The organism is Pseudomonas sp. S3_A09, from assembly GCF_054668065.1.
The window spans coordinates 1,620,605-1,678,275 of sequence record NZ_CP162752.1 but is presented as its reverse complement, the minus strand read 5'-3'; the positions used below and the strand labels follow the sequence as shown (position 1 = coordinate 1,678,275).

The following is a 57,671-nucleotide window of genomic DNA, read 5'->3' as shown; positions in this document are numbered from 1 at the left end:
GTATCCGTGGCAAAGGCGTTGCGCCGGTGCGCGGTGGCGGTGCTGGGGACTTGATGTGTCGTGTGGCGGTAGAGACGCCGGTCAACCTGAATCGCCGTCAGCGCGAACTGCTTGAAGAATTCCGCAGCTCGATGGAGGGTGATGACTCTCACTCGCCAAAAACTGCAGGCTTTTTCGATGGTGTGAAGCGCTTCTTCGGCGACCTGTAAGGAATTGAGTATGCGACGTATAGCCGTAATGGGCGCTGCCGGGCGCATGGGCAAGACGCTGGTCGAAGCGGTGCAGCAGCGCTCGCCGGCTTCCGGCCTGACTGCGGCGATCGTTCGTCCGGGCAGCACGTTGATTGGTGCGGACGCGGGCGAGTTGGCCTCGTTGGGGCGCATCGGTGTGTCGTTGTCCGGCAGCCTGGAGCAGGTAGCGGATGAGTTCGATGTGTTGATCGATTTCACCCTGCCGGACGTGATGCTGAAAAACCTGGCGTTCTGCCGTAAGGCGGGCAAGGCAATGGTGATCGGTACCACGGGTTTGACTGCTCAGCAGAAGCAATTGTTGGAGGAGGCGGGCAAGGATATTCCTATCGTCTTCGCCGCCAACTTTAGTGTCGGTGTGAATCTGTCGCTCAAGTTGCTGGATCTGGCGGCGCGCGTGCTGGGTGATGAAGCGGATATCGAAATCATCGAGACTCACCATCGCCACAAGATCGACGCGCCTTCGGGCACCGCGCTGCGCATGGGTGAAGCGATTGCCGATGCACTGGGTCGCGACCTGTCGAAAGTCGCGGTGTACGGTCGCGAAGGCCACACCGGCGCGCGTGCACGCGACACCATTGGTTTTGCGACCGTGCGCGGCGGTGACGTGGTGGGTGATCACACCGTATTGTTCGCCACTGAAGGTGAGCGTCTGGAAATCACGCATAAGGCCTCCAGCCGCATGACCTTTGCCAAGGGAGCGGTACGTGCTGCGCTCTGGTTGGAGGGGCGCGAGCCGGGTCTGTACGACATGCGCGATGTGCTGGATCTGCACTAATCAGTAGCTAAAACAGGGCCTCAAGCTTATGCTTAGGCCCCGTTTTTACCCGCTAAGCGACGTCCTGTCGCATTCCCCTGCCTTTAAGGCTCATTAGCGGTGGACCAAAAAAGCCTTTTTCTGTAAGCTACAGCTTTAGTGTGTCCACTAAAAGCGCGCAGAATAATTCAGTGAAGAAGCGGGGTGACGTGTCCATACGTCACTCCGCTTTTTTACAACCTGCGATCGCCCTTTCAGGCTTTATTTACGGGAGGTCTTCTTGACTAAGCCAGCCATACTCGCCCTTGCTGATGGCAGCATTTTTCGCGGCGAAGCCATTGGAGCCGACGGTCAGACCGTTGGAGAGGTAGTGTTTAACACTGCCATGACCGGCTATCAGGAAATCCTTACCGATCCTTCCTACGCCCAACAGATCGTTACCCTGACCTATCCGCACATCGGCAACACCGGTACTACACCGGAAGATGTCGAGTCTGATCGTGTCTGGTCGGCCGGTCTGGTGATTCGTGACCTGCCACTGGTTGCGAGCAACTGGCGTAACACGATGTCGCTGTCCGATTACCTGAAAGCCAACAACGTTGTGGCGATCGCCGGTATCGATACGCGCCGCCTCACGCGCATCCTGCGTGAAAAAGGCTCGCAGAATGGCTGCATCATGGTCGGTGACAATATCTCCGAAGAGGCGGCGATTGCCGCGGCGCAAGGTTTCCCAGGCCTGAAAGGCATGGACCTGGCGAAAGTCGTCAGCGTTAAAGAGAAGTACGAGTGGCGCTCCACTGTCTGGGACTTGAAGACCGACAGCCATGCAACCATCGACGCCGCTGACCTGCCCTACCACGTAGTCGCCTACGACTACGGCGTTAAATACAACATCCTGCGCATGCTGGTCGAGCGAGGCTGCCGCGTGACCGTGGTGCCGGCGCAAACCCCGGCCAGCGACGTGCTCGCCCTGCAACCGGACGGTGTATTCCTGTCCAACGGCCCAGGTGACCCTGAGCCATGCGACTACGCCATCCAGGCGATCAAGGACGTACTGGAAACCGAGATTCCGGTCTTCGGTATCTGCCTTGGTCACCAGCTGCTGGCCCTGGCCTCCGGCGCCAAGACCCTGAAAATGGGTCACGGCCACCACGGTGCCAACCACCCGGTTCAAGACCTGGACACTGGCGTTGTGATGATCACCAGCCAGAACCACGGTTTTGCGGTAGATGAAGCAACCCTGCCGAGCAACGTGCGCGCCATTCACAAGTCGCTGTTCGACGGTTCCCTGCAGGGCATCGAGCGCACCGACAAGAGCGCGTTCAGCTTCCAGGGCCACCCTGAAGCGAGCCCGGGCCCGAACGACGTAGCGCCGCTGTTCGACCGTTTCATCAATGAGATGGCCAAGCGACGCTGACTGAGCGGCCTGCGGGCGGCCCCGGAGACCGGTGGCCCCCGCAGGCTCATCAAAGATTGTTCAAGACGGCTTGCCGACTGACCTGCGGATTTGAGTGACAAACCCATGCCAAAACGTACAGACATAAAAAGCATCCTGATTCTCGGCGCTGGCCCGATCGTGATCGGCCAGGCCTGCGAATTCGACTACTCCGGCGCCCAGGCTTGTAAAGCCCTGCGCGAAGAGGGCTACCGCGTCATTCTGGTGAACTCCAACCCGGCCACCATCATGACCGACCCGGCCATGGCCGACGCCACCTACATCGAACCGATCAAGTGGCAGACCGTTGCCAAGATCATCGAGAAAGAGCGTCCAGATGCGCTGCTGCCAACCATGGGCGGCCAGACTGCACTGAACTGCGCCCTGGACCTGGAGCGCGAAGGCGTCCTGGAAAAATTCGGCGTAGAAATGATCGGCGCCAATGCCGACACCATCGACAAGGCTGAAGACCGTTCGCGTTTCGACAAGGCCATGAAGTCCATCGGCCTGGCCTGCCCGCGTTCCGGTATCGCCCACAGCATGGAAGAAGCCAACGCGGTCCTTGAGACCCTGGGCTTCCCGTGCATTATCCGTCCGTCCTTCACCATGGGCGGCACCGGTGGCGGTATCGCTTACAACCGTGAAGAGTTCGAAGAAATCTGCGCCCGTGGCCTGGACCTGTCGCCGACCAAAGAGCTGCTGATCGACGAATCCCTGATCGGCTGGAAAGAATATGAGATGGAGGTTGTCCGCGATAAGAAGGACAACTGCATCATCGTCTGCTCCATCGAAAACTTTGACCCGATGGGTGTGCACACCGGTGACTCGATCACTGTTGCTCCTGCACAGACCCTGACCGACAAGGAATACCAGATCCTGCGTAACGCCTCCCTGGCGGTACTGCGCGAGATTGGCGTGGAAACCGGCGGTTCCAACGTTCAGTTCGGCATCTGCCCGAACACCGGCCGCATGGTCGTGATCGAAATGAACCCACGCGTTTCCCGTTCGTCGGCCCTGGCTTCGAAAGCCACCGGCTTCCCGATCGCCAAGGTCGCGGCCAAGCTGGCAGTGGGTTACACCCTGGACGAATTGTCGAACGACATCACCGGCGGCAAGACCCCGGCGTCCTTCGAGCCGTCCATCGACTACGTCGTGACCAAGCTGCCACGTTTTGCCTTCGAGAAATTCGCCAAGGCTGACGCACGCCTGACCACCCAGATGAAGTCGGTGGGTGAAGTGATGGCCATCGGCCGTACCTTCCAAGAGTCTCTGCAGAAAGCCCTGCGCGGCCTGGAAGTGGGCGTTTGCGGTCTGGACGAGAAGCTCGACCTGAGCAACCCGGAAAGCATGAGCGTGCTCAAGCGCGAGCTGACCGTGCCGGGCGCCGAGCGTATCTGGTACGTGGCTGACGCCTTCCGCGCCGGCATGACCGTCGAAGACATCTTCGGCATGAACATGATCGACCCGTGGTTCCTGGTACAGATCGAAGACCTGATCAAGGAAGAAGAGAAGGTCAAGACCCTGGGTCTGGCCAGCATCGACCGCGACATGATGTTCCGCCTCAAGCGCAAGGGCTTCTCCGATCAGCGTCTGGCCAAGCTGCTGGGTGTGACCGAGAAGAACCTGCGTACGCATCGCCACAAGCTGGAAATCTTCCCGGTCTACAAGCGCGTTGACACCTGCGCGGCCGAGTTCTCCACCGACACCGCCTACCTGTACTCCACCTATGAGGAAGAGTGCGAAGCCGCGCCGTCGGGTCGCGACAAGATCATGATCCTGGGTGGCGGTCCAAACCGTATCGGCCAGGGTATCGAGTTCGACTACTGCTGCGTCCACGCCGCCCTCGCTCTGCGCGAAGATGGCTATGAGACCATCATGGTCAACTGCAACCCGGAAACCGTTTCCACCGACTACGACACCTCCGATCGCCTGTACTTCGAACCAGTGACCCTGGAAGACGTGCTGGAAATCGTGCGCGTCGAGAAGCCCAAAGGCGTGATCGTGCAGTACGGCGGTCAAACTCCGCTGAAACTGGCGCGCGCCCTGGAAGCCGCTGGCGTGCCGATCATCGGTACCAGCCCTGACGCCATCGACCGTGCCGAAGACCGCGAGCGTTTCCAGCAAATGGTAGAGCGCCTGAACCTGCGTCAGCCGCCAAACGCCACCGTGCGCAGCGAAGACGAGGCCATCCGTGCCGCCAGCAAGATTGGCTATCCACTGGTGGTGCGTCCGTCCTACGTACTGGGCGGCCGTGCGATGGAAATCGTCTACGAAGAAGAAGAACTCAAGCGTTACCTGCGCGATGCGGTGAAAGTGTCCAATGACAGCCCGGTGCTGCTTGACCACTTCCTCAACTGCGCAATCGAGATGGACGTGGACGCTGTTTGCGACGGCACCGACGTGGTGATCGGCGCGATCATGCAGCACATCGAGCAGGCGGGTGTTCACTCGGGTGACTCCGCATGCTCCCTGCCGCCGTACTCGCTGCCGGCGCACATCCAGGACGAGATGCGCGAACAGGTCAAGAAAATGGCCCTGGAGCTGGGCGTGGTCGGCCTGATGAACGTACAGTTGGCGCTGCAAGGCGAAGACATCTACGTCATTGAAGTCAACCCGCGCGCTTCGCGCACCGTGCCATTTGTTTCCAAGTGCATCGGTGTGTCCCTGGCCATGATCGCTGCTCGCGTGATGGCCGGTAAGACCCTGAAGGAAATCGGCTTCACCAAGGAAATCATTCCTAACTTCTACAGCGTGAAAGAGGCGGTGTTCCCATTCGCCAAATTCCCTGGCGTGGACCCGATCCTGGGCCCAGAGATGAAGTCCACCGGTGAAGTGATGGGCGTTGGCGATACCTTCGGTGAAGCCTTCGCCAAGGCCCAGATGGGCGCCAGCGAAGTGTTGCCGACCGGCGGTACTGCGTTCATCAGCGTGCGTGATGATGACAAACCGCTGGTTGCAGGCGTGGCCCGTGATCTGATCAACTTGGGCTTCGAAGTCGTGGCCACTGCCGGGACCGCCAAGCTGATCGAAGCTGCCGGCCTGAAAGTGCGTCGCGTGAACAAGGTGACGGAAGGCCGTCCACACGTGGTCGACATGATCAAGAATGACGAAGTCACCCTGATCATCAACACCACCGAAGGTCGCCAGTCGATCGCGGATTCCTACTCCATTCGTCGTAACGCCTTGCAGCACAAGATTTACTGCACCACTACCATTGCTGCTGGCGAAGCCATCTGCGAAGCGCTCAAATTCGGTCCGGAAAAGACCGTGCGTCGCTTGCAGGATCTACACGCAGGATTGAAGGCATGACCAAATACCCAATGACTGTCCAGGGCTTCAAGGCCCTGGAAGAGGAGCACGCCCATCTGACCAAGGTCGTACGTCCAAAGCTGAGCCAGGACATCGGTACGGCCCGTGAGCTGGGTGACTTGAAGGAAAACGCTGAATACCACGCTGCTCGTGAGCAGCAAGGTATGGTTGAGGCGCGGATCCGTGATATCGAAGGCCGCCTGCAGAACTCGGTGGTCATCGATGTGACGACCATTCCAAAGACCGGCAAGGTGATTTTCGGCACTACCGTGGAAATCGCTAATGTTGAGACTGACGAAAGCGTGGTCTACCACATCGTTGGCGAAGATGAAGCTGACTTCAAACTCGGCAAAATCTCTGTCGGTTCTCCGCTCGCCCGCGCCTTGATTGCCAAGGAAGAGGGCGATGTGGTGTCTGTTAAAACGCCTGGCGGCGTGACCGAGTACGAGATTGTTGAAGTTCGTCACGTCTGAAAGGCGGCGCCCGCTTCGTGCGGGCGCCATGCTTTGGCAGCTCTCTCAGATGCTTTGGGTGGGTGGCCTGTGGTTGTTGCACATCGGCGTATTGCCTGCGCTGGGCTTGATTGGCCTGGCGCCGTTGCTGATTGATGAGATCGATGGATTGCTCAGTGCGTTGCTGGTGGGTTTTGCGGCGGCGTGCGTGACGCTCCAGGTATTGGTGCTGGTCAAGACCGAGGGCTTGGGGAGTTTGTGGCGGGATATTCGCGGGCAACTGCTGTTGATGGCGCTGTATGCGTGTGCAATGTATTGCATTGTGCATGTCTGGCTGCCGGAAGCGTTGCGCTGGCAGCTATTCAGCTATCTTGTGCTAGGGTTTTCCGGCCTGGTCCTGGTTTTACAGCCTGCACCGGGATGGAGTGGCGGGGCGCGCGAAGCACGCCCGTGACCCTTTTTATTACTTGAAGCGGTGTACGTTCGATAGTTGCTTGTTGACGCTGAAGTTCTTGCGATACAGCAGCGCCATCTTGCCGATGACCTGGACCAGGTCAGCTTTGCCTACCTTGCACAGTTCCGCAATGGCAGCCAGGCGCGCTTCGCGGTCAAGGATGTTGACCTTGATCTTGATCAGTTCATGATCGTTCAGCGCACGTTCGAATTCGGCTAACACACCTTCAGTCAAACCGTTATCTGCCACAATCAGAACTGGTTTCAGATGGTGGCCAATGGATTTGTACTGTTTCTTCTGCTCTTGAGTGAGCGGCATAATCTGACCCCTGCGTCTGATCTTGTAAAAAGCGGCGGCCAGTTTACCCGAGCGAGTCCGGGACCGCCCAGTTAATCACGACCCGTTTTATTTTTCGAGGTGGCCCGTGGCCCGTTCCAAAACCAGCCTTAAGTGGCTACAAGAACATTTCAACGATCCTTACGTCAAAAAGGCGCAAAAGGACGGCTACCGTTCCCGGGCCAGCTATAAGCTGCTGGAGCTCCAGGACAAGGACAAATTGTTCCGCCCCGGCATGAGCGTTATCGACCTGGGCGCCGCCCCGGGGGGCTGGTCCCAGGTGGCCAGTCGTCTGATTGGTGGGCAAGGCCGCTTGATTGCTTCCGATATCCTGGAGATGGACAGCATCCCGGACGTGACCTTCGTGCACGGCGACTTTACCCAGGACGCTGTCCTGGCCGAGATCCTGGAAGCTGTAGGAAATTCGCAAGTGGACCTTGTGATTTCTGACATGGCCCCCAATATGAGTGGATTACCGGCTGTTGATATGCCGCGAGCCATGTTCCTGTGCGAGTTGGCACTGGATCTGGCGGGTCGGGTATTGCGTCCGGGGGGTGATTTCCTGGTCAAGGTCTTCCAGGGTGAAGGCTTCGACGAGTACCACAAGAACATTCGCAAGCTGTTCGACAAGGTGCAGATGCGCAAACCGGACTCTTCTCGGGACCGGTCTCGCGAGCAGTATTTGCTGGCGCGGGGGTTCCGCGGCATTGAAGGCGCCGCCAGTGATGAGCGTCTTTGAAGGTTTGAAGGGAGTCGATAGGTTTTTTTATATCGCTTTCGTCACGAAGCTTTACGAATATTGTGTAGTCAAAGTTTCACAAAGGGTTACAGACGGCGCCTGCCAGAGTTGTAGGTAATGTAGTAAGTTAGGCCGGTGAATATCATGCGAAGCGCGCGCCAGTAGCGGAGCTTGCTTCAGAGGGTAGTTAATTGAACGATATGGCAAAGAATCTGATCCTGTGGTTGATCATCGCGGCTGTCCTGGTGACGGTGATGAACAACTTCTCCAGCCCTAACGAGCCGCAGACCCTCAACTATTCCGACTTCATCCAGCAAGTTAAGGATGGCAAGGTCGAGCGCGTAGCGGTTGATGGCTATGTGATCACCGGCAAACGCAATGATGGCGATAGCTTCAAGACCATTCGTCCGGCCATCCAGGACAACGGTCTTATCGGCGACCTGGTCGATAACCACGTGGTTGTCGAAGGCAAGCAGCCTGAGCAGCAGAGCATCTGGACCCAGTTGCTGGTAGCCAGCTTCCCGATCCTGGTGATCATCGCCGTGTTCATGTTCTTCATGCGCCAGATGCAAGGCGGTGCGGGAGGCAAGGGTGGGCCGATGAGCTTCGGCAAGAGCAAGGCGCGCCTGCTTTCCGAAGATCAGGTGAAAACGACCCTGGCTGACGTCGCCGGTTGCGACGAAGCGAAGGAAGAAGTGGGCGAGCTGGTCGAGTTCCTGCGTGATCCGGGCAAGTTCCAGCGCCTGGGCGGTCGCATTCCTCGCGGCGTACTGATGGTCGGTCCTCCGGGTACCGGTAAAACCTTGCTGGCCAAGGCGATTGCCGGTGAAGCCAAGGTGCCTTTCTTCACCATTTCCGGTTCTGACTTCGTTGAGATGTTCGTCGGTGTCGGTGCCAGCCGTGTTCGCGATATGTTCGAGCAGGCCAAGAAACACGCGCCCTGCATCATCTTTATCGATGAAATCGACGCCGTTGGTCGCCATCGTGGTGCCGGTATGGGCGGCGGTCATGACGAGCGTGAGCAGACTCTTAACCAGTTGCTGGTTGAGATGGACGGCTTTGAAATGAACGATGGCATCATCGTTATCGCTGCAACCAACCGTCCGGATGTACTGGACCCTGCGTTGCTGCGTCCGGGTCGTTTCGACCGTCAGGTTGTAGTTGGCTTGCCGGATATCCGTGGCCGCGAACAGATCCTGAAAGTACACATGCGCAAAGTACCAATGGGCGACGATGTGGCTCCGGCCGTGATTGCGCGTGGTACGCCTGGATTCTCTGGTGCCGACCTGGCCAACCTGGTCAACGAGGCTTCGCTGTTTGCGGCCCGTACCGGCAAGCGCATCGTTGAAATGAAAGAGTTCGAATTGGCGAAAGACAAGATCATGATGGGCGCCGAGCGCAAATCCATGGTCATGTCCGAGAAAGAGAAGCAGAACACCGCTTATCACGAAGCCGGTCATGCCATTGTCGGTCGCGTTGTGCCCGAGCACGACCCGGTCTACAAGGTGTCGATCATTCCTCGTGGTCGGGCGCTGGGCGTCACGATGTTCCTGCCGGAAGAGGACCGTTACAGCCTCTCCAAGCGTGCCCTGATCAGTCAGATCTGCTCCTTGTACGGCGGTCGGATTGCTGAAGAAATGACCTTGGGCTTCGACGGTGTCACTACCGGTGCTTCCAACGACATCATGCGTGCCAGCCAGATTGCACGGAACATGGTGACCAAGTGGGGCTTGTCGGAGAAACTCGGCCCGTTGATGTATGCCGAAGAAGAAGGTGAGGTATTCTTGGGGCGCGGCGGTGGTGGTCAAAACGCTAGCTTCTCCGGTGAGACGGCCAAGCTGATCGACTCCGAAGTGCGCAGCATCATTGACCAGTGCTACGGCACCGCCAAGCAGATCCTCACGGATAACCGCGACAAGCTGGATGCCATGGCGGATGCGCTGATGAAGTACGAGACCATTGATGCCGACCAGATTGACGACATCATGGCCGGTCGCGTACCTCGTGAGCCTCGCGATTGGGAAGGCGGTTCAGGCACCTCTGGCACGCCGCCAGTGGTTCAGAATGAACGCCCTGAAACTCCGATCGGCGGCCCCGCAGCTGACGTCTAAGGTTTGAAATGACTTCTGTGTTGTCCTCCACCCGGTTGCCTTGCGGCAATCGGGTTCTTGATTTGGCCCATACGCATGTCATGGGCATTCTTAATGTAACTCCCGACTCCTTTTCCGATGGCGGCCGCTTCAGCCGGCTTGATGCTGCATTGCGTCATGCTGAAGCAATGGTTGCGGCAGGGGCGACCCTGATTGATGTCGGTGGCGAATCGACCCGTCCTGGCGCTCGCGTGGTATCTCCCTTGGAAGAGCTGGAGAGAGTCGCGCCGATTGTCGAGCGTATTGCGCGTGAACTGGATGTGATCATCTCGGTTGATACGTCGACGCCGGCCGTGATGCGCGAAACTGCGCGCCTTGGGGCGGGGTTGATCAACGATGTGCGCTCCCTTCAGCGTGACGGGGCCCTTGATGCCGCTGCGGCAACCGGGTTGCCGGTGTGCTTGATGCATATGCTGGGAGAGCCCGGCAATATGCAGGACAGCCCTCACTACGACGATCTTGTTGGTGAAGTGAGTGGTTTTCTTGCTGAGCGAGTCGCTCAATGCGCTGTCGCGGGAATTGCCGCAGAAAAGATCATCCTTGATCCCGGTTTCGGCTTCGCCAAGACCCTGCAGCATAATCTAAGCCTGTTCAAGCATATGGAATCCCTGCATGCCTTGGGTCGCCCTCTGTTGGTCGGCGTTTCACGCAAGAGCATGATTGGCCTGGCCCTGAATCGACCGGTGGGGGAGCGCTTGTACGGTGGTCTTGCGCTGGCGGCGCTTGCAGTGACCAAGGGCGCGCGAATATTACGTGTGCATGATGTTGCCGAGACGGTGGATGTAGTGCGTATGATTGCCGCGGTAGAATCAGCCGAATAAGAATGATGGAGCACTTATGACTAAAAAATACTTTGGTACCGACGGCATCCGTGGTCGGGTCGGCGAATTTCCGATCACTCCTGATTTCATGCTTAAGCTGGGTTGGGCAGCTGGTATGGCGTTCCGCAGCATGGGCGCGTGCCGCATCCTGGTGGGTAAGGACACTCGCATCTCGGGCTACATGTTTGAGTCTGCGCTCGAGGCGGGTCTATCCGCTGCAGGTGCTGATGTCCTGTTGCTGGGCCCAATGCCGACGCCGGCGATCGCTTACCTGACGCGTACCTTCCACGCTGAGGCCGGTATTGTGATCAGTGCCTCGCACAACCCGCATGATGACAACGGCATCAAATTTTTCTCGGGCCAGGGCACCAAGCTGCCGGACGAGATCGAGTTGATGATCGAAGAGTTGCTGGATGCACCGATGACGGTGGTTGAGTCCAGCAAGCTGGGCAAGGTGTCGCGTATCAATGACGCCTCAGGCCGATATATCGAGTTCTGCAAAAGCAGTGTGCCGAGCAGCACCAGTTTTGCCGGCCTGAAGCTTGTTGTCGACTGCGCTCATGGGGCGACCTATAAGGTGGCGCCAAGCGTGTTCAAGGAGCTGGGTGCGCAGGTAACTGTTTTGTCGGCTCAACCTGATGGCTTGAACATCAACGAAAACTGCGGCTCAACCCATATGGAGCAATTGCAGGCCGCTGTCTTGGCTGAGCATGCTGATCTGGGTATTGCTTTCGATGGCGATGGCGATCGGGTGCTTATGGTCGATCATACCGGCGCAATCGTTGATGGTGATGAGCTGCTGTTCATCATCGCTCGTGACTTGCATGAGCGTGACAGGCTGCAAGGTGGTGTTGTCGGGACCTTGATGAGCAACCTGGGGTTGGAGCTGGCCCTTTCGGATCTGGGCATTCCTTTTGTTCGCGCAAATGTAGGTGACCGTTACGTCATCGCTGAGCTGCTGGAGCGCAACTGGCTGATCGGTGGTGAGAACTCCGGGCATGTGGTTTGCTTCCAGCACACGACTACCGGCGATGCGATCATTGCAGCGCTTCAGGTATTGATGGCTCTGCGGGCTCGCGGGGAAAGCTTGGCCCAATCGCGTCAGGCGTTGCGTAAGTGTCCTCAAGTTCTGCTCAACGTGCGCTTCTCCGGCGGCGAAAACCCGATTGAGCACCCTGCTGTCAAAGAGGCGTGCGAGCGCGTGACCCTTGCTATGGCTGGGCGTGGCCGCGTGTTGTTGCGCAAGTCCGGCACAGAGCCTCTGGTGCGTGTCATGGTCGAAGGTGACGATGAAACACAGGTTCGCGCACACGCTGAAGACCTGGCAAAACTGGTAACTGAAGTTTGCGCCTGAATTCGGCTTGCCAGTGGTGATGTGGTTGGGTAACATCTGCGCCCACTTTGACCGACGAGGTACAGCATGCGTCGCACTATGGTAGCTGGTAACTGGAAGATGCACGGTACCCGCGCCAGTGTCGCTGAGCTGATCAATGGCCTTCGTCACTTGGCCTTGCCGAGCGGTGTTGATGTCGCGGTGTTCCCACCTTGCTTGCATATCAACCAAGTGGTTGATGGCTTGAAAGGCAAGTCGATCCAGGTCGGCGCGCAGAACTCTGCGGTGGAGCCGATGCAAGGTGCGTTGACGGGTGAGATTTCACCGAGTCAGTTGGTCGATGCGGGTTGTTCCTATGTGCTTGTCGGGCACTCCGAGCGCCGTCAGATGATGGGCGAGCGTGATGGGACACTCAATCGCAAGTTCGCAGCGGCACAGGCTTGTGGCTTGATTCCGGTGTTGTGCATAGGGGAGACCCTGGAGCAGCGCGAATCGGGCAAGACTCTTGAAGTTGTCTCGCGTCAGCTGGGCAGCATCATCGAGGAGCTGGGTGTTGGTGCGTTTGCAAAGGCAGTGATTGCTTACGAGCCGGTCTGGGCCATTGGCACCGGGCTGACTGCTACACCGCAACAGGCGCAGGATGTGCACGCAGCCATCCGCGCGCAGTTGGCGGCAGAGAATTCTGAAGTCGCACAAGGTGTGCGTCTTCTATACGGCGGCAGCGTGAAGGCGGCCAATGCGGTCGAACTGTTCGGCATGCCGGATATCGATGGGGGGCTCATTGGTGGAGCTTCCCTGAATGCAGATGAGTTCGGTGCGATCTGTCGCGCCGCGGGAAACTGAGAAAATGCTGGAAACAGTCGTAGTCGTTTTTCATCTGTTGGCTGCCCTGGGCGTAGTTGCCCTGGTTTTGTTGCAACAGGGTAAAGGTGCGGATGCTGGTGCGTCTTTCGGTGCAGGTGCTTCAAATACTGTGTTCGGAAGCCAAGGTTCCTCTACCTTTCTTAGTAAGTTTACTGCTATACTTGCCGCCGGTTTCTTCATAACCAGCTTGGGGTTAGGTTACTTTGCTAAAGAGAAAGCTCATGTGCTGACTCAAGTAGGTCTCCCAAACCCAGCAGTGTTGGAAGTACCAAAAGCAAAACCGGCTTCTGATGATGTCCCGGTGCTTCAAGAGCAAAAGTCGGCTACTCCAGCGACTGACGTACCTCCAGCTCAAGAGCAGAAGTAAGAAGGGTTGTAAGCGCTGTATTGCCGAGGTGGTGGAATTGGTAGACACGCAACCTTGAGGTGGTTGTGCCCATAGGGTGTAGGGGTTCGAGTCCCCTTCTCGGTACCAATTATCAGGAGAGCCCGCTGTTGCGGGCTTTCTTGTAGGTGGAAGGTTACATTGACCCTGTAAGGGATCGGTCGTATACTTCCGCCCCAGCTTTGTCGCGGGGTGGAGCAGTCTGGTAGCTCGTCGGGCTCATAACCCGAAGGTCGTCGGTTCAAATCCGGCCCCCGCAACCAGTTTTAGCGGAGCCCCTTTTAAGGGGCTTTTTGTTAGCTGGACACTTTCAACGCCGCTGTTCGACGGCGTTTCAAGGATGGGCGTTTCGCCCATTTTTTTATTTTGCACAGCATGCACATACATGCACGAGGGGGTTCAGGTGTCGAGCAAGCTAGAAGAGTTGCAGGCCTTGTTGGCCCCGGTGGTCGTGGCCCTAGGCTATGAATGCTGGGGTATTGAGTTTTCGGCTCAAGGTCGCCACTCAATGTTGCGCGTTTATATCGATAAAGAGGGCGGCGTGCTGGTGGACGATTGTGCCATTGTCAGCCGTCAGATCAGCGGTGTCCTGGATGTTGAAGATCCAATCTCCGTTGAATACACCCTCGAAGTTTCCTCGCCAGGCATGGAACGCCCACTGTTCACTATTGATCAGTTTGCAAAATTTGCCGGTGAACAAGTGAAGATCAAGCTGCGGTCTCCCTTTGAAGGGCGACGCAACTTTCAGGGCCTTCTGCGCGGTGTAGAAGAACAGGATGTCGTGGTGCAGGTAGAAGACCATGAATTCCTGTTGCCGATCGATATGATCGACAAGGCCAACATTATTCCCAGTTTTGACTGAGACGCGGATCCCGCGGATCCAATGGCTTGCGAAAGGCGAGGCGTACGATGAGCAAAGAAGTACTGCTGGTTGTTGAGTCGGTATCCAATGAAAAGGGCGTACCGGCAAACGTGATTTTTGAAGCGTTGGAGCTGGCCCTGGCCACTGCTACCAAAAAGCGTTTTGAAGACGAAGTTGATCTGCGTGTGGAAATCAACCGCCACACCGGTGCCTATGAGACTTTCCGTCGCTGGACGGTCGTCGAAGAAGCCGATCTTGATGATCCGGCGATCGAAACCTGGCCAAGCAAGGTTGCGCAAACGCATCCTGGCGCCAAGGTCGGTGATGTCGTCGAAGAAAAGATCGAATCGATCGAATTCGGCCGTATTGCTGCACAGACCGCCAAGCAGGTCATTGTGCAGAAGGTTCGCGAAGCCGAGCGCGCTCAAGTCGTTGACGCTTATCGCGAGCGCCTGGGTGAAATCATCTCCGGCACCGTGAAAAAAGTCACCCGCGACAACGTGATCGTCGACCTGGGCAACAACGCCGAAGCGTTGCTGGCCCGCGAAGACATCATTTCTCGCGAAACCTTCCGTGTCGGCGTGCGCCTGCGTGCGCTGCTCAAGGAAATCCGCACCGAGAACCGCGGCCCTCAGTTGATCCTGTCGCGTACCGCGCCGGAAATGCTGATCGAGCTGTTCCGTATCGAAGTGCCGGAAATCGCCGAAGGCCTGATCGAAGTCATGGCTGCGTCCCGCGACCCGGGTTCGCGCGCCAAGATCGCGGTCCGTTCCAAGGACAAGCGCATCGACCCGCAAGGTGCTTGCATTGGTATGCGGGGTTCGCGCGTCCAGGCAGTGTCGGGCGAGTTGGGCGGTGAGCGTGTGGACATCGTCCTGTGGGACGATAACCCGGCGCAGTTCGTGATCAACGCCATGTCGCCGGCTGAAGTGGCGGCAATTATCGTTGACGAGGATGCCCATGCAATGGACATCGCCGTTGGCGCAGACAATCTGGCTCAGGCCATTGGTCGTGGTGGTCAGAACGTGCGTCTGGCCAGCCAACTGACCGGTTGGACCCTGAACGTGATGACCGAATCGGACATCCAGGCTAAGCAGCAAGCTGAAACCGGTGACATCCTGCGCAACTTTATCGAAGAGCTGGAAGTCGATGAAGACCTGGCGCAGGTGCTGGTAGATGAAGGCTTCACCAGCCTGGAAGAGATTGCCTACGTACCGTTGGAAGAAATGCTCAACATCGACGGCTTTGACGAAGACACCGTCAACGAGCTTCGCGCTCGGGCCAAGGATCGTTTGTTGACTAAAGCCATCGCTACTGAGGAAAAGCTGGCAGACGCCCATCCGGCCGAAGACCTGCTCTCGCTTGAGGGTATGGACAAGGATTTGGCGATGGAACTGGCGGTGCGCGGCGTAATTACCCGCGAAGACCTGGCCGAGCAGTCTATTGACGATCTGCTCGACATCGACGGCATTGACGATGATCGTGCCGGCAAGTTGATCATGGCCGCCCGAGCCCATTGGTTCGAGTAACTAGGCGCGGCCTGAGGAGAGAAGTGCATGACGCAAGTCACGGTGAAACAACTGGCCGATGAGGTCAAAACACCGGTAGAGCGCCTGTTGCAGCAGATGCGTGAGGCAGGTCTGCCGCACACCGCCGCCGACGAAGGTGTGAGCGACAGTGAGAAGCAGTCTTTGCTGACTCACTTGAAGAGCAGCCACAAGGCGAAAGTGGAAGAACCGCGCAAGATTACATTGCAGCGCAAAACCACCAGCACCCTGCGTGTTGCTGGTAGCAAGAGCATCAGCGTTGAAGTACGCAAGAAGAAAGTCTTCGTACAGCGCAGCCCGGAAGAAATCGAAGCCGAGCGCAAACGCGAACTGGAAGAACGTCGCGCAGTAGAAAATGCTGCTCGTCAGAAGGCTGAAGAAGAAGCCAAGCGTCGCGCCGAAGAAGAAGCGCGTCGCCAGCCTGCTGCTGCGCAACCTGCTGGTACTGAAGCGGTCGCCGCACCTGCTGCGCCTGTTGAAGCTGTGCGTGAGGCCGCTCCGGTTGCCGCCGCACCTGCTCCTGCAGCAGACGCTCGCAAGCGCGACGAACCTCGTCGTCCGGACAAACCACGTGCCGACGATAACAATCGTCGTGGTGGTGGCGGCGATGGCGAGCGTAAAAACGCTCCACATCGTGCCTCGGTCAAAGAGAAAGCGCCTGCTCCACGCGTTGCTCCACGTACTACCGACGAAGAAAGCGATGGCTTCCGTCGTGGTGGTCGCGGCAAGGCCAAGCTGAAAAAACGCAACGCCCACGGTTTCCAGAGCCCAACCGGCCCTGTCGTGCGTGAAGTGAAGATCGGCGAGACCATCACTGTTGGCGATCTCGCCCAACAGATGTCGGTCAAGGCAGCTGAAATCATCAAGTTCATGTTCAAGCTGGGTACGCCAGCCACCATCAACCAGGTACTGGATCAGGAAACTGCCCAGTTGGTTGCTGAAGAGCTGGGCCACAAAGTGACCCTGGTCAGCGACACCGCCCTGGAAGATTCCCTGGCCGAGTCCCTGAAGTTTGAAGGTGAAGCCGTTTCCCGTGCACCGGTTGTGACCGTAATGGGCCACGTTGACCACGGTAAGACTTCCCTGCTCGACTACATCCGTCGTGCCAAGGTAGCTGCGGGCGAAGCCGGCGGTATCACCCAGCACATCGGTGCGTACCACGTTGAAACTGACCGTGGCATGGTGACGTTCCTCGACACCCCTGGTCACGCCGCGTTTACCGCGATGCGTGCCCGTGGTGCCAAGGCAACCGATATCGTGATCCTGGTGGTTGCAGCCGATGACGGCGTGATGCCACAAACCATCGAAGCCGTTCAGCATGCCAAGGCAGCTGGCGTTCCGCTGGTTGTTGCGGTGAACAAAATCGACAAGCCGGGCGCCGATCTTGATCGCATCCGTAGCGAACTGTCGGTTCACGGCGTGACTTCCGAAGAGTGGGGTGGTGACACTCCATTCGTACCGGTCTCCGCGAAGATGGGTACCGGCGTTGACGAACTGCTCGAAGCCGTTCTGTTGCAAGCCGAGGTTCTGGAACTGACTGCTACTCCATCGGCTCCTGGCCGTGGCGTTGTGGTTGAGTCCCGTCTCGATAAGGGCCGTGGCCCGGTTGCGACCGTGCTGGTTCAAGACGGTACCCTGCGCCAAGGCGACATGGTGCTGGTCGGTTCGAACTACGGCCGTGTACGTGCCATGCTCGACGAGAACGGCAAGCCAATCAAGGAAGCAGGTCCAGCTATTCCGGTCGAGATCCTCGGCCTGGACGGTACCCCGGACGCTGGCGACGAGATGAGCGTAGTGGCCGACGAGAAGAAAGCCCGTGAAGTGGCTCTGTTCCGTCAAGGCAAGTTCCGCGAAGTCAAACTGGCCCGTGCTCACGCCGGCAAGCTGGAAAACATCTTCGAGAACATGGGCCAGGAAGAGAAGAAGACGCTTAACATCGTCCTCAAATCTGACGTACGTGGTTCCCTCGAAGCGTTGAACGGCGCCTTGAACGGCCTGGGTAACGACGAAGTGCAAGTGCGCGTTGTCGGTGGCGGTGTGGGTGGTATCACCGAATCCGACGCCAACCTGGCACTGGCTTCCAACGCTGTACTGTTCGGCTTCAATGTGCGTGCCGATGCTGGCGCTCGCAAGATCGTCGAGCAGGAAGGCCTGGACATGCGTTACTACAACGTCATCTACGACATCATCGAAGACGTCAAGAAAGCCCTCACCGGCATGCTTGGCAGCGACGTCCGGGAGAACATCCTGGGTATTGCCGAAGTCCGTGACGTGTTCCGCTCGCCGAAGTTCGGCGCGATCGCCGGTTGCATGGTGGTTGAAGGTGTTGTGCACCGTAACCGTCCAATCCGTGTACTGCGTGAAGACATCGTTATTTTCGAAGGCGAGCTGGAATCCCTGCGCCGCTTCAAGGATGACGCTTCCGAAGTACGTGCCGGCATGGAATGCGGTATCGGCGTCAAGAGCTACAACGACGTCAAGGTTGGCGACAAGATCGAAGTCTTCGAGAAGGTTCAGGTTGCTCGCAGCCTCTAACTCGCGCACTTCCGGAGCCACGCCGCGTGTGGGCATGCAAATGCCTCGCGCAGCGTACGGACTCTAAACGCAACGCCCGGTCTGGCTTTTGTCAGGCCGGGCGTTTGCCGCTTTCAGACCCCACGGGTTTCACCGTGTGGCAGTAACAGGTAACAAGACATGGCAAAAGAATACAGCCGTACCCAGCGAATCGGCGATCAGATGCAGCGCGAGCTGGCCCAACTGATCCGTCGCGAAGTCAAAGACCCGCGCGTTGGCCTGGTCACCATCACCGCCGTAGAAGTGAGCCGTGACGTGGGTCACGCCAAGATCTTCATCACCGTGATGGGGCAGGACAGCAGCGAAGAAATCGCACAAAGCATCAAGGTGCTCAACTCCGCTGCAGGTTTCCTGCGCATGCAGTTGGCCCGTGAAATGAAGCTGCGCAGTGTTCCGCAGTTGCACTTCCACTACGACGAAAGCGTCGTGCGGGGTGCGCATCTGTCGGCATTGATCGAGCGCGCCGTGGCCGAAGACAGCCAGCACCCGTCCACACCTGAAGACGCCAAGGAGTAAGCGGTGGCTCAGGTCAAACGTATCCGTCGCAACGTCAGCGGCATCATTCTGCTCGACAAGCCTATTGGCTTTACCTCCAATGCCGCGTTGCAGAAGGTCCGCTGGTTGCTCAACGCCGAAAAGGCCGGGCACACCGGCAGCCTCGATCCCCTGGCCACCGGCGTACTGCCGTTGTGCTTTGGCGAGGCCACCAAGTTTTCGCAGTACCTGCTCGATTCCGACAAGGGTTACGAAACCCTGATGCAACTGGGCAAGACCACCACCACGGCCGACGCCGAAGGTGATGTTCTGCAGGTTCGCGACGTGACCGTTGGTCGTGCTGATATTGAAGCTGTTTTACCCGGTTTTCGTGGGGAAATCAGTCAGATACCGCCGATGTACTCGGCTCTCAAGCGTGATGGCCAGCCTCTCTACAAGCTGGCACGTGCGGGCGAAGTAGTGGAGCGCGAACCGCGTTCTGTTACTATTGCGCGCTTGGAATTACTCGCCTGTGAAGGCGACACCGCCCGGTTGGCCGTGGACTGCAGCAAAGGCACCTATATTCGTACCCTGGTGGAAGATATCGGTGAAAAGCTCGGTTGCGGCGCGTACGTTGCAGAACTGCGACGCACCCAGGCCGGTCCTTTCAGCCTGGCCCAGACGGTCACGCTGGAAGAGTTGGAAGCGGTACATGCCGAAGGCGGCAACGAAGCGGTTGATCGCTTCCTGATGCCATCGGACAGCGGTTTGCTCGATTGGCCGTTGTTGCACTTCTCGGAGCATAGCGCGTTCTACTGGCTCAACGGCCAGCCGGTACGTGCCCCGGATGCCCCGAAGTTCGGCATGGTGCGTGTACAGGATCATAACGGTCGCTTTATCGGTATCGGTGAAGTGAGCGAAGACGGGCGTATAGCGCCACGTCGACTGATTCGGTCAGAATGACCGAACGAGTGTGGCTGTTAACAGGCACGGTCAACACTCATTTTTAGATACAGGGATTTGTCCCTGGCCTGTTGAAACTGCCCTTTGGGTGGTTTCCTGAAAAAAGGATTGCCTCATGGCTCTCGACGTTCAAGAAAAAGCACAAATCGTTGCTGACTATCAGCAAGCTGTTGGTGACACTGGTTCGCCAGAAGTGCAAGTTGCACTGCTGACCCACAACATCAACAAGCTGCAAGGTCACTTCAAGGCCAACGGTAAAGATCACCACTCCCGTCGTGGTCTGATCCGCATGGTAAACCAGCGCCGTAAGCTGCTGGACTACCTGAAAGGCAAGGATCTGGGTCGTTATCAGACTCTGATCGGTCGCCTGGGTCTGCGTCGCTAATAAGCGATTGCGCTAGAGGTTGGTTGTCTGCCGTGTGTCAGTGGGATTCCCGCTGGCCCATGGTAGGCTCCCAGCCTCAAGTTTTATCTGGATACACGTTTTACCCTGGACCAGGTTCGGGCCGATTCCCGACATTGCCCAAGAATTTCGCAAGAAGACAAGTTCCCCCAAGAGCCACAAAGAAGGTAGGACACCGTGAACCCGGTTATCAAAAAATTCCAGTTCGGTCAGTCGACCGTTACCCTCGAGACAGGCCGTATCGCCCGTCAAGCCTCCGGCGCAGTGCTGGTTACCGTTGACGACGACGTTACCGTTCTGGTGACCGTTGTTGGCGCCAAGACCGCTGACCCGAGCAAAGGCTTCTTCCCTCTTTCCGTTCACTACCAGGAAAAGACTTACGCTGCCGGTAAGATCCCTGGCGGTTTCTTCAAGCGCGAAGGCCGTCCTTCCGAGAAAGAAACCCTGACTTCCCGACTGATCGACCGTCCGATCCGTCCGCTGTTCCCAGAAGGCTTCATGAACGAAGTGCAGGTTGTCTGCACCGTCGTTTCCACCAGCAAAAAGACCGATCCGGACATCGCTGCGATGATCGGTACTTCGGCTGCCCTGGCGATCTCCGGCATTCCTTTCGATGGTCCGATCGGCGCAGCCCGCGTTGCTTTCCACGAAAGCACCGGCTACCTGCTCAACCCGACTTACGAGCAACAGAAAGCTTCGAGCCTGGACATGGTCGTCGCCGGTACCTCGGAAGCCGTGTTGATGGTTGAATCGGAAGCCAAAGAGCTGACCGAAGACCAGATGCTGGGTGCCGTACTGTTCGCGCACGACGAGTTCCAGGCCGTTATCAAGGCCGTCACCGAGCTGGCCGCAGAAGCTGCCAAGCCAACCTGGACCTGGGCTCCACAAGCCGAAGCCACCGAGCTGCTGGGCGCTATCCGCTCCGAGTTCGGCGCTGCCATCTCCGACGCCTACACCATCACCGTCAAGGCCGACCGTTACGCTCGTCTGGGCGAGCTGAAGGATCAGGTTGTTGCCAAGCTGTCCGGTGAAGAAGGCCAGCCTTCCGCCAGCGACGTTAAAGCGGCTTTCGGTGAAATCGAATACCGTACCGTTCGCGAAAACATCGTTAACGGCAAGCCACGTATCGACGGTCGTGACACCCGCACCGTACGTCCGCTGAACATCGAAGTTGGCGTTCTGCCAAAGACTCACGGTTCGGCGCTGTTCACCCGTGGTGAGACTCAGGCTCTGGTCGTCGCGACCCTGGGCACCGCCCGTGACGCACAATTGCTGGACACCCTGGAAGGCGAGAAAAAAGACCCGTTCATGCTGCACTACAACTTCCCACCGTTCTCGGTAGGTGAGTGTGGTCGCATGGGTGGCGCTGGTCGTCGCGAAATCGGTCACGGCCGTCTGGCCCGTCGTTCGATCGCAGCCATGCTGCCTGCCGCTGACGTGTTCCCGTACACCATCCGTGTGGTCTCGGAAATCACCGAATCCAACGGTTCCAGCTCCATGGCGTCCGTTTGCGGTGCTTCCCTGGCGCTGATGGATGCTGGTGTGCCGATGAAGGCACCGGTTGCCGGTATCGCCATGGGTCTGGTTAAAGAAGGCGAGAAGTTCGCCATCCTGACCGACATCCTGGGTGACGAAGACCACCTGGGCGACATGGACTTCAAAGTAGCCGGTACCGCCAAAGGTGTGACCGCGCTGCAGATGGACATCAAGATCAAGGGCATCACCGAAGAGATCATGGAAATCGCCCTGGGCCAAGCCCTGGAAGCGCGCCTGAACATCCTCGGCCAGATGAACCAGATCATTGGTCAGTCGCGTACCGAACTGTCGGAAAATGCTCCGACCATGATCGCGATGAAAATCGACACCGACAAAATCCGTGATGTCATCGGTAAAGGCGGCGCGACTATCCGTGCGATCTGCGAAGAGACCAAAGCTTCGATCGACATCGAAGACGACGGCTCGATCAAGATCTTCGGCGAAACCAAGGAAGCGGCTGAAGCAGCACGTCAGCGCGTACTGGGCATCACCGCAGAAGCCGAGATCGGCAAGATCTACGTGGGTAAGGTTGAACGCATCGTCGACTTCGGTGCATTCGTCAACATCCTGCCGGGCAAGGACGGTCTGGTTCACATCTCCATGCTGAGCGACGCTCGCGTTGAGAAAGTGACCGACATCCTGAAAGAAGGCCAGGAAGTGGAAGTGCTGGTGCTGGACGTGGATAACCGCGGCCGTATCAAGCTGTCCATCAAGGACGTAGCAGCAGCCAAGGCTTCGGGCGTTTAATCGCCCCAAGCGTTCAGCTGAAAAAGAGGACTCTTCGGAGTCCTTTTTTTATGCCTGGGGGAAAATGTCGGGAAATCAGCCGCTTAGCAAAATCCAAAAGCCGCAACTTGCATGCAGAGGCGGGGGCTTTCATGCAAGATGCACGATTCCGAAAATTAGCTGTTTTCTTAACTCATTGTTTTATAAGGATTTAATCGCCGTTCACGACTTGGCACACTGCCTGCAATATCCCTGTTAACGCTGCAGCATCAAGGTTTACGCACTGCAGATTTTTAATAAAACAGGAGTTACTCGTATGAAGAAGTTCGCTCTCGCTACTGCTACCGCTCTGACCCTGGCCATGGGTGCTAACGTTGCCTTTGCTCAGACTTCCCAAGCGCCAATGACCCTTGCAGCTGGTGAAGCTACCAAGGCCAAGGAAGCTACTTCTGACACTTGGATCACCACCAAAGTTAAAGCCGACCTGTTGACCGAAAAAGGCATTCCAGGTTCTGACATTAAGGTTGAAACCAACAAAGGCGTGGTTTCCCTCTCTTCGGATGTAGCTATCTCGGACGCGCAAAAAGAGACTGCCGTAGCTATCACCAAGAAAATCAAAGGTGTAACTGCCGTATCGGCTGATGGCCTGCTGGCTGGCGGCGCGACCAAGGCTGACAACGTCGACAAAACCAAAAGCGCAGCTGCGGGTGCCAAAGAGTCCACTTCGGACACTTGGATCACCACCAAAGTAAAAGCTGACCTGGTTACTGAGAAAGGCATTCCTGGTACCGACATCAAAGTCGAAACCAACAAAGGCGTAGTGTCCCTGTCTTCGACCGCTCCGGTCACTGAAGCTCAGAAAACTACCGCGGTGAACATCACCAAGAAAATCAAAGGCGTTAAAGCTGTATCGGCCGATGGCCTGAAAGCAGAGTAACGCACCCGTTTCGTCTGGACTGGACGGCGGCGGCTTAGGGTGAGTTAGATATCCACCTGATGCACCTCTGGAGTTCATGCGACCGACCACACGGATGTGGTCATTACAGGCCCCGGCACTTGTGTTGGGGCCTGTTCTATTGTGGGTCGGATACATTTTGTAGGTTTATGAAGATCAAATGTGGGAGCGGGCTTGCTCGCGAATACAGCGTTTCAGTCGACAATATTGTGACTGACACTCCGTATTCGCGAGCAAGCCCGCTCTCACTTTCAGATGTGTATGGGGGCCGGTTTACTCGGCATCCAGATGCATCGGTGTCACCACCCGCCCATCCTTCTCTGCCTGCCCCAGGTTGGCATCGATGAAGTACACCCGGTCATCCTCCAACTGTCCTTTATCCACCAGGTAGTCCTTGATGGTGCTGGCACGGTCCTGGCCGAGTTGGCGCAGCAGCACGTCACTGCTACTCCAGAACTTGATCACGCCGTCACGAAGCTTCGTGCTACGGTCATCGCTGCTCAGGTCTTTCCATTCGGCCGGTGGTTGTTGTTTCAGGCGAGTGCGGTAGATGCCTTCCAGCAATGGCGCTTTTTCCTTCTCGGGGACGACAAGCAACGATGCCTGGGCCGGCACCTTGTCTCCACGCCGCTGAAGAATCTTGTAGTAGTTGTACTGGTATTCACGCTCCAGTCGTTGGGCCGCCAGGATTGGTCCATCGCTGCTGGCCGCCGCTGTGCCTTCGATCTCCAGGCGCAGGGTAGGGCGTTCTTTCAGTGCTTTGGCCAACGTGTTCAGGGCGCCTTCAGCATCCTTGTTCAGTTCGCTGGAGCCAGCGGCGAACGATACGTTGCCAAGGTCTTCCGAGCCGCCGCCCGTCACCAGACCACCAATAAACTTGAACGGCGCCGTCGCTGCACGCACCACCAGGTTGCGCAGGGTCTGCCAGACAATTGGCATCACGCTGAACTGCGGGTTATTCAGGTCACCCGTCACCGGCAGTTCGATCGAGATTTTGCCGTCAGTGTCCTTGAGCAACGCGATTGCCAGGCGAATCGGCAAGTCCACGGCATCGGCGCTGTCGACTTTTTCACCCAGTTGCAATTGTTCGACCACCACTTTGTTCTCGGCCTTCAGTTGGCCTTTGGTGATCACGTAGTGCAGGTCGAGGTTCAGTCGACCCTTGCGGATACGGAAACCGGCGAACTTGCCGGAGTAGGGCGTCAAGGTGGTCAGCTCTACGCGTTTAAAGCTTGTTGCGATATCCAGCGACGCCATCGGGTCGAATGGGTTCACACTGCCCTTGATGGTCACCGGCGCATAACGGTCAACCTTGCCTTTGATATCGACGCTGGCCGGTTTGGCCTGGCGACTGTCGATGGTGCCGATCTGCCCGTTGAGCTGTTGAATCGCCGTCGCGAAGTTAGGCGTAAGGCTGAAGTCGGCAAAGTTGGCCGAACCGTCGTTGATCGCAATCTGGCCGATACGAATGCCCAACGGCTTTTCCTTGCTGGCGGGCTTGGGCGTTTTGTCGGCGGGTTGTGGAATCAACAGGTCATCAACGTTGGTGGTGCGGTCATCGTTGATCATGAAACGTGCATAGGGCTGCAGCAGGTTGACCTTGTCGATCGACAGGCTGTCGCCGTGCTGATAGTTCACGCCTTCGAGCACCAGGCGCTGCCATTTGAGGAAGTCGCGGGTCTTGAGGGTATCCAGAGTGTGCAACTGGTCAACCTGTGCCCGGCCCGTAACCTGGAGCTTCAAGGGATCAGTGCTTTTCAGGTTCACATCGAGATTGCTGCCGAGCATGCCGCTACGCAGTTCCAGGCGGATGAACGGGCTGATATAGGACTGGGCGACCCGCAGGTCGATGTCCTGGGTATTCACTTTCAACTTGGCGCTGACCGGGTTGAGGTTGACCTCGCCGGTCGCCTGAACCTTGCCCTGCTTGCCCAGGCCCGTGTCGACTTTCAACGTGAATGGGCTCTGGTTGAGGCTATCGAAGTTCTGCACATCGACGTTCAGCGGGCCGACTTCCAACGCGACCGCCGGCTTGGCCTGACGGTCAGCCAGGTGCACCTGATAGTTGCGCAGTTGCACGTCCTTGAGCAGCACTTGCCAAGGCTTGCCTGGCACGACGGGTTCAGCTTTTGGCGAGCCGGCGGTGGCGGGTGCATTTTTGGGCTCGGACGCCGAGTCCGGTTTGCTGGGTTGGCTGGCGAACAGTTTCTGCCAGTCCAATTGCCCATCCGCTTCGAGCGCGGCCCAGGTTTCCAGTTTGTTGCTGCGGATCTTGCCAACGATAACCTGCTGTTTGGCGAGGTCTACCGTCGTTTCGCTGATGTCCAGGCGCTCCAGGCGCACCAAGGGGCGGCCGTCAGGCGCCTTGATGGCAAACGGCGCGATGCTGGCGGCGGTGTTGGTGAGGTTCAGTTCGGTCTCTTTGGCCAGGCTGAACTTGTACGCGGTGCTGAAGTTGAGCACGCCGTCTTCCAGTACCAAGGGCAGTGCGTCGCGTACGTAGGGCCACCAGGCTTTCATCTTGCCATCGGTGACTTTCAATGTGCCCTCGGAAGTCATCGGCACCAGGCTGAAATTACCTTTCCAGTCGATCTGCCCGCCTTCAGGCCCGGCTGCCACCAACGTCATATCGGCGTTGTCTTCAGGCAGGGTACTGAGGTTCTTCAGCTCGAAGTCGAGCTTGTCGTAGAGGAATTCGATGGGCTCGCTGGGGCGCAAGTCTTCAAAATGCACATAGCCGCCGGCCAGCTTGATGCTGTCTATGCGCAGCGGAAACGGCTTTGCATTCGGATCGGTCGGGGTCGGCTCGCTGGGCGGCAATTTGAACAACTGCGCGAGGTTCAATTGGCCGGACTTGTCGAAGAGCAGCTCGGTCTTGGGTTTGTCCAGTTGTATATCTGCCAGGTGCAGGGCGCGGGTCCAGAGGCTGTCGATCTGCAGGTTGGCGTAGAGGCGTTCGAATCCCAGCTGTTCCTTGCCTGGGTCACCGATTTTCAACCCCCATGCTGTCACTTCCAGGCTGAACGGATTGAGCTCGATCCGCTCGATCCGCGCCGGCACCGTGGCGTAATTGGCCAGTTGCTGGTTGGCAATGCGCAGCGCGACACCAGGGAGAATCAGGAAGCCCAGCAAGCTGTACAGGGCGAGTGCGGTCAACAAGGCGCCAGCGGCGCGAATCAATCCTTTGGGCATGGGGCGGCGCCATCTATGTCAATCAGGAGTGCCTTGGAGTATGGCACGGGTTTTCGGTTCCGAAGAACGGGTCCTTTGGGAAACGTCTTACAGCTGCAGTATCAAGGTTTTCAGCGGTGGTTGTTGATCCTGCGAGGGAAAGTCCGCACCTGGCGTCATGACTTTCCAGTCACGCACGGGACGTCCGGCCTTTTCTGCGCAACGCAACACGTGTTCACGCCAGTCTTCCATGCTGACTTTTGCCAAGTTGTTGCAGCAGATCAGCACACCGTTATCAGCTGTTGCCAGCAGCGCGGGCTTGAGCAGGCTCTGGTAGTCGCGCAGCAGGTCGACGGTGCCGAACGCGCTCTTGGCCCAGGCTGGCGGATCGAGCAGCACCAGGTCGTATTGACGTTGCTCCAGGCGCGGATAACTGGGCAGCTTTTGCCCGCGGCGCTGGGTGATCGGCAGGCCGGCCAGTTGGCGAATTGCCGGGAAGTAGTCGGACTGTACGAATTCCATGGTCGGCAACTGCGGGTTCAGCAAGCCGTTTTCACGACCGACCGCCAGGTTGCCCTCGGCAAAGTCCAAGTTGCACACCTCACGCGCACCCCCGGCGGCCGCGCTCAGGCCTACGCCGCAGGTATAGGCGAACAGGTTCAGCACACTTTTGCCGGCACTGTGGGCCTTGACCCAGCCACGGGTGTTACGCAAATCAAGGAACAGCAGTGGGTCTTGCCCGGCATGGCGCCCGCGCACGCGGTAATTGAGGCCCCACTCGTGGCCTACCAGGTCTTCCAGTGCAGCGGGCTCGGCACGATAAACCGTGTCGTCGCGGTCAATGCGCGAGTTGCCACGGGAACGGTCGTTGTAGACCAGCAACAACTCCAGGCCCAAGCACTGGTTGACCTGTTGGTGCAGGTCCAGCAGTTCTGCGGTTTCCAGGGGGTGGTGGAAGCTCTGGACCAGTAATTGCGGGCCGTAGCGGTCGACGGTCAGGCCGCCGGCGCCTTCCTGGCTGCCATGGAACAGGCGGTAGCAGTCGCTGCCTTGGGCGTGCAGCTCATTGATCAGGTCTTGGCGATGATCGAGGGCGGCGCGCAGCGCCTGATGCAGAGGAGACATGGAGCGCGCCTTGCTGGGGAAATGAGGGCGCGAAGTTTAACAGCTATGCGCCGTCGCCTACATCAACCCCATCCGCCGATGGGCCCGTTGCACTGAACCGTTGCGCATCGCCCAGCGCAGCATCGGCGCACTGCGCCTGACCCCGGCACGGATCATCTGGCGTTGCAGTGGGTGCTGGTGCTGGTCGAGCATGGTGCTGGCCCAATCCGGCAGCAGATCGATCCCGGCCTGCATCATCAGGCTGCCAAAGGGTTTGGCCAGCAGGCTGGGGGAGGGTGCATTCAAAAGCAACCGCAGCACTTCTCGGCTGCGCTCGTCGCACAGTAATTGCGGGCGGATACGTGCCAGATAATCCGAAACTTCCTGCCGAGAGCGCGGAACATGCCGCGCGCCCAACTGTTCGGCAACCAGGGCAATTTCACTGTAGTAACGGTCCTGGTCCCGACCTGAAAGACGCGGGTTGCGATAGCGCAGGTGAGCAGCGAGAAAATTACTGACCTCCGCCACATGCACCCAGGTTAACAATTCCGGGTCGCTGGCCGCATAAGGCCGACCATCCGGAGCATGGCCGACGACCTGCAGGTGAATGGTGCGGACTTTTTCGATCAGCCATTCAGCGTCTTTGCGCGAACCAAAAGTCGTACCCGAGATGAATTGCGAGGTACGCCGCAAGCGCCCGAGCATGTCCTGACGAAAGTTCGAGTGGTCCCACACGCCCGCCAGGGCCAATGGATGCAAGGCTTGCAGCATCAAGGCGCTGATGCCGCCGATGAGCATGCTGCTGAAGTCGCCATGGACCTGCCAACTCACCGAATCGGGCCCGAACAGGCCGGGGTCGCCCTTGGGGTTTTCCAGGTCCAGTTGGCCCAGCGACAGGCCGGTCAGGCTCATCAACTGGGTTTCGATGCGGCTGCGGATAAATTCCATGGCGACTCAGGTTTTCCTATCGGTTCAAGCGTTTGTCGATCAAGCCCTCTACGACACTAGGATCGGCGAGGGTCGAGGTATCACCCAGGCTGTCGAGTTCGTTGCAGGCGATCTTGCGCAAAATCCTGCGCATGATCTTGCCGGAGCGGGTTTTCGGCAAGGCCGGGGCCCATTGGATCAGTTCCGGCTTGGCAAAGCTGCCGATTTCCTTACTGACCAACTCCAGCAGGTGCCTTTTCAACGCATCGTCGGGTTCCACCCCATTCATGGGGGTCACAAAGGCATAGATGCCCTGGCCTTTGACGTCATGGGGGTAGCCCACCACAGCGGCCTCTGCCACCAGGTCATGCAGCACCAGGGCGCTTTCCACTTCGGCGGTGCCGATACGGTGGCCGGACACGTTGATCACATCGTCGATGCGCCCGGTGATCCAGTAGTCGCCGTCTTCATCACGCCGTGCGCCGTCACCGGTGAAGTAGTAGCCGGGGTAGGGCTTGAAATAGGTGTCGATCATGCGCTGAGGGTCACCATACACACTGCGGATCTGCCCTGGCCAGCTCGCTTTGATCGCCAGCACGCCACTGCCGGCGCCGCTGAATTCTTTACCCTGTTCGTCCAGCAATACTGGCTGTACGCCAAACATTGGCTGAGTCGCGCAGCCGGGCTTGATACGCTGCGCGCTGACCAAGGGGCTGAGCATGATGCCGCCGGTCTCGGTCTGCCACCAGGTATCCACAATCGGGCAGCGCTGTTCGCCGACGGCGTTGAAGTACCAGTCCCAGGCTTCCGGGTTGATCGGTTCGCCGACGCTGCCCAATAGGCGCAGGCTGGCGCGGGACGTGCTTTCCAACGGCGCGTGGCCTTCACGCATCAACGCCCGCAAGGCGGTGGGCGCGGTGTAGAAAATATTGACCTTGTGCTTGTCGATCACCTGCCAGAAGCGTGAGCTGTCCGGGTAGCTCGGTACGCCTTCGAACATCAGTGAGGTTGCGCCATTGGCCAGCGGGCCGTACACGATGTAACTGTGGCCGGTGACCCAGCCCACGTCGGCAGTGCACCAGAACACTTCGCCATCGCGGTAGTCGAGCACGTATTTGAAGGTCATCGCGGCTTGCAGCAGGTAGCCGCCGGTGGTGTGCAGCACGCCTTTGGGTTTGCCGGTGCTGCCGGAGGTGTAGAGGATGAACAACGGGTCTTCGGCATCCATGGGCTCGGGCGGGCAGTTGTCGCTTGCCGCATCCAGGGCCTGTTGATACTTGAGGTCGCGGCCTTCGCTCCAGTTGATGGTCGCTCCGGTACGCTCCACCACCAGCACCGTGCTCACGTTCGGGCAACTGGCCAGGGCTTTGTCGACGTTCTGCTTAAGTGCCACCGGCTTGCCGCCGCGCACGCCTTCATCAGCGGTGATCACGGTGCGGCAGTCGGCGTCTTGAATACGGTCGCGCAGGGCGTCCGGCGAGAAGCCACCAAATACCACGGAATGCACCGCGCCAATCCGCGTACAGGCGAGCATGGCGTAGGCGGCTTCGGGGATCATCGGCATGTAGATGCACACCCGGTCGCCTTTCTTTACGCCACGGCTTTTCAGCACATTGGCCAGGCGGCTGACGTTCTGGTGCAGTTGGCGGTAGGTGATTTTGCAAGACTTTGCAGGATCATCGCCCTCCCAGATGAAGGCGGGCTGCTCGGCGCGTTGCGCCAGGTGGCGGTCGATGCAGTTGTAGCTGACGTTCAGTTGGCCGCCGGCAAACCAATGGGCGGCGCCGGTGTTGATGTCTGAGCGTTGAACGGTGTGCCACGGGGTTATCCAGTCGAGAAAGCCTTTGGCCTGTTCGGCCCAGAAGGTATCCGGCTGTTCGATGGATTGGCGATAGAGGCGCTTATAGTCCTCTTGACTGAGTTGCGCAGCCCGACGGACGGCATCGGCGGTGGGGAACGTGCTGATATCGAACATGAGCAATCCTTATTCTTGTTTTCGCGACAAGTCATAAAGATGCACCCTGCACGGTGAGGGTTCAAGGCCAACGTCCAAACGGATGTTGGCCTTGCGATACCTGGATCAGCCGCGGTGACGACCGCGGAAGTAGTTGATCAGGCCCTGGGTCGAAGCATCCTCGGCCGAGGTTTCTTCGGCGCCGGTCAGGCGGTTGTAGACGCCCTTGCCCAGCTCTTTACCCAGTTCCACACCCCATTGGTCGAACGCGTTGATACCCCAGATCACGCTCTGCACGAACACTTTGTGCTCATACATCGCGACCAGCGCACCCAAGCGACGCGGGCTGATGCGCTCAACCACAATGGTGTTGCTCGGGCGGTTGCCCGGAATCACCTTGTGCGGTGCCAGCTTCTGCACGTCTTCTTCCGGGATGCCCTTGTCACGCAGCTCGGCTTCGGCTTCGACGCGGGTCTTGCCGAGCATCAATGCCTGGCTCTGGGACAGGCAGTTGGCGTAGAGCCACTGATGGTGGTCGGACACCGGGTTGAAGCTGACGATCGGCACGATGAAGTCGGCCGGGATCAGTTGGGTCCCCTGGTGCAGCAACTGGTGATAGGCGTGCTGACCGTTGCAACCCACGCCACCCCAGATCACTGGACCGGTATCGGTCCCCACTGGGGTGCCATCCTGGCGCACGCTCTTACCGTTGGATTCCATGTCCAGCTGTTGCAAGTGTTTGGTAATGTTACGCAGGTAGTGGTCGTACGGCAGGATCGCATGGCTCTGCGCGCCCCAGAAGTTGCCGTACCACACACCCAGCAGGCCCAGCAGCACCGGCATGTTGGCTTCGAAGGGGGCGTTCTGGAAATGCTGGTCCATGGTGTAGGCACCGGACAGCAGTTCCTTGAAGTTGGACATGCCGATCGCCAGGGCGATTGGCAAGCCGATGGCCGACCACAGCGAGTACCGTCCGCCAACCCAGTCCCACATCGGGAAGATGTTTTCTTCACGGATACCAAAGGCCACCGCCGCCGCGTTATTGCTCGATACGGCGATGAAGTGGCGGTACAGCTCGGCTTCCGAGCCACCCTGGGCCAGGTACCAGGCGCGAGCGGCCTGGGCGTTTTTCAGGGTTTCCAGGGTGTTGAAGGATTTCGACGAAACGATGAACAGCGTGGTCTCGGCGCGCAGCTTCATGGTCAGCTCATGGAACTCGCTGCCGTCAATGTTCGCCAGGTAATGGCAGCGCACGCCTTTGTGGGCGTAGGACAACAGCGCTTCGGAGACCAGCTCCGGACCGAGGAACGAGCCACCGATACCGATGTTCACCACGTCGGTGATCGGCTTCTCGGTGTAGCCACGCCACAGGCCGTCGTGGATGCGGCCGACCAGGTCAGTGATCTGGTTCAGCACCTTGTGCACGTCCGGCATGATGTTCACGCCGTTCACCGACAGCTTGTCGCCCACCGGGCGGCGCAGGGCGGTGTGCAGGGCCGGGCGGCCTTCGGAGGAGTTGACCGGCTCACCGGCATACAGCGAGTTGATCGCGTCTTTGAGGCCGACTTCTTCGGCGAGGCCCACGAGCAGGTCGCGGGTTTCGCTGGTGATCAGGTTTTTCGAGTAATCGAGGAAAAGTCCGCAGCTGCTCAGGGTGAACTGGGAAAAACGCTGTGGATCGGCATTGAACGCTTCGCGCATGCTGAAATCCTGCATGGCTTGGCGATGTTGATTGAGCGCTTGCCAGGCGGGCAGAGCGGTAACGTCATGAGGGGTGCGGTAGTACGCCATCGCTGCGGGTTTCCTTTTATTACGGGGACTGCCTTTAGGACACTTCTAAGCCCGGAACGTCCAGTCTTTCATCAAGCAATGGGTTCCGGACAGCGCTAACCATAGCGCAGGGCGATTACATTAAACCTAGCGTGTCGATATGTCTTGGCTTTGTCTGCGCTCAGGCCGGTACTTTTTTATACCGGCACTTTTTATTTACGCAGCGAGGAGGGCAATGGGAACGGGTCAGTCGAGGGTCAGGTGCAGGTTGTCGATGAGTCGGGTGGCGCCCAGATAGGCGGCTACCAGTATCACGATATCCCGGTCCTCGGCCGTGGCCGGGCGCAAATGCACGCCCTGGCGCACTTCGAGGTAGTCCAGGCGCAGCCCGGCAGCTTCGATCTGCTGGACCTGTTCGGCACGCAGCTTGGCAAAGTCGTGGTCACCGGCTTTGATCGCTGCACCGATCTGGCTGAGGCAGCGGTACAGCACCGGCGCGATGGCCCGTTGTTCGTCGGAGAGGTAGCCGTTGCGCGACGATAGCGCGAGGCCGTCGTCGGCGCGTACGGTGGGCTCGCCAATGATTTGGATCGGCATGTTCAGGTCATGGACCATGGCGCGGATCACCGCCAGTTGCTGGTAATCCTTCTGGCCAAATACCGCCATGTCCGGCTGGACCATATTGAACAGCTTGCTGACCACCGTCGCCACGCCTTCGAAGTGCCCCGGACGGCTGGCGCCGCACAGGCCTTCAGACAGTTGCGGCACGCTGACACGGGTCTGGCCGGTCATGCCGCCGGGGTACATTTCCTCGACGGTGGGCGCGAACAACAGGTTGCAGCCGGCTTGCAGCAGCTTTTCCTGGTCGGCTGCCAGCGTGCGCGGATACTTGTCCAGGTCTTCGCCGGCGCCAAACTGCAACGGGTTGACGAAGATGCTGGCGACTACGAAATCCGCCTGCTGGGCGGCCTTGGTCACCAAAGTGGCATGGCCGCTGTGCAGGTTGCCCATGGTCGGCACAAAGCCAATGCGCTTGCCGGCATTGCGGGCGTGGGTCACAGCGGCCCGCAGTTCACGTACGGTTTTTACGGTGTTCATGCAGAAAATCCGTGTTCGGCGCCAGGGAAGGTCACCGCTTTGACTTCGGCGACGTAGGCACTCAGTGCGGCGTGAATGCTGTCCTGGCCGGCCATGAAGTTCTTCACGAACTTCGGCACACGGCCGCTGATCGACAGGCCGAGCATGTCGTGCAATACCAGCACCTGGCCATCGGTGGCCGAGCCTGCGCCAATGCCGATCACCGGTACCTTCACCGCCTGAGTAATTTCTGCCGCCAGCTCGCTCGGCACGCATTCGAGCAGGATCATTGCCGCGCCCGCCTGTTCCAGGGCGATGGCATCCGCGCGCATCTGCCGCGCCTGGGCCTCATTGCGGCCTTGTACCTTGTAGCCGCCGAGGATGTTCACCGACTGTGGCGTCAGGCCCATGTGCGCGCACACCGGCACGCCGCGTTCCGCCAGCAGGCGGATCGACTCGGCCAGCCACACTGCGCCTTCAACTTTGATCATGTGCGCACCGGCTTGCATCAGCTTGCCGGCATTCTGGAACGTCTGTTCGAGCGTCGCGTAACCCATGAACGGCAGGTCGGCGATGATGAAGGCACCATCGTTGCCGCGCTTGACGCTGGCAGTGTGGTACGCAAGTTCATCGGTGGTGACGGGCAGGGTGCTGTCATTCCCTTGAAGAACCATGCCCAGGGAGTCGCCCACCAGCAGCACTTCAACACCCGCCTGGCAACTGGCGTGGGCGAAGGTGGCGTCATAGCAGGTCAGCATGGTGATTTTTTCACCTTTGAGCTTGAGGCTCTGCAAGGTGGTCAGGGTAATGTCTGGCATGAAAAGGGTCCTCGTTCAGGCGCTTGGAAACAGCGAGTAACGCGCGTGAGTCTTCGTTTATACAGGCGCACCGTCTTGAGAGCAGTGCTTATAAGGCCTGGATTGCGCCCTTTAGCGCCGGGTTGGCGGCAGCGGGACGCCTATAGTCGTGAGGAGGGCACGGGAAGTCAATTGGATGTGTTACCGCATTGTTACGATGGCGGTGTTACCGCTGTTACTGACGCGATTCAGCAAGTGGGAAAGCGATTTTGAGTGCGCAGGTGATCGAAATGTGGGAGCTGGCATGCCTGCGATAGCATCACTTCGGTATGACTGAAAGACCGAAGTGCCTGTATCGCAGGCAAGCCAGCTCCCACATTGAGCGAGTCAGTCTTGGGGCAGGCGTTCCAGGCCGACAAACGGGCAGGCGGCCAGCAGTTCGCTGAGCGTCTGACCGTTGGGCAGTTGCAGCGCGACGGGCGCCAGTTCAGCCAGCGGATACAGCACAAACGCCCGCAGGTGCATTTGATAGTGCGGCACCTTGAGGCGCGGCTCGTCGATCAGGCGATCGCCAAACAACAGGATGTCCAGGTCGAGCGTGCGTGGGCCCCAGCGCTCAAGGCGTTCGCGGCCTTGGTCGTTCTCGATGGCTTGCAGCGCATCCAGCAACTCCAGGGGCGCAAGGTTGCTGTCCAAGGCAGCAACCGCATTGGTATAGCGCGGTTGGCCTGGGAGCAGGGAGTCACTTTGATAAAAGGCGGAGACGCCGGCGACGGTGGTGCCTGGCAATCGTGCCAGTGCTTCGACAGCGCTGCGCAATTGCTGAGCCGGGGCAGCCAGGTTGCTGCCCATGCCGATGTAGATGCGTTCCACGTTTATTCGCCCGCAGCGCCCGAGGCGTCAGCCGAACTGCGCTTGCGTTTGGTGCCGCTGCGACGACGCTTCTTAGGGCCGGCGCCTTCGCCATCGCCTTTGCTGCCGAGCTCACGAATCATGTCGCGGCGCCCGCTGTCATTGGCGTCCTGGTAATCGGTCCACCATTCGCCCAGGCCGTCGGTCTGCTCGCCGGCACTTTCGCGCAGCAGCAGGAAGTCGTAGCCGGCGCGGAAGCGTGGGTTGTCCAGCAACAGGTCAGCGCGTTTGCCGCTGCGGCGTGGCAGACGCTCCTGCATGTCCCAGATCTCGCGGATCGGCATGGTGAAGCGTTTCGGGATGGCGATGCGCTGGCACTGCTCGGCGATCAACTCATGGGCGGCTTCCTGCATGGCCGGGATCGGCGGCATGCCACGTTCCTGCAAGCGCAGTACGCGTTTGGGCAAGGCTGGCCACAACAGCGCTGCAAACAGGAACGCCGGGGTGACCGGCTTGTTCTGCTTGATGCGCAGGTCGGTGTTGATCAGCGCTTCGCTGATCAGGGTGTGGGTGTACGTCGGGTTGTATTCCAAAGCCTCGGCGCTGGCCGGGAACAGCGGGTCGAACAACTGCAGGTCCACCAGCATTTCAAAGGTGTCGGCGGCATAACCCGAGAGGAATAGTTTGAGCACTTCTTCGAACAGGCGCGCCGAGGGGATCTCTCGCAGCATCGGGGCCAGTTCGCGAATCGGCGCGGCGGTATGGCGCTCGATGCCGAAGTTCAGCTTGGCAGCAAAACGCACGGCCCGCAGCATGCGTACCGGGTCTTCCTGGTAGCGCTGGACGGGGTCACCGATCAGGCGGATCAGGTTGTTGCGAATGTCGTGTACGCCATTGGCGTAATCGAGGATGCGCTCGCTGACCGGGTCGTAATACAGGGCGTTGATGGTGAAGTCGCGGCGTTGCGCGTCTTCTTCCAGGGTGCCGTAAACGTTGTCGCGCAGGATGCGCCCGCTTTCGTTGCGGGAGGACTGATTGGTGTCTTCCTCTTCATCGTTTTGCGGATGGCCGGCACGGAACGTCGCGACTTCGATGATTTCGCGACCGAAGTGAATATGCACCAGCTTGAAGCGTCGGCCAATGATCCGCGCATTGCGGAATTCGGCACGCACTTGCTCAGGCGTGGCGCTGGTGGCGACGTCGAAGTCCTTGGGTGTGATATTGAGCAGCATGTCGCGAACGCACCCGCCCACCAGATAAGCCTGGTAGCCGGCGTTCTGCAAACGTTCGACGATGTTCACGGCGTAACGGCTGAATTGAGCGCGTTGCAGCGAATGTTGGCTGCTGTTGAGCACTTCAGGCGTGCTGCGTTTGTGTTGCGTACGACGCAAGGGAGAACGGAATGACTGGAACAACTTCTTCAGCATGGGATGCACTGTTTGAAGGAATGTTCGGCCATAACGAAGAATGACCGCATGATGGGCGGGGATTCTAGCATTTAGTCAGGGGATGGTGTAGGAACAAGCTGCAGGCATTGCGCCGTAAGCGTTGAAAGGTCAAATCGCAGAAACTACAAGGGGAGCCGAAGCTCCCCCAGAAGTAGTTGCGTGCTCTATTTTTATTATTGGTTTCGGGCTTCTTGTTTTTGTTGATCGCCCTCGCCATGAAGTTTCACCTTCATGACACTCCCAATCGGGAGTCAAGAGCAAACGGATTGCTTTGGTCGCTGTGTTGCTGATCTACGATCCAACCAGTTCAGGCTCTGCCTTAGGGCAGTTTTTGTTGTTCTCGGCCTGGTTGCGGGGCAAGCCCCAAATGCAACGCCTCTCCAAAAGAATCAGTTAGCTGCGCCTCCGCCGTGTTGTTTTTGTTATGCGTGAGTCGATTCGTCTTATTTTTATTGTCTTGTACAAAGCTTGTTATTGTTTTTGTACTAAGCATATAGCAGGGTGCGTGCCAACTTTTGCGCCGCCCAGTAAAAACGGGGGGTTGAGGTGGTTTCGGGTTTTTGACGGACCAAAAAAAGCCGGGGCTTCGTTACCGTAAGCCCCGGCTTTTGTTACGCGAAATATCCGCGGTAACAGTTTTTTCACCTCTGTGGGTGTTACCTGTGGGGGCGCCCCCTCAACTCTCGCTGGCGACTCCGGTCTTGCGTCGAGGAATGCCCAGGCGCTGGCGGCGTTCCCACAGGCATTTACGGCTCACGCCCAGTTTGCGTGCCAGCTCGGTCTCGGTCATATGGTCCTGATGTTCAAGGACAAAATGCTGGAAGTAATCCTCCAGTGACAGATCCTCAGTCGGCTCATGGCTGGTATTGCTACCGCCCTGTGATGGCGCCAGGCCGATGAAATCATCGTCCTCCAGGTCACTCAGCTCGATATCGATGCCCAGCAGCTCGGCGGAAATTTCCGGGCTTTCGGACAGGATCACCGCACGTTCAACCGCGTTTTCCAGCTCGCGCACGTTACCAGGCCACGAATAATGCCGAATCGCCTGCTCAGCGTCCGGCGCAAACTTCAGGTCGGTACGGTTGATGCGTGCGCTCTGGCGCAGCAGGAAGGCGTGGGCGATCTCGTTGACGTCGGCGCCACGTTCACGCAGGGCCGGCAGCTTGAGGGCGATCACGTGCAGGCGGTAATACAGGTCTTCACGGAACTGGCCGATCTTGGCCAGGCTCTTGAGGTCGCGGTGGGTCGCCGCGATCAGGCGCACATCGACCTTTTGCGATTGCACCGAGCCTACCCGGCGGATTTCACCTTCCTGAAGCACGCGCAGCAACCGCGCTTGTGCTTCCAGCGGCAGTTCGCCGATCTCATCGAGGAACAGCGTGCCGCCGTCCGCCGCTTCCACCAGGCCCGCACGCCCGGCGCTTGCACCGGTAAACGCGCCTTTCTCGTGGCCGAACAGTTCGGACTCGATCAGGGATTCGGGGATCGCCGCGCAGTTCACCGAGATCATCGGCGCCTTGGCGCGTTTGGACAGATTGTGCAGCGCGCGGGCCACCAGCTCTTTACCGGTGCCCGACTCGCCCTGGATCAAGACATTTGAGTCAGTCGGCGCGACTTTGCGGATCTTGCCGTACAGGTCCTGCATCGGTGGGCAGGAGCCGATGATGCCGATCTCGCCGTTGCTGTTGTCGACGCCTGGTTTGTCGGCGGCTTTTCCCGCCGGACGTTGCTCGGCGGGCGCACTGCTGGCCGACTGGCGGTCCCGCAGGATGCGGGCCACGGCCTGAAGCATCTCGTCATGGTCGAAAGGCTTGGCGATGTAGTCCACCGCGCCCATCTTCATGGAGTCCACTGCCGAGCGCAGGCTGGCGTAGCTGGTCATGATCAGCACCGGGGTGCCCTGGCCAAGCTTGATCAACTCGGTGCCAGGCGCGCCAGGCAGACGCAGGTCACTGACAATCAGGTCGAACGTGGGAATGCTGAAACGCTCCTGGGCTTCCTGCACCGAGCCGGCTTCGCTGACTTGGTACTGATTACGTTCAAGCAGGCGACGCAAGGCAGAGCGGATGATGGTTTCGTCTTCGACGATCAAAATGTGCGGCATTGATTCAATTCTCTCGACGGTCTCAGTTCACAGCGGACGTCGCTTCGACATGACGCGGCAAGGTCACCCGAATACGGGTGCCGCGTTGGCTTTCGGTGTCAGCCGGGCTGTCGATGGTGATTTGTCCATAATGCTCTTCAACGATGGAATAGACCAGTGCAAGGCCCAGACCGGTACCTTCACCTGGGTCCTTGGTGGTGAAGAAGGGTTCGAACAATCGGTCCATGATGTTCTGTGGAATACCGCTACCTTCATCTTCGACGATCAGATCGACCGTATGTTCGAAAGCCTCGGTCTTGACGCGTACCGCGCCGCCGGCCGGGGTGGCGTCACGGGCGTTGGACAACAGGTTGATCAGCACTTGTGCCAGGCGCTGTGAGTCGCCATCGACCCAATGGTCGGGGTCACACAAATTGAAAAACTGCACTTCGAAATTGCGCCGGTTCAAGGCCAGCAGCCCAATGGCATCCTGCGCCACTTCGGCCAGGCAGACGGCTTCGTCCTGGTTCTGGTGCGCGCCGGCGTGGGCGAAGCTCATCAACGACTGCACGATGCGTGAAACACGCTTGGTCTGTTCGAGGATCTGCCCGCTGATCTCGGTGATTTCGCCATCTTCTTCGCGCTCTTCCCGCAGGTTCTGCGCCAGGCAAGCGATACCGGTGATCGGATTGCCGATTTCATGGGCCACACCCGCCGCCAGTCGGCCGATGCTCGCCAGGCGCTCGGAGTGCACCAGCTTGTCTTCGAGCATCTGGGTGTCGGTCAGGTCTTCCACCAGCAACACCAAGCCGCTGTTACCGGGCGCCAAAGGCTCGTCGATAGCGGCTTTGTGCAGGTTGAGCCAACGGGTCTGGCCGTCGAGCGCCAGGTGCTGTTTGTGCAAGTGTTCGTCGGGCAGGTTGATGAAGCCTTGCAGCAACTCTTTCCAGGGATCGCCCAAGGTATTGAGGCGCGAACCGACCACGCGCTGCGCGGCAATGCCGGTGAGCTCTTCCATGGCCTTGTTCCACATCAGGATCTCTTGGTCCTTGGCCAGGGAGCACACGCCCATCGGCAATTCCTGCAGGGTCTGGCGGTGGTAGCGGCGCAAGGCATCGAGTTCGGCGGCGAGGCCAGTAAGGCGTGAGTGGTAATCCTCCAGTCGGCTTTCGATGAAATGGATGTCTTCGGTCACGTAGTTTTCGCCGCCGGCCTTGTAAGGCAGGAAGGTTTCCACCATGTCCTGGGACACGCTCGGTCCCATCAGCCCGGACAGGTTGGCTTCAATGCGGTCACGCAGACGGCGCAGCGCGTACGGGCGCCGTTCATCGAACGGCAGATAGAGATCGCGCAGCGCCTGCTCGACTTCCTTCTGCGCCGCTTTTGCGCCCAGTGGCTTGGCCAGTTGCGTGGCGAATTCCTGGGGGAAGCCGCATGCAATTCGCGTCGCTGTGGGCGGCGTACGTTATCCACCGCGCAGGCCTCGGCGGCGCTGGTTTCTTCCGGACTGGCGTTGGTGAACAGCGAGATCAGGGTGAACATCAAGACGTTGGCGGCCAGGGAAGCAATCGCGGCCATGTGCCAACTGGTGTCATCCAGCACGTAGATCATGTTCAGCAATGGGATGTAGAAGCCTTGCAGGTTGCCGACCAGCGGTAACAGCATGGTCACGACCCACACCAGGATCCCCGCCAGCAACCCGGCGATGAAACCGCGGCGATTGGCGGTCGGCCAATACAGCACCGACAGCACGCCCGGCAGGAACTGCAAGGTCGCGACAAACGCGACGATGCCGAGGTTGGCCAGGTCTTGGCCTGCGCCCAGCAACAGGTAGAACCCGTAGCCGGCCATGATGATTGCGACGATCAGCGCGCGGCGTGTCCATTTCAGCCAGCGGTAGATATTGCCTTCGGCCGGCGGCTGATACAGCGGCAGCACCAGATGATTGAGCGCCATGCCGGAAAGTGCCAGGGTTGTGACGATGATCAGTCCGCTGGCCGCTGACAAGCCACCGACATAAGCCAGCAGCGCCAAGGCCGGGCTGTTGGCGGCGATGCCGATGCCGAGGGTGAAGTATTCAGGGTTGGTGGTGGCGCCCAGCTTCAAGCCTGCCCACAGGATCAGCGGCACCGCCAGGCTCATCAACAGCAGGAATAACGGCAAGCCCCAACTGGCACTGACCAGCGAGCGCGGGTTGAGGTTTTCGGTGAAGGTCATGTGGTACATGTGCGGCATCACGATGGCCGAGGCGAAGAACACCAGCAGCAGCGTGCGCCATGGGCCTTCCTGCAATGGGGTGTGCAGGGCGGCGAGGGCGGTCTGGTTTTGCAGCAGCCACAGTTCCAACTGCTGCGGGCCATCGAATACGCCGTAAAGCGCATACAGGCCGACGCCGCCAATGGCGATCAGCTTGATCACTGACTCAAAGGCAATCGCAAACACCAGGCCTTCATGTTTTTCACGGGTGGCGATATGGCGCGAGCCGAAGAAAATCGTGAACAGCGTGATCAGCGCACAGAAGGCCAGGGCGACGCGGTGTTGCACCGGCTCACGGGTCAGGATGCTGATGGAGTCGGCCACCGCCTGGATTTGCAGGGCCAGCAATGGCAATACGCCGATCAGCATGAAAATGGTGGTCAGCGCGCCGGCCCAGGTACTGCGAAAGCGGAAGGCAAACAGGTCGGCGAGGGATGACAGCTGGTAAGTACGGGTGATCTTCAGGATCGGGTACAGCAGCACCGGTGCCAGCAAAAAGGCGCCGGACACGCCTAGGTAACTGGACAAAAAGCCATAGCCGTACTGATAGGCCAGGCCCACAGTGCCATAGAACGCCCAGGCACTGGCGTATACGCCGAGGGACAGGGTGTAGGTCAACGGATGGCGAATGATCGCCCGCGGAATCATTCCGCGCTCACTGATCCAGGCCACCCCGAACAGCGCGGCCAGGTAGGCGGCGCTGATCAGCAGCATCTGGGTGAGGCTAAAGCTCATCGGCATCTTTTTGGCTCTGCAGGATGAAAGTCACGACGATCAGGATCAGCCACAGCAGATAAGGGCGGTACCAGGCGCCCGTGGCGTCGATCCACCAATCCATGATGGCGGGGGAGAACAGGTAGATCCCGACGACCAGCAGCAGGACCAATCGATAGATGTACATGTTGGCCTCTGTGTAAAAACGTGCGGCGATGGTAACGGATGCCGGGCAAGCTGCAAGCGCCTTCAGCTCAATTGCGCTTCGGCCAGCGTGAGTGTGCGCGGGATCCGGCTGGCATCCCAGTGCGCAATGCCCCAATCCAGCAGCTCCCGTGGGCTGGCGTGCAACAGCTCAGCGCCGGGTTGCTGGCCGAGGGCGCGCAGTGCTCTCAATAGCAAAGGCGTCGCCTGGTCGGGTGTCAGTGGCGGGGAGCGGTAGGATTTGCCCAACTTGTTGCCGTCCGGCTGAATAATCAGCGGCACATGCAGGTAGCGTGGTTGGCGCAGGCCCAGTAGTTCTTGCAGGTAAAGCTGGCGTGGCGTGGAGTCGAGCAGGTCGGCACCGCGCACGATGTCGGTCACACCTTGCCAGGCATCGTCGAGCACCACAGCCAATTGATAGGCATAAAGGCCGTCGCGGCGACGGATGACGAAGTCGCCTACATCGCGGCCCAGGTGCTGTCGGAATTCGCCTTGGACGCGGTCGGTAAAGTGGTACTCAAGTTCGGGAACGCGCAGACGGATGGCGGCGTCTTGCTGGGCGTGACCTACATTACGGCACAGGCCGGGGTAGATGCCGTTGTAAGGCTCCAGTTGTTTGCGTGAGCAGGTGCAGGCGTAGGCCAGGCCGTGGTTGAACAGGCCGTTCAGCACGTTGGCGTAGGCATCGTGCCGCTCGCTTTGTCGGACCAGTTCGCCGTCCCATTCAAAGCCATAGCTTTCCAGTGCGTGCAGGATTGCCGCCTGGGCACCGGGCTCTTCGCGGGGCGGGTCAAGGTCTTCCATGCGCATCAGCCAGCGGCCTTGGTTGGCGCGGGCGTCGAGGTAGGAGGCGAGGGCGGCGACCAGAGAACCGAAATGCAAATGGCCGCTGGGCGTGGGGGCGAAGCGCCCGATATAGGTAGAGGCTGTCATGGGCCGGATACTACTGGAAATTCGGTAAACGCCAGCAACAAAAATGGGGCGTTCGCACGCCCCATTCGTTCAGTTCGGCTGGGTTACTTGCCGACCTGTTTTTCCTTGATTTCGGCCAAGGTCTTGCAGTCTACACAGAGGTCCGCGGTTGGGCGGGCTTCCAGGCGACGAATACCGATCTCGACACCGCAGGATTCGCACCAGCCGTATTCTTCGTCCTTGATCAGCTGCAGGGTCTTGTCGATCTTCTTGATCAACTTGCGCTCGCGATCACGGGCGCGTAGTTCAAGGGCGAACTCTTCTTCCTGGCTGGCACGATCGGCCGGATCAGGGAAGTTGGCTGCTTCGTCCTTCATATGGTCAACCGTGCGGTCGACCTCCTGCATCAAGTCCTGTTTCCACTTGTTCAGGATTTTGGTGAAGTGGTCGCGCATGGGCTCGCCCATGTACTCCTCACCTTTCTTTTCTACGTAAGGTTCGAAGCCGTTGAGGCCTTGAGTCTGCTGTTGCTTTGCTTGGGTGGACATGAATAGACCGCCTCTCACTCTTCTAATCCATTGCGCAGGATTGCAACGTCACCGACACCTGCCGGCCCTGCGGCTGCAAGCGGGCGAACTTACCAGATAGATTCGGGGTGCGCCACTCCCGGTTGTCGAGGCCCACGGCAATGGGGTTGCAAACTACGACAGCCCGCCGTTGCTGGGTATGTATTGCCTCAGCTTTAGATTTTAGTCGTTTTGCAGGCACTTGCCCGAACGCCACATGCCGCCGGGCAGGCAATAGAACATGTTTTACGGCGCGGGTTCGGTAGAATCCAGATTTTGTCCTCACCGTTAAGGAAGGCTAATGGCTCAGCCCTACAGTGCGCGCAGTCGCGCCATCGAACCTTTTCATGTCATGGCATTGCTGGCGCGGGCCAATGAGCTGCAAGCCGCTGGTCATGACGTGATCCACCTGGAAATCGGCGAGCCGGATTTCACCACCGCCGAGCCGATCATCAAGGCCGGCCAGGCGGCTTTGGCCAACGGCAAGACGCGTTATACCGCCGCCCGCGGCTTGCCGGAACTGCGCGAGGCCATCAGCGGTTTCTACCAGCAGCGCTACGGGCTGAACGTGGACCCCGCGCGTATCCTGATCACCCCCGGCGGTTCCGGCGCTTTGCTGCTGGCCAGCAGCCTGCTGGTGGATCCGGGCAAGCACTGGTTGCTCGCAGACCCCGGTTACCCGTGCAATCGTCATTTCCTGCGGTTGGTGGAGGGCGCGGCCCAACTGGTGCCAGTCGGCCCCGAAGTGCGCTACCAGTTGACCGCCGACCTGGTGGCCAAGCACTGGAATCAAGACAGTGTCGGCGCGCTCGTGGCGTCCCCGGCCAACCCGACCGGGACGATCCTCACGCGTGACGAATTGGCCGGGCTTTCCGCCGCCATCAAGGCGCGCAACGGCCACTTGGTCGTGGACGAGATTTACCATGGCCTCACCTACGGCACGGACGCGGCCAGCGTGCTGGAAGTCGACGACGAAGCATTTGTCCTGAATAGTTTTTCCAAGTATTTCGGCATGACCGGCTGGCGCCTGGGTTGGCTGGTGGCGCCCCCGGCCGCAGTGGGGGAATTGGAGAAACTGGCGCAAAACCTTTACATCAGTGCGCCAAGCATGGCCCAGCACGCGGCGTTAGCGTGTTTCACCCCGCAAACCCTGAGCATTCTTGAAGAACGTCGCGCTGAATTCGGCCGTCGTCGTGACTTCCTGCTGCCTGCCTTGCGCGAGTTGGGGTTTGGCATCGCCGTCGAGCCGGAAGGGGCGTTCTATTTGTATGCCGATATCAGCGCGTTTGGCGGTGATGCCTTCGCATTCTGTCGTCACTTCCTCGAAACCGAGCATGTGGCCTTTACCCCTGGCCTGGATTTTGGCCGCTTTAAAGCCGGTCATCATGTGCGCTTTGCCTACACGCAAAACCTCGACCGCCTGCAGGAGGCGGTGGAGCGAATCGCCCGTGGCTTACGGAGCTGGCAAGGCTGATGCGCTTTCATCCTCCTCTTGAAGAAGCCCGGCTGATTCGTCGCTACAAGCGCTTTCTCACCGATATCGAAACCGTCACCGGCGAGTTGCTGACCATCCATTGCCCCAACACCGGCTCGATGCTTAATTGCATGGTCGAAGGTGGGCAGGTCTGGTTCAGTCGCTCCAATGACCCCAAGCGCAAGCTCCCCGGCACGTGGGAAATTGCCGAAACGCCCCAGGGCCGACTTGCGTGCGTCAATACGGCACGCGCGAATCAGTTGGTCGAGGAGGCGTTGCGTGCGGGTGTAATCACCGAGCTCAATGGCTTTACCGCTTTGAAGCGCGAAGTGCCTTACGGTCAGGAGAAAAGCCGCATCGACTTTCGCCTGGACTATCCCGACGGTGCGGCCTACGTCGAAGTCAAAAGTGTAACCCTGGGTTTTGACGGTACTTCGATCGCCGCCTTCCCCGATGCAGTGACTCAGCGAGGCGCCAAGCATCTACGCGAGCTGGCCCATCTGGCGCGTGACGGTGTGCGTGCGGTGCAGTTGTATTGCGTCAATCTCTCGGGGATTGATGCCGTGCGCCCGGCGGTGGAGATTGATGCGGCCTATGCTGCGGCGCTGCGCGAAGCCAAAGCGGCAGGCGTGGAAGTGCTGGCCTATGGTGTGCGGGTGACCTGCGAAGAGATCTACGTGGACCGGCGATTGGACGTACTGCTCGACTAGAGTTCCACCCACAACCCCTGGGCGTCTTCGCGGCCGGGCAGGGCAGTAAGGCTTTGCCCGGCACACGGGCCGGCGATGCACTCGCCGCTCTCGATCAGGAACAGTGCGCCGTGGGTGGCACACTGGATCAGGCTGGCGCTGTCGTCGAGAAACCGGTTGGGCTGCCATTCCAGTGGGACGCCGCGATGGGGGCAACGGTTGATATAGAAGTAGGCAACACCGTCCCGGCGCACGGCCAACAATTTGCAACCATCGATTTCAAAGCCCAGGCTGCTGTCTGGCGCGAGGGTATCGGAGGAGCAGAGAAACTTCATTTCAATCCTTAAGTGCCTTGACGTTCAAATGCAAACAATTATCAAATGCCGGCTTCGCCCGTTAGCTGACCGGGCGCTCAATACGATGCGGGGCAGGGCATATCTGTCACATTGATGAGCGTTTGAGCGGCCCCGCCCTAGGAAGGAAACCCTGTTATGCGCCTGAGTGCCAGCGCTATTGCGCTTGTTGTCGGACTGCTGCTCAACCCTGGGGCTCAAGCCTCTGAACTGCCACAACGCTGGGTAAGTGCCGGCGGGGCGTTGTCTGAGTGGGTGACGGCCTTGGGCGGCGAGTCGAAGTTGGTGGGGGTGGATACCACCAGCCAGCATCCAGACGCCCTCAAGGCGTTACCGAGTATTGGCTACCAGCGGCAGCTGTCGGCTGAAGGCATCTTGAGCTTGCGCCCGCAAGTGCTGGTAGGCACCGAAGAAATGGGCCCGCCGCCGGTGCTGGCGCAGATTCGCAGTGCGGGTGTGCAGGTGGAGATGTTCTCGGCGCAGCCTGACTTGCCGACGTTGAAGGGCAACCTTCAGCACTTGGGCAAGTTGCTGGGCACTGATGCCAAGGCCAACGAATTGTTTACCGGATATGAGCAGGCACTGGATCAGCAGAAACGCTGGGTTGCCAACGCTCAGTCCACCCAAAAGGCCCCCGGCGTATTGCTGTTGCTGGGGCATGCGGGCGGTAAACCACTGATTGCGGGCAAAGACACGGCGGCTGACTGGATGTTGCAGCAGGCGGGCGGGCGCAATTTGGCGACGCATACTGGCTACAAGCCGTTTTCGGTGGAGTCGTTGGCGGGGTTGAGCCCGGATGTGTTGGTGTTTGCTGATCGTGCTTTGAACGGGGATGCGGCGCGTGCTGCGCTGTTCAAAGAGAATCCGATCCTGGCTTCCACGCCGGCGGCCAAGAACGGGCGAGTGTTTGAGGTCGATCCCACGCTGCTGGTTGGCGGGCTTGGGCCGCGTATGCCACAAAGCCTGGCGGATCTGTCTGCCGGGTTTTATCCGTCCCAGACTAAGCCTGCCCCATGACCACGCTGGTCAAGCCGAAGACGCTGTTTGTTGGGCTGGCGCTGTTGTGTGTCTTGGCGATCTGGCTGTCGCTGGCGCTGGGCCCCGTCAGCTTGCCACTGCTGGACACACTTAAGGCCGCGTTGCGTTTGATGGGGCTGCCGATCGAGGCCCAGGGGTTGGAGCAGGCTGAGCTGATCCTGGGGCAGATCCGTTTGCCGCGCACGTTGCTGGGCTTAGCCGTCGGCGGTGTACTCGCCTTGTCGGGTGTGGCAATGCAGGGGTTGTTCCGCAATCCGCTGGCTGATCCAGGTTTGGTCGGGGTCTCCAGCGGCGCTGCGCTGGGGGCGGCGGTGGCGATTGTTGGTGGTTCGTTTTTCGGCGGTTTGCCGGATGCGTTCGGGCCCTATCTGCTGTCGTTCTGTGCATTCCTGGGTGGGCTGGGTGTAACTGCACTGGTCTATCGACTGGGGCGGCGTAACGGCCAGACCAACGTCGCGACCATGCTGCTCGCCGGCATTGCCCTCACAGCCCTCGCCAGTTCGGCGGTGGGTCTGTTTACCTACCTGGCCGACGACGCCACCCTACGCACCCTGACATTTTGGAACCTGGGCAGCCTCAATGGCGCCAGCTATTCGCGGTTATGGCCGTTGTTACTGGTGAGCGCGGGGGTGGCAATGTGGTTGCCGCGCCGAGCCAAGGCGTTGAATGCCTTGCTGCTGGGTGAGTCGGAGGCCAATCATCTCGGCATCGATGTGGAAGGGCTTAAGCGCGAGTTGGTTTTCTGCACGGCGCTGGGTGTAGGGGCTGCGGTGGCTGCCGCGGGCATGATCGGTTTTGTGGGGCTGGTGGTGCCGCATCTGGTGCGTTTGCTGGCGGGGCCGGACCATCGTGTGCTGTTACCAGCGTCGGTCCTCGCGGGTGCGAGCCTGTTGTTGTTTGCCGATCTGGTCGCGCGGCTTGCCTTGGCGCCGGCTGAGCTGCCGATCGGAATCGTCACTGCGTTCATCGGTGCGCCGTTTTTTCTTTACCTGTTATTGCGGGGGCGTGCCTGATGCTGCGTATTGAAGACCTGCAGATCCGTCGCGGTCGCAAAACTGTATTGGCAGATGTCACCCTCGACCTGTTGCCGGGTGAAGTGCTCGGGGTGCTGGGCCCCAACGGTGCGGGCAAGAGTACGTTGCTCGGTGGGTTGTGCGGTGAACTGCTCCCCGACCAAGGCAAGGTGTGGTTGGATCAACGCCCGTTGAACGAGTGGAGTGGTGCGCAGCGGGCACAACGCCTGGCGGTATTGCCGCAAAGCTCGACGCTGGACTTTGCTTTCCGTGTCGAAGAGGTTGTCGGCATGGGCCGCTTGCCGCATCAGACCGGGCGAGTGCGCGATGACGAGATCATCGAGGCCGCCTTGCAGGCGGCAGATGTCGGCCACTTGAGCGGCCGCAGCTACCTGGCACTGTCCGGTGGCGAGCGTCAGCGGGTGCATCTGGCGCGGGTGCTGGCGCAGTTATGGCCGGGCGAGGCAGGGCAGACGTTGCTGTTGGATGAGCCGACGTCGATGCTGGACCCTTTGCATCAACACACCACCTTGCAGGCCATTCGCACCTTTGCCGACCGTGGGGCGGCGGTGCTAGTGATCCTTCACGACCTGAACCTGGCGGCGCGTTACTGCGATCGGATTCTGCTGCTGGAGGCGGGGCGGCCACACGCGTTGGATACGCCGGCGCAAGTGATGCAACCTGAACCGTTAAAGGCTGTATTTGGTCTGGATGTGCTCGTGCAGCCCCATCCGGAGCGTGGGCATCCACTGATCATTGCGCGTTGATTGTCCGTAGGCCGCTTTTTATAGATAAAAAAAGACCCGGCAAGAGCCGGGTCAAATAACCGTGATTAGCCTGATGAGGAGATAATCTGAGAGTCCGAACCAAGGGCCTTTCAGTTATCGGCTGATCTCGCGACCAGTTGTGATAATCATAACGATTCTCATTTGAGAGTCAACATTTGTTTTTGCATGTGCGCTGCGTTTTCTCAAACGCCTGTTTGCAATGCCTGTAAATGTTGGGGATTGTCGGCGCGCTAATTCTTCTGGCGTGCCGATAGCGCGTCCAATTGACGGTTCAAGGCTTCCTTGCGCTCGGCAGGAATGTCATTCCAGTGCACATCCATCAATGCCCCTTCGATGGCATACAACAGGACTTTCGAGGCGCGAAACCCCCGCGTCCGGACGGCCCGGTATGCATCGACCGCACCCAGGCGGCGCAAGTCCGACGCACTGTGGATGCCCACCGCATGCAGCCACTGCGCTGACGTCTTGCCGAGGTTTTTCAGGTGTTGCAGCTCATCGTTCATCAAGCCTCCTTGCGACGGCCGAATGGTGCGGTGGGTATCGAAACCAGGCAAGCCTGAACAGGAGTGTAGCGCTCAGTAGGAAAAGCGTAGTTCTTTAGTCGGAAACGGCCTAAAGCTTATTGGCGTGGCGAGACCAGTCAGGTGGGAAGTCCCCGGTACGCCTGCGCGAAACCGGGGGTGGAGCAGAGGGTTTCAGCGGGTGCGGTAGCGCAGGCGAGTACCGAAATTAACCGACATGAGGATCTCATCGGCGGTCAGTTCGGGTGGGAAGTAGGTGCCGGAAATTTGTGCGTGGGCCAGGCTGGCGCCTTCCATTGGGCAGTCGCGCAGGTCCAGGCCGCGCAGGTCGGCGGAGCGGAAATAGGCGTCGGTAAAATCCACGCCGGTGGTATTCAGCTCACGCAAGTCCAATCCACGGAAGTCGCCACCGCGCATGTCGATGACGCCGTCTTTTGGGCGCTCCTGGTTGAAGCCTCGGATATCGTCTTTGTGCAGGAGCGAGTAAAGCGGAGTATCAAGAAGCTTGGGCTGACTCATGAAGGCGACTCCTGTTGGATTTATGACGCCATTATAGTGCCACTATTGCTTGGCCGTGCCCCCTAAGCAGGCGACACGACCAAGAAATTTTTCTTACAGGCCGGGCAGGCGCTGACGAATATGCGCCACCAACGCGTCGAGGGTGCCACTTTCGTTCGTTTCGACGCGTTTGCTGAGGAGCAATTCCTCGGCAGTCAGCGGGTCGCGATTGGCTTGCTGTTCTTCGATAATCGTCAGTGTCGCGTCGGAAGGATCGTTTTTGTCCGCCTGACGTTGCGCCAACCAGCTGGCGATAACGGCTTGCGGCGCATTGCAATCCAGGATCAGGAAGGGCGCGCCTGTGGCCTCAGCTACTTTAGCAGCAGCATCGCGTTGCTCGCGTTTCAGGAAAGTAGCGTCCAGCACCACTGGGTAACCGGCGCGCAGCACGGTGTCGGCAATTTCATTCAACCGTGCGTAGGTCGCTGCGCTGGCGTCGGCGGCATAGATGCCGGCTTGTGGCGTGTTCTCCACGTGTTGCTCGCCGAACAGGCGCTTGCGCTCCACGTCCGAGCGCAGGCGTACAGCGCCAAGGGCTTCAACCAAACGCATGGACACGTGGCTTTTACCGACGGCCGACACACCGTGGGTAATGGCCAGGAAACGCGAAGGAATGGTGCTATAGCTTTCCGCCAGGTTGGCGTAGTTGCGGTATTGGCGCAGGGTCGTGGCGCGTTGCACCGGGCTGGCTTCGCTTGGCATGCTGAACAGCGCGATTTTGGCGCGGACCAAGGCGCGATAGGCTTTATAGAAGTTCAGCACCTCCAGGCCCTGATAGTCGCCGGTCAGTTCCAGGTACTGGCTGATAAAGCGGCGCGCCAGGGACTTGAGGCCCCGGTCTTCAAGGTCCATGGCCAGGAAGCCGGTATCGGCATACACATCGGTGAAACGGAATGGCTCATTGAACTCGATGCAGTCGAAGATCACCACATGGCCATTGATCAACGTGGCGTTGCCTAAGTGAATATCGCCGTGGCATTCGCGGGTGAAACCGTCTGTTTTGCGCTGGGAGAACAGCGGCTTGAGGCGCTCGAAGCTGCTCTCGGCCCAGGCTTGCAGAGCGTCCAACTGAGCCAGGTCAGACTTGTCGCTCAGGAACGGACGGATCTGGTCGAAATTCTGGCGAACCGGCGCCATCACTTCATCCGGGGTACCTGCCGGGTGTTCTTGCGGGACTTTTGGCGCCGTGAGATGGAAGTGCGCGATTTGCTTGGCCATCTCATCGATGTGCGCACTGGTCAGTTCGCCGTTGGCTTGCAAGGTGCTGAGCAACTGGCTCTGCGGGAACTGGCGCATTTTCAGCGCGTATTCGATGACCGGGCCGTCACCGCCCAATTGCGGGGCTTCGGCACTGCCGGTAATCGGCAACACTTCAAGATACAAATCTTCGGTCAGGCGCTGGTTGAGGCGCAGTTCTTCGTTGCAGAAGTGCCCGCGCTTTTCCAGATCGGTGAAATCCAGAAACCCGAAGTTCATCGGCTTCTTCAGCTTATAGGCATACGGGCCGGTCAGGACGACCCAGGAAATATGGGTTTCGATGACTTGAAACGCTTCAACCGGGTGAGGGTATAAAGCCGGGTTTTGCAGGGCAGCGATCAGGGACTGGCTCACGGGCGATCCTTCAGAGTCTGGGGAAAAACATGGCGGGCATTATGGCCGCTACGAGCGGTCGTGCAAACCGCTGTCCGGCTCATGTTGATCATCGATAAAGTGCGTATAATCCGCCGCCATGACTCGAACTCGATCCCCCCGTTCCCGTAAAAAACCTCCTTCCCGCGGCCTGCGTCCTTGGCTGGGCTGGGCGCTCAAGCTCGGCCTGGTAGGCCTGGTGGTACTCGCTGGCTTTGCGGTGTACCTCGACGCTGTGGTGCAGGAGAAATTCTCCGGCAAGCGCTGGACCATCCCGGCCAAGGTGTACGCTCGCCCGCTGGAGTTGTTCACCGGCCAGAAGCTGAGCAAGGATGATTTTCTCACTGAACTCGACGCCTTGGGCTACCGCCGCGAACCCGTGAGTAACGGTCCCGGTGCCGCCGCCGTCAGTGGTAACACCGTCGACCTGAACACCCGTGGCTTCCAGTTCTACGAAGGCCTGGAAAAAGCACAGCCTGTGCGCGTGCGTTTCTCCGGCGATTACGTCGCCGAACTGTCGTCGCTCAACGGCTCCAAGTTGCCTGTGGTTCGCCTGGAACCGCTGATGATTGGGGGCATTTACCCAAAAAACCTGGAAGATCGCATCCTGATCAAACTTGATCAGGTGCCACCGTATCTGCTGGAAACGCTGGTCGCCGTTGAAGACCGCGATTTCTACCATCACTGGGGTGTTTCGCCGAAGTCGATTGCCCGCGCGGTCTGGGTGAATACCTCCGGCGGCAAGATGACCCAGGGGGGCAGTACGCTGACGCAACAATTGGTCAAGAACTTCTACCTGACCAACGAGCGCAGCCTGACCCGCAAGCTCACCGAAGCAATGATGGCGATGCTGCTGGAGCTGCACTACAGCAAGCAGGAAATCCTTGAGGCGTACCTCAACGAGGTATTTGTCGGTCAGGATGGCCAGCGAGCGGTACATGGTTTCGGCTTGGCCAGCCAGTTCTTCTTTGGTCAGCCGCTGTCCGAACTGAAGCTGCACCAGGTCGCACTGTTGGTGGGCATGGTCAAGGGACCTTCCTACTACAATCCGCGCCGCAATCCTGAGCGTGCGCTGGAGCGCCGTAACCTGGTGCTCGATGTGCTTGAGCAGCAAGGCGTCGCCACGGCTGAACAAGTCGCTGCAGCCAAGAAAATGCCACTTGGTGTAACAACCCGCGGCAAGCTGGCAGACAGCTCCTTCCCGGGCTTTATCGACCTGGTCAAACGCCAGTTGCGTGAAGACTACCGCGACGAAGACTTGACTGAAGAAGGCCTGCGGATTTTTACCAGTTTTGACCCGATCCTGCAGATGAAGGCCGAAGCGTCGGTCAACGACACCTTTAAACGTCTGACAGGCCGTAAAGGCTCGGACGAAGTCGAAGCGGCCATGGTGGTGACCAACCCGGAAACCGGTGAAGTGCAGGCGATGATCGGCAGTCGCCAAGCCAGCTTTGCCGGCTTCAACCGCGCGCTGGATGCGGTGCGGCCGATCGGTTCACTGGTCAAGCCAGCGGTTTACCTGACCGCCCTGGAAAAACCGAGCAAGTACACGCTGACCAGTTGGTTGTCGGATGACCCGCTGTCGGTCAAAGGTGGCGATGGGCAGGTGTGGACGCCGCAGAACTTCGATCGGCGTTCTCACGGCACAGTGTTCCTGTATCAGGGTATTGCCCACTCCTACAACATTTCCACGTCGCGACTCGGCCTTGAAGTCGGTGTACCGAATGTCCTCAAGACCATTGCGCGGCTGGGCGTCACTCGTGAGTTCCCGGCGTTCCCATCGATTCTGCTGGGCGCTGGCGCGATGACCCCCATGGAAGTCGCGACCATGTACCAGACTCTCGCCAACGGTGGCTTCAATACGCCGATGCGCGGGATTCGCAGCGTGTTGACCGCCGAGGGCGAGCCGCTCAAGCGCTACCCGTTCCAGATTCAGCAGCGTTTCGACGCAGGCTCCATCTACCTGATCCAGAACGCCATGCAGCGCGTTATGCGTGAAGGTACCGGGCGCTCGGTCTACAGCGTGCTGCCGGCGAACCTGACATTGGCAGGCAAGACCGGTACCAGTAACGATTCGCGTGACAGCTGGTTCGCTGGTTTCGGTCAGGATGTGCTGGCAGTGGTGTGGCTGGGGCGCGACGATAACGGCAAGACGCCATTCACCGGTGCTACCGGTGCGCTGCAGGTCTGGACCAGCTTCATGCGCAAAGCCGACCCGCTGCCGTTAAACATGCCGCAGCCGGACAACATCGTGCAGGCCTGGATTGATCCGCACACGGGCCAGGGCTCCGATGCCAACTGTCCGGGCGCGGTGCAGATGCCGTATATTCGCGGCAGCGAACCGCCACCCGGCGCCGCATGCGGTGGCAGTGCCCCCGCTGACGCGGAATCGGTGATGGATTGGGTCAAGGGCTGGATGAATTAAGCAAAGAGGGTTTCAAGTGAACAAGTGGTTGTTTCCAGCTATTACAGCTCTGGCTTTGCTCAGCGGTTGCTCCAGCGTGCAGCGCGGTTCCATTCCCGTGGTGGACTCGAGTACAGCCGTCTCCAATAACGACCGGATCTCGGCCAATGGCGGTTTCCGCCAGACCGTAACCAATCGTCCTGCCCAGGCCAAGCCACAAGCCATGCCTCAGGATTCGGGCGTGGTGGTAATGGTGCCAGGCAGTGGGGCTGCGACATCAGCTCCGATCAGCGCCGAGCCGTGGACTCCTGGGCCAAGCAACTCCGGCCCGATCGATACCGCGCCGATCCAGACCGCTCCGATCAACCAGGGCACCTACAACATGCCATCGACGCCGAGTGGCATTCCATCGTCGTCCAGCAGCGGCGGCCTTTCGGCTGACGAGCAACTGGATGGCCCGGTGCTGGCTTTGTTGACCACTGCCCAGCAACAGCAGGCGGGCGGTGATTTGAACGGCGCCTCGTCGAGTCTCGAACGTGCCCAGCGCGTTGCGCCGCGTGAGCCGCAAGTGCTGTATCGCCTGGCTCAAGTACGCATGGCTCAAGGTGACGCTCCCCAAGCCGAACAATTCGCCCGTCGCGGCTTGTCTCTCGCCAACGGCCGTCCCGACCTGCAAGCCAGCCTGTGGGCGTTGATTGGTGACGCTCGTGCTGCACAAGGTGATGCCGCCGGCGCCGCCCAGGCGCGTCAAAAAGCCAAGGTCAGCCTCTGATGGATGCACGGTTTCCTGCGATTGCTGAACAATTATTGCTGATTGAGCGCGAATTGCGCGTGCAGGGCTGGTGGGACGACGTGTCCCCCAGCGTCGAGGCGCTCAGCAGTGTCGAGCCGTTTTCGGTGGATACCCTGGATTTTCACCAGTGGCTGCAATGGATATTCCTGGTCCGCATGAAGCAGATCCTCGAACAGGACCTGCCGTTGCCCAATGCGTCAGGCATCCTGGAGATGGCCGAGATGGTCTATGCCGACCGCCCGCAAGAGAGCCTTGGCTTGCGTAACGCGCTGAAAAAGTTCGACCAATTGATCGTCGACGCTCGTTAATTGCCTGACTGCCGGTTTTTCCGGCAGTCTTGCGCATATTTCTACCGCTTGACGACATTCAGGCGAGTTTTATCCCTCCTCAAAGCCCTTTCTCCTACGTTCTCATGCGCTTAGTTGGAAAAAAGCGCAATTATTGCTTGACTTGAAGGGCCTGAAACAGAAGAATCCAAAGTCCGCTGTATCGGGACTGCCAGAAGCAGGCCCGCTCAGCAGATCATGAGGCGCACATCCGCGCCGACCTGTTACACCCGCAACGCGTTACCTCGCGCTGGGTGGGAAAAGCCCGCAACACTTGGGACGATCCCAATACTTGCTCAGTCAGTGCTGACGTAGTCGGCGACCACCGTCGCTCATGCTCTGTTGAGAAGTAAACCTATTAAGACCCGTCGGTTTTCAACGGACGGTATTCTGGCGTTTTAGAGGTGAACAACGTGGAGCTTTTATCTGGTGGTGAGATGCTCGTCCGCTTTTTGCGTGACGAAGGCGTCGACTATATCTACGGGTACCCAGGTGGTGCTCTGCTGCATGTCTACGACGCACTGTTCAAGGAACCGGCTGTTACCCACATCCTGGTTCGCCACGAACAGGCTGCGACCCATATGGCTGACGGTTATGCCCGTGCCACCGGTAAAGCCGGCGTGGTACTGGTGACGTCCGGCCCAGGCGCAACGAATGCCATTACCGGCATCGCGACTGCGTATATGGACTCCATCCCGATGGTGATCATTTCCGGCCAGGTGCCCAGCACCATGGTGGGTACCGATGCATTCCAGGAAACCGACATGATCGGTATTTCCCGGCCGATCGTGAAACACAGCTTCATGATCAAGCATCCGTCGGAAATCCCGGAAGTCATGAAAAAGGCGTTCTACCTCGCACAGTCCGGTCGCCCGGGTCCTGTCGTGGTCGACGTGCCGAAAGACATGACCAACCCGGCGGAAAAATTTGAATACATCTTCCCGAAGAAAGCCAAGCTGCGTTCCTACAGCCCGGCCGTTCGTGGGCACTCGGGGCAAATCCGCAAGGCGGCAGAAATGCTCCTGGCGGCCAAGCGTCCTGTGCTGTACTCGGGCGGTGGCGTCATTCTGGGCGGCGGTTCTGCGCCTTTGACCGAACTGGCCAAGCTGCTCAATCTGCCGGTGACCAACACCTTGATGGGCCTCGGTGCCTTCCCGGGTACAGACCGTCAGTTCGTGGGCATGCTCGGCATGCACGGCAGCTACACCGCCAACCTGGCGATGCACCACGCCGACGTGATCCTGGCAGTGGGCGCGCGTTTCGACGACCGGGTAATCAACGGCGCGAGCAAGTTCTGCCCGAATGCCAAGATCATTCACATCGACATCGACCCGGCGTCCATCTCCAAGACCATCAAGGCCGATGTGCCGATCGTAGGTCCTGTGGAAAGCGTGTTGACCGAAATGGTTGCTGCGCTCAAGGACATTGGCGAGACCCCAAACAAGGAATCCGTTGCCAGTTGGTGGAAGCAGATCGACGAATGGCGCGGTGACCGCGGCCTGTTCCCTTATGACAAGGGCGACGGCAGCATCATCAAGCCACAAACCGTGATCGAGACCCTGTGCGAAGTGACCAAGGGCGACGCCTTTGTGACCTCAGACGTGGGCCAGCACCAGATGTTCGCTGCGCAGTACTACAAGTTTGATAAGCCTAACCGCTGGATCAACTCCGGTGGCCTGGGCACGATGGGCTTTGGTTTCCCTGCAGCCATGGGTGTGAAACTGAGCTTCCCGGACACCGACGTCGCGTGCGTCACCGGTGAGGGCAGCATCCAGATGAACATCCAGGAACTGTCGACGTGCCTGCAGTACGGTCTTCCGGTGAAGATCGTCTGCTTGAACAACGGCGTGCTGGGCATGGTTCGTCAATGGCAGGACATGAGCTACAACAGCCGTCACTCCCATTCCTACATGGAATCGCTGCCGGATTTCGTGAAATTGGTTGAAGCCTATGGCCATGTCGGCATTCGCATCACTGATTTGAAAGATCTGAAGCCGAAGATGGAAGAGGCGTTCGCCATGAAGGACCGCCTGGTGTTCATCGATATTCAGGTGGATACCAGCGAGCACGTCTACCCGATGCAGATCAAAGACGGCTCTATGCGCGACATGTGGCTGAACAAGACGGAGCGTACCTAATCATGCGGCACATTATCTCCCTGCTTCTGGAGAACGAGCCCGGCGCTCTGTCTCGTGTTGTCGGCTTGTTTTCGCAACGCAACTACAACATCGAAAGCCTGACGGTGGCCCCGACCGAAGACCCGACCCTGTCGCGCCTGACGTTGACTACGGTTGGCCACGATGAGGTGATCGAACAGATCACCAAGAACCTCAACAAGCTGATCGAAGTGGTCAAGCTGGTCGACCTGTCGGAAAGTGCCCACATTGAGCGCGAGCTGATGCTGGTTAAAGTCAAGGCTACGGGTGCCCAACGTGCCGAGATCAAGCGCACGACCGACATCTATCGCGGGCAGATCGTCGATGTGAGCGCCAGCGTTTATACCGTTCAACTGACCGGTACGAGCGACAAGCTGGACAGCTTCATCCAGTCGATCGGGACGGCCTCGATTCTGGAAACGGTACGCAGTGGTGTCACCGGGATTGCCCGTGGCGACAAAGTACTCAGCATCTAACCCAAATTAGCGAATGGCCTCACGGCCTGGATATATAGAGGAACCTCATGAAAGTTTATTACGATAAAGATTGTGACCTGTCGATCATCCAGGGCAAGAAAGTCGCCATCATCGGCTACGGCTCCCAGGGGCACGCCCAAGCGTGCAACCTGAAAGATTCCGGCGTTGACGTAACTGTTGGCCTGCGTAAAGGGTCGGCCACTGTTGCCAAGGCTGAAGCTCACGGCCTGAAAGTGACTGACGTCGCTTCCGCCGTTGCTGCTGCCGACCTGGTCATGATCCTGACCCCGGACGA

Annotated in this window: 49 protein-coding genes, 2 tRNA genes and 1 pseudogene (2 of these 52 running past the window's edge); 33 read left to right on the top strand and 19 right to left on the bottom strand. The window is 59.0% G+C overall.

Annotated elements, in window-relative coordinates; translation table 11 throughout:
• The 6 genes from dnaJ to AB4N92_RS07925 all read left to right on the top strand — a co-directional run.
• Positions 1 to 209, top strand: the 3' end of a protein-coding gene (gene dnaJ / locus AB4N92_RS07950) for a molecular chaperone DnaJ (RefSeq protein WP_010206615.1). It extends 916 nt beyond the left edge of the window; 209 of the gene's 1,125 nt are visible here — the last part of the coding sequence; its start codon lies off the left edge, out of view; it ends in the stop codon at positions 207 to 209.
• A 10-nt stretch (positions 210 to 219) separates the two neighbouring features.
• Positions 220 to 1,026, top strand: coding sequence for a 4-hydroxy-tetrahydrodipicolinate reductase (dapB, locus tag AB4N92_RS07945; RefSeq protein ID WP_010206614.1), 807 nt, complete (start codon positions 220 to 222; stop codon positions 1,024 to 1,026).
• 259 nt (positions 1,027 to 1,285) lie between these two features.
• Entirely contained in the window at positions 1,286 to 2,422 is a 1,137-nt protein-coding gene (gene carA, locus AB4N92_RS07940; protein ID WP_010206613.1) for a glutamine-hydrolyzing carbamoyl-phosphate synthase small subunit, read from the top strand.
• A gap of 105 nt (positions 2,423 to 2,527) precedes the next feature.
• Positions 2,528 to 5,749, top strand: coding sequence for a carbamoyl-phosphate synthase large subunit (carB, locus tag AB4N92_RS07935; RefSeq protein ID WP_010206612.1), 3,222 nt, complete (start codon positions 2,528 to 2,530; stop codon positions 5,747 to 5,749).
• Entirely contained in the window at positions 5,746 to 6,222 is a 477-nt protein-coding gene (gene greA, locus AB4N92_RS07930) for a transcription elongation factor GreA (protein ID WP_010206609.1), read from the top strand. Before carB ends, greA begins: the two co-directional genes overlap by 4 nt.
• Positions 6,223 to 6,250: 28 nt before the next feature.
• On the top strand, positions 6,251 to 6,655 hold the full coding sequence (locus AB4N92_RS07925; RefSeq protein ID WP_031291218.1) for a hypothetical protein: 405 nt from the start codon (positions 6,251 to 6,253) through the stop codon (positions 6,653 to 6,655).
• 9 nt (positions 6,656 to 6,664) lie between these two features.
• Here AB4N92_RS07925 and AB4N92_RS07920 read toward each other — a convergent pair whose 3' ends face one another.
• The gene (locus AB4N92_RS07920; RefSeq protein ID WP_010206607.1) at positions 6,665 to 6,973 is read right to left on the bottom strand and encodes a YhbY family RNA-binding protein; all 309 of its coding nucleotides are present in this window, start codon (positions 6,971 to 6,973) and stop codon (positions 6,665 to 6,667) included.
• 106 nt (positions 6,974 to 7,079) lie between these two features.
• Between AB4N92_RS07920 and rlmE the strand changes: the two genes are divergently transcribed.
• The 16 genes from rlmE to AB4N92_RS07840 all read left to right on the top strand — a co-directional run bounded on the left by rlmE (position 7,080) and on the right by AB4N92_RS07840 (position 23,305).
• The gene (gene rlmE / locus AB4N92_RS07915) at positions 7,080 to 7,730 is read left to right on the top strand and encodes a 23S rRNA (uridine(2552)-2'-O)-methyltransferase RlmE (RefSeq protein ID WP_010206606.1); all 651 of its coding nucleotides are present in this window, start codon (positions 7,080 to 7,082) and stop codon (positions 7,728 to 7,730) included.
• A gap of 200 nt (positions 7,731 to 7,930) precedes the next feature.
• Positions 7,931 to 9,841: an ATP-dependent zinc metalloprotease FtsH gene (gene ftsH / locus AB4N92_RS07910; protein ID WP_010206605.1), complete on the top strand. Its 1,911-nt coding sequence runs from the start codon at positions 7,931 to 7,933 to the stop codon at positions 9,839 to 9,841.
• An 8-nt stretch (positions 9,842 to 9,849) separates the two neighbouring features.
• The gene (gene folP, locus AB4N92_RS07905) at positions 9,850 to 10,701 is read left to right on the top strand and encodes a dihydropteroate synthase (RefSeq protein WP_045791623.1); all 852 of its coding nucleotides are present in this window, start codon (positions 9,850 to 9,852) and stop codon (positions 10,699 to 10,701) included.
• A gap of 16 nt (positions 10,702 to 10,717) precedes the next feature.
• Positions 10,718 to 12,055, top strand: coding sequence for a phosphoglucosamine mutase (gene glmM, locus AB4N92_RS07900; protein ID WP_010206601.1), 1,338 nt, complete (start codon positions 10,718 to 10,720; stop codon positions 12,053 to 12,055).
• A gap of 66 nt (positions 12,056 to 12,121) precedes the next feature.
• Positions 12,122 to 12,877, top strand: coding sequence for a triose-phosphate isomerase (gene tpiA / locus AB4N92_RS07895; protein WP_003194193.1), 756 nt, complete (start codon positions 12,122 to 12,124; stop codon positions 12,875 to 12,877).
• 4 nt (positions 12,878 to 12,881) lie between these two features.
• Positions 12,882 to 13,265: a preprotein translocase subunit SecG gene (gene secG, locus AB4N92_RS07890; RefSeq protein WP_010206600.1), complete on the top strand. Its 384-nt coding sequence runs from the start codon at positions 12,882 to 12,884 to the stop codon at positions 13,263 to 13,265.
• Between the two features lie 22 nt (positions 13,266 to 13,287).
• A tRNA-Leu gene (locus tag AB4N92_RS07885) sits at positions 13,288 to 13,373 on the top strand.
• A gap of 96 nt (positions 13,374 to 13,469) precedes the next feature.
• Positions 13,470 to 13,546 (top strand) — tRNA-Met (locus AB4N92_RS07880).
• Between the two features lie 140 nt (positions 13,547 to 13,686).
• Positions 13,687 to 14,145 carry a ribosome maturation factor RimP gene (gene rimP / locus AB4N92_RS07875; protein WP_003235029.1) on the top strand — a complete coding sequence of 153 codons (459 nt, stop codon included), beginning with the start codon at positions 13,687 to 13,689 and terminating at the stop codon, positions 14,143 to 14,145.
• A gap of 47 nt (positions 14,146 to 14,192) precedes the next feature.
• Positions 14,193 to 15,674, top strand: a complete 1,482-nt coding sequence (gene nusA, locus AB4N92_RS07870; RefSeq protein WP_010206599.1) for a transcription termination factor NusA — start codon at positions 14,193 to 14,195, stop codon at positions 15,672 to 15,674.
• Between the two features lie 27 nt (positions 15,675 to 15,701).
• Positions 15,702 to 18,227, top strand: coding sequence for a translation initiation factor IF-2 (gene infB / locus AB4N92_RS07865; protein ID WP_010206598.1), 2,526 nt, complete (start codon positions 15,702 to 15,704; stop codon positions 18,225 to 18,227).
• A gap of 159 nt (positions 18,228 to 18,386) precedes the next feature.
• Positions 18,387 to 18,782 (top strand): 30S ribosome-binding factor RbfA, encoded by a 396-nt coding sequence (gene rbfA, locus AB4N92_RS07860; RefSeq protein WP_016973761.1) that lies wholly within the window; start codon positions 18,387 to 18,389, stop codon positions 18,780 to 18,782.
• Between the two features lie 3 nt (positions 18,783 to 18,785).
• The gene (truB, locus tag AB4N92_RS07855) at positions 18,786 to 19,703 is read left to right on the top strand and encodes a tRNA pseudouridine(55) synthase TruB (RefSeq protein ID WP_010206595.1); all 918 of its coding nucleotides are present in this window, start codon (positions 18,786 to 18,788) and stop codon (positions 19,701 to 19,703) included.
• Between the two features lie 115 nt (positions 19,704 to 19,818).
• A complete protein-coding gene (rpsO, locus tag AB4N92_RS07850; protein ID WP_003177875.1) occupies positions 19,819 to 20,088 on the top strand; it encodes a 30S ribosomal protein S15 in 270 nt (89 codons plus the stop codon).
• Between the two features lie 195 nt (positions 20,089 to 20,283).
• The gene (gene pnp / locus AB4N92_RS07845; RefSeq protein ID WP_010206593.1) at positions 20,284 to 22,389 is read left to right on the top strand and encodes a polyribonucleotide nucleotidyltransferase; all 2,106 of its coding nucleotides are present in this window, start codon (positions 20,284 to 20,286) and stop codon (positions 22,387 to 22,389) included.
• A gap of 295 nt (positions 22,390 to 22,684) precedes the next feature.
• Positions 22,685 to 23,305 (top strand): BON domain-containing protein, encoded by a 621-nt coding sequence (locus AB4N92_RS07840; RefSeq protein WP_010206591.1) that lies wholly within the window; start codon positions 22,685 to 22,687, stop codon positions 23,303 to 23,305.
• Positions 23,306 to 23,596: 291 nt separating this feature from the next.
• Here AB4N92_RS07840 and AB4N92_RS07835 read toward each other — a convergent pair whose 3' ends face one another.
• The 14 genes and pseudogenes from AB4N92_RS07835 to dksA form a co-directional block, all read right to left on the bottom strand.
• Entirely contained in the window at positions 23,597 to 26,515 is a 2,919-nt protein-coding gene (locus tag AB4N92_RS07835) for a DUF748 domain-containing protein (protein WP_236267413.1), read from the bottom strand.
• 87 nt (positions 26,516 to 26,602) lie between these two features.
• On the bottom strand, positions 26,603 to 27,619 hold the full coding sequence (locus tag AB4N92_RS07830; protein WP_010206587.1) for a class I SAM-dependent rRNA methyltransferase: 1,017 nt from the start codon (positions 27,617 to 27,619) through the stop codon (positions 26,603 to 26,605).
• 57 nt (positions 27,620 to 27,676) lie between these two features.
• Positions 27,677 to 28,546: an oxygenase MpaB family protein gene (locus tag AB4N92_RS07825; protein WP_010206586.1), complete on the bottom strand. Its 870-nt coding sequence runs from the start codon at positions 28,544 to 28,546 to the stop codon at positions 27,677 to 27,679.
• A gap of 16 nt (positions 28,547 to 28,562) precedes the next feature.
• On the bottom strand, positions 28,563 to 30,500 hold the full coding sequence (gene acs / locus AB4N92_RS07820) for an acetate--CoA ligase (RefSeq protein ID WP_045791627.1): 1,938 nt from the start codon (positions 30,498 to 30,500) through the stop codon (positions 28,563 to 28,565).
• Positions 30,501 to 30,605: 105 nt separating this feature from the next.
• Positions 30,606 to 32,270: a glucose-6-phosphate isomerase gene (gene pgi, locus AB4N92_RS07815; protein WP_236267415.1), complete on the bottom strand. Its 1,665-nt coding sequence runs from the start codon at positions 32,268 to 32,270 to the stop codon at positions 30,606 to 30,608.
• Positions 32,271 to 32,495: 225 nt separating this feature from the next.
• Complete coding sequence (gene panC, locus AB4N92_RS07810) at positions 32,496 to 33,347, bottom strand: pantoate--beta-alanine ligase (RefSeq protein ID WP_021492887.1); 852 nt, start codon at positions 33,345 to 33,347, stop codon at positions 32,496 to 32,498.
• On the bottom strand, positions 33,344 to 34,144 hold the full coding sequence (gene panB / locus AB4N92_RS07805; protein WP_010206582.1) for a 3-methyl-2-oxobutanoate hydroxymethyltransferase: 801 nt from the start codon (positions 34,142 to 34,144) through the stop codon (positions 33,344 to 33,346). Before panB ends, panC begins: the two co-directional genes overlap by 4 nt.
• A 366-nt stretch (positions 34,145 to 34,510) precedes the next feature.
• The gene (gene folK, locus AB4N92_RS07800; RefSeq protein WP_044287891.1) at positions 34,511 to 34,996 is read right to left on the bottom strand and encodes a 2-amino-4-hydroxy-6-hydroxymethyldihydropteridine diphosphokinase; all 486 of its coding nucleotides are present in this window, start codon (positions 34,994 to 34,996) and stop codon (positions 34,511 to 34,513) included.
• Between the two features lie 2 nt (positions 34,997 to 34,998).
• Entirely contained in the window at positions 34,999 to 36,402 is a 1,404-nt protein-coding gene (locus AB4N92_RS07795; protein ID WP_010206578.1) for a polynucleotide adenylyltransferase PcnB, read from the bottom strand.
• A gap of 697 nt (positions 36,403 to 37,099) precedes the next feature.
• Positions 37,100 to 38,527, bottom strand: a complete 1,428-nt coding sequence (locus tag AB4N92_RS07790; RefSeq protein ID WP_021492886.1) for a sigma-54-dependent transcriptional regulator — start codon at positions 38,525 to 38,527, stop codon at positions 37,100 to 37,102.
• 22 nt (positions 38,528 to 38,549) lie between these two features.
• Positions 38,550 to 41,503 (bottom strand): annotated as a pseudogene (locus AB4N92_RS07785) (sensor histidine kinase).
• Positions 41,487 to 41,663 (bottom strand): hypothetical protein, encoded by a 177-nt coding sequence (locus AB4N92_RS07780; RefSeq protein WP_003176118.1) that lies wholly within the window; start codon positions 41,661 to 41,663, stop codon positions 41,487 to 41,489. The pseudogene AB4N92_RS07785 and the gene AB4N92_RS07780 overlap by 17 nt, the downstream one beginning before the upstream one ends.
• Before the next feature lie 62 nt (positions 41,664 to 41,725).
• Complete coding sequence (gene gluQRS / locus AB4N92_RS07775) at positions 41,726 to 42,613, bottom strand: tRNA glutamyl-Q(34) synthetase GluQRS (protein ID WP_010206571.1); 888 nt, start codon at positions 42,611 to 42,613, stop codon at positions 41,726 to 41,728.
• A gap of 83 nt (positions 42,614 to 42,696) precedes the next feature.
• Positions 42,697 to 43,140 carry an RNA polymerase-binding protein DksA gene (gene dksA, locus AB4N92_RS07770; RefSeq protein ID WP_010206570.1) on the bottom strand — a complete coding sequence of 148 codons (444 nt, stop codon included), beginning with the start codon at positions 43,138 to 43,140 and terminating at the stop codon, positions 42,697 to 42,699.
• Positions 43,141 to 43,459: 319 nt separating this feature from the next.
• On the opposite strand from dksA, the gene AB4N92_RS07765 reads away from it, so the two are divergent.
• Positions 43,460 to 44,632 (top strand): pyridoxal phosphate-dependent aminotransferase, encoded by a 1,173-nt coding sequence (locus tag AB4N92_RS07765; protein WP_010206569.1) that lies wholly within the window; start codon positions 43,460 to 43,462, stop codon positions 44,630 to 44,632.
• Positions 44,632 to 45,342, top strand: coding sequence for a DNA/RNA nuclease SfsA (gene sfsA / locus AB4N92_RS07760; RefSeq protein WP_069673168.1), 711 nt, complete (start codon positions 44,632 to 44,634; stop codon positions 45,340 to 45,342). The genes AB4N92_RS07765 and sfsA overlap by 1 nt, the downstream gene beginning before the upstream one ends.
• On the opposite strand, the gene AB4N92_RS07755 is transcribed toward sfsA, so the two are convergent.
• On the bottom strand, positions 45,339 to 45,656 hold the full coding sequence (locus tag AB4N92_RS07755) for a Rieske (2Fe-2S) protein (RefSeq protein ID WP_010206567.1): 318 nt from the start codon (positions 45,654 to 45,656) through the stop codon (positions 45,339 to 45,341). The genes sfsA and AB4N92_RS07755 overlap by 4 nt on opposite strands.
• 156 nt (positions 45,657 to 45,812) lie before the next feature.
• Here AB4N92_RS07755 and AB4N92_RS07750 point away from each other — a divergent pair, with 156 nt between their 5' ends.
• The 3 genes from AB4N92_RS07750 to AB4N92_RS07740 are packed head-to-tail and all read left to right on the top strand — an operon-like array spanning position 45,813 to position 48,492.
• A complete protein-coding gene (locus AB4N92_RS07750; RefSeq protein ID WP_021492882.1) occupies positions 45,813 to 46,691 on the top strand; it encodes a heme/hemin ABC transporter substrate-binding protein in 879 nt (292 codons plus the stop codon).
• Positions 46,688 to 47,725 carry a FecCD family ABC transporter permease gene (locus tag AB4N92_RS07745; protein ID WP_010206565.1) on the top strand — a complete coding sequence of 346 codons (1,038 nt, stop codon included), beginning with the start codon at positions 46,688 to 46,690 and terminating at the stop codon, positions 47,723 to 47,725. Before AB4N92_RS07750 ends, AB4N92_RS07745 begins: the two co-directional genes overlap by 4 nt.
• Positions 47,725 to 48,492: a heme ABC transporter ATP-binding protein gene (locus tag AB4N92_RS07740; protein ID WP_236267416.1), complete on the top strand. Its 768-nt coding sequence runs from the start codon at positions 47,725 to 47,727 to the stop codon at positions 48,490 to 48,492. Before AB4N92_RS07745 ends, AB4N92_RS07740 begins: the two co-directional genes overlap by 1 nt.
• Before the next feature lie 251 nt (positions 48,493 to 48,743).
• Here the strand turns inward: AB4N92_RS07740 and AB4N92_RS07735 are convergent, their stop codons facing one another.
• The 3 genes from AB4N92_RS07735 to AB4N92_RS07725 form a co-directional block, all read right to left on the bottom strand.
• Positions 48,744 to 49,016, bottom strand: coding sequence for a TfoX/Sxy family protein (locus tag AB4N92_RS07735; protein WP_010206563.1), 273 nt, complete (start codon positions 49,014 to 49,016; stop codon positions 48,744 to 48,746).
• A 192-nt stretch (positions 49,017 to 49,208) separates the two neighbouring features.
• A complete protein-coding gene (locus tag AB4N92_RS07730) occupies positions 49,209 to 49,553 on the bottom strand; it encodes a pentapeptide repeat-containing protein (protein ID WP_010206561.1) in 345 nt (114 codons plus the stop codon).
• A gap of 93 nt (positions 49,554 to 49,646) precedes the next feature.
• Positions 49,647 to 51,203 carry a bifunctional aminoglycoside phosphotransferase/ATP-binding protein gene (locus tag AB4N92_RS07725; RefSeq protein ID WP_198831845.1) on the bottom strand — a complete coding sequence of 519 codons (1,557 nt, stop codon included), beginning with the start codon at positions 51,201 to 51,203 and terminating at the stop codon, positions 49,647 to 49,649.
• 118 nt (positions 51,204 to 51,321) lie between these two features.
• Here AB4N92_RS07725 and mrcB point away from each other — a divergent pair, with 118 nt between their 5' ends.
• The 6 genes from mrcB to ilvC all read left to right on the top strand — a co-directional run.
• The gene (gene mrcB / locus AB4N92_RS07720) at positions 51,322 to 53,646 is read left to right on the top strand and encodes a penicillin-binding protein 1B (protein WP_010206558.1); all 2,325 of its coding nucleotides are present in this window, start codon (positions 51,322 to 51,324) and stop codon (positions 53,644 to 53,646) included.
• Between the two features lie 16 nt (positions 53,647 to 53,662).
• Positions 53,663 to 54,397 carry a tetratricopeptide repeat protein gene (locus tag AB4N92_RS07715; RefSeq protein ID WP_042570832.1) on the top strand — a complete coding sequence of 245 codons (735 nt, stop codon included), beginning with the start codon at positions 53,663 to 53,665 and terminating at the stop codon, positions 54,395 to 54,397.
• A complete protein-coding gene (locus AB4N92_RS07710; RefSeq protein WP_021492878.1) occupies positions 54,397 to 54,726 on the top strand; it encodes a YqcC family protein in 330 nt (109 codons plus the stop codon). Before AB4N92_RS07715 ends, AB4N92_RS07710 begins: the two co-directional genes overlap by 1 nt.
• Positions 54,727 to 55,157: 431 nt before the next feature.
• Complete coding sequence (locus AB4N92_RS07705) at positions 55,158 to 56,882, top strand: acetolactate synthase 3 large subunit (RefSeq protein WP_010206555.1); 1,725 nt, start codon at positions 55,158 to 55,160, stop codon at positions 56,880 to 56,882.
• A 2-nt stretch (positions 56,883 to 56,884) separates the two neighbouring features.
• Entirely contained in the window at positions 56,885 to 57,376 is a 492-nt protein-coding gene (gene ilvN, locus AB4N92_RS07700; RefSeq protein WP_003176102.1) for an acetolactate synthase small subunit, read from the top strand.
• A 47-nt stretch (positions 57,377 to 57,423) separates the two neighbouring features.
• Positions 57,424 to 57,671: the 5' end (the start) of a ketol-acid reductoisomerase gene (gene ilvC, locus AB4N92_RS07695; protein WP_003194132.1), read on the top strand. 769 nt of this gene lie beyond the right edge of the window; 248 of the gene's 1,017 nt are visible here — the first part of the coding sequence; it begins with the start codon at positions 57,424 to 57,426; its stop codon lies off the right edge, out of view.

Coding starts and splice junctions, on each gene's coding strand:
- glmM (WP_010206601.1), top strand. CDS start 10,718: ATGACTAAAAAATACTTTGGTACCGACGGCATCCGTGGTCGGGTCGGC.
- ftsH (WP_010206605.1), top strand. CDS start 7,931: ATGGCAAAGAATCTGATCCTGTGGTTGATCATCGCGGCTGTCCTGGTG.
- AB4N92_RS07710 (WP_021492878.1), top strand. CDS start 54,397: ATGGATGCACGGTTTCCTGCGATTGCTGAACAATTATTGCTGATTGAG.
- AB4N92_RS07920 (WP_010206607.1), bottom strand. CDS start 6,973: ATGCCGCTCACTCAAGAGCAGAAGAAACAGTACAAATCCATTGGCCAC.
- pgi (WP_236267415.1), bottom strand. CDS start 32,270: ATGGCGTACTACCGCACCCCTCATGACGTTACCGCTCTGCCCGCCTGG.
- acs (WP_045791627.1), bottom strand. CDS start 30,500: ATGTTCGATATCAGCACGTTCCCCACCGCCGATGCCGTCCGTCGGGCT.
- folP (WP_045791623.1), top strand. CDS start 9,850: ATGACTTCTGTGTTGTCCTCCACCCGGTTGCCTTGCGGCAATCGGGTT.
- AB4N92_RS07750 (WP_021492882.1), top strand. CDS start 45,813: ATGCGCCTGAGTGCCAGCGCTATTGCGCTTGTTGTCGGACTGCTGCTC.
- ilvN (WP_003176102.1), top strand. CDS start 56,885: ATGCGGCACATTATCTCCCTGCTTCTGGAGAACGAGCCCGGCGCTCTG.
- rpsO (WP_003177875.1), top strand. CDS start 19,819: ATGGCTCTCGACGTTCAAGAAAAAGCACAAATCGTTGCTGACTATCAG.
- AB4N92_RS07740 (WP_236267416.1), top strand. CDS start 47,725: ATGCTGCGTATTGAAGACCTGCAGATCCGTCGCGGTCGCAAAACTGTA.
- AB4N92_RS07835 (WP_236267413.1), bottom strand. CDS start 26,515: ATGCCCAAAGGATTGATTCGCGCCGCTGGCGCCTTGTTGACCGCACTC.
- dapB (WP_010206614.1), top strand. CDS start 220: ATGCGACGTATAGCCGTAATGGGCGCTGCCGGGCGCATGGGCAAGACG.
- AB4N92_RS07925 (WP_031291218.1), top strand. CDS start 6,251: ATGCTTTGGCAGCTCTCTCAGATGCTTTGGGTGGGTGGCCTGTGGTTG.
- rbfA (WP_016973761.1), top strand. CDS start 18,387: ATGGCAAAAGAATACAGCCGTACCCAGCGAATCGGCGATCAGATGCAG.
- AB4N92_RS07780 (WP_003176118.1), bottom strand. CDS start 41,663: ATGTACATCTATCGATTGGTCCTGCTGCTGGTCGTCGGGATCTACCTG.
- greA (WP_010206609.1), top strand. CDS start 5,746: ATGACCAAATACCCAATGACTGTCCAGGGCTTCAAGGCCCTGGAAGAG.
- carB (WP_010206612.1), top strand. CDS start 2,528: ATGCCAAAACGTACAGACATAAAAAGCATCCTGATTCTCGGCGCTGGC.
- mrcB (WP_010206558.1), top strand. CDS start 51,322: ATGACTCGAACTCGATCCCCCCGTTCCCGTAAAAAACCTCCTTCCCGC.
- panB (WP_010206582.1), bottom strand. CDS start 34,144: ATGCCAGACATTACCCTGACCACCTTGCAGAGCCTCAAGCTCAAAGGT.
- AB4N92_RS07830 (WP_010206587.1), bottom strand. CDS start 27,619: ATGTCTCCTCTGCATCAGGCGCTGCGCGCCGCCCTCGATCATCGCCAA.
- AB4N92_RS07840 (WP_010206591.1), top strand. CDS start 22,685: ATGAAGAAGTTCGCTCTCGCTACTGCTACCGCTCTGACCCTGGCCATG.
- nusA (WP_010206599.1), top strand. CDS start 14,193: ATGAGCAAAGAAGTACTGCTGGTTGTTGAGTCGGTATCCAATGAAAAG.
- AB4N92_RS07790 (WP_021492886.1), bottom strand. CDS start 38,527: ATGCCGCACATTTTGATCGTCGAAGACGAAACCATCATCCGCTCTGCC.
- secG (WP_010206600.1), top strand. CDS start 12,882: ATGCTGGAAACAGTCGTAGTCGTTTTTCATCTGTTGGCTGCCCTGGGC.
- infB (WP_010206598.1), top strand. CDS start 15,702: ATGACGCAAGTCACGGTGAAACAACTGGCCGATGAGGTCAAAACACCG.
- AB4N92_RS07735 (WP_010206563.1), bottom strand. CDS start 49,016: ATGAACGATGAGCTGCAACACCTGAAAAACCTCGGCAAGACGTCAGCG.
- dksA (WP_010206570.1), bottom strand. CDS start 43,140: ATGTCCACCCAAGCAAAGCAACAGCAGACTCAAGGCCTCAACGGCTTC.
- AB4N92_RS07755 (WP_010206567.1), bottom strand. CDS start 45,656: ATGAAGTTTCTCTGCTCCTCCGATACCCTCGCGCCAGACAGCAGCCTG.
- sfsA (WP_069673168.1), top strand. CDS start 44,632: ATGCGCTTTCATCCTCCTCTTGAAGAAGCCCGGCTGATTCGTCGCTAC.
- tpiA (WP_003194193.1), top strand. CDS start 12,122: ATGCGTCGCACTATGGTAGCTGGTAACTGGAAGATGCACGGTACCCGC.
- gluQRS (WP_010206571.1), bottom strand. CDS start 42,613: ATGACAGCCTCTACCTATATCGGGCGCTTCGCCCCCACGCCCAGCGGC.
- AB4N92_RS07825 (WP_010206586.1), bottom strand. CDS start 28,546: ATGGAATTTATCCGCAGCCGCATCGAAACCCAGTTGATGAGCCTGACC.
- AB4N92_RS07795 (WP_010206578.1), bottom strand. CDS start 36,402: ATGCTGAAGAAGTTGTTCCAGTCATTCCGTTCTCCCTTGCGTCGTACG.
- AB4N92_RS07730 (WP_010206561.1), bottom strand. CDS start 49,553: ATGAGTCAGCCCAAGCTTCTTGATACTCCGCTTTACTCGCTCCTGCAC.
- panC (WP_021492887.1), bottom strand. CDS start 33,347: ATGAACACCGTAAAAACCGTACGTGAACTGCGGGCCGCTGTGACCCAC.
- AB4N92_RS07765 (WP_010206569.1), top strand. CDS start 43,460: ATGGCTCAGCCCTACAGTGCGCGCAGTCGCGCCATCGAACCTTTTCAT.
- AB4N92_RS07745 (WP_010206565.1), top strand. CDS start 46,688: ATGACCACGCTGGTCAAGCCGAAGACGCTGTTTGTTGGGCTGGCGCTG.